The following is a 57,671-nucleotide window of genomic DNA, read 5'->3' on the forward strand; positions in this document are numbered from 1 at the left end:
TTAAAGGATTTAAAGGTCCAAAATTTGGAATTGAAGGTATAAGAAAATTACTCAATATTCCAAAAAGGCCCCTTTTAAATAATATGATAAAACCATGCACAGGATATACAGTTGATGTTGGTGCTGAACTATTTAGATTAGCAGCATTAGGAGGATGTGATATTGTAAAAGACGATGAACTAATTGCAGATGCAAGTTTTAATAGAATTGAAGAGAGAGTAAAAAGATATATGCAGATTGAAAAAGAAGTTTATGAAATTAAAGGGGAGCATACATTATATACTGTTAATATTACTGATTCAGTACCAAAAATTTTTGAAAATGCAAAAAGAGCAATAGATGCAGGTGCGAATGCTTTAATGATAAACTATCTTGCAGTTGGTTTTGCAGTTTTTCAAGCAATAGCAGAAGATCCAGAAATTCAGGTTCCAATTCTTGCTCATATGGATGTTGCTGGTGCTCTATATATGTCTCCTGATTTTGGAATAACATCTCATCTTGTTTTAGGCAAATTAATAAGACTTGCTGGAGCAGATATTGTTGTTATTCCTGCACCTTATGGAAAAGCACAAGTTTTACCTGAAAAATTTATAAACAATGCAAACAATTTGAGACTTCCATTTTATCACATAAAGCCCACATTTCCTATGGCTTCTGGTGGAATAACACCATCAATGGTTCCAAAAGTTATCGAAGATTTAGGTCTTGATATTGTTATTGGTTCAGGTGGTGGAATTCATGCTCATCCTGAAGGACCAATAGCAGGAGGAAAAGCATTTAGGCAAGCAATTGAAGCAACAATGAGGGGAATTCCTTTAAAAGAAGCAGCAAAAGAGTATAGAGAACTCGCAATTGCTCTTGAAAAATGGGAAGATCCATTTGGAAAGGGTCTTGGTATATAAAAACTCTTGACAAATATAAAAATAGTTATATATTTTTTAAAATAATTTTCAAAGAAGGAGGTGAGGCTTTTTTATTATTTTTTAAATTTGGAGGTGACTAAATGAGGAGTTTTAAACTTTTAACAACTTTTATTTTAATTACCTTATTAGTATTCAGTGTTTTATTAAGTAGTGGGTGTAAGAAAAAAGTTGAAGTTGTAACTCTTACATTCGCAAAAGCAGGCGATGTTGTAAAACTTGATCCGGCAGATGTTACAGATGGCGAATCAATAACAGTTATGAACAATATTTTTGAGGGTCTTATAAGATATAAACCAGGAACAACAGAAATTGAACCATGGCTTGCAGAGAAATGGGATGTGAGTCCTGATGGACTTACTTTTACATTTTATTTGAGAAAAGGCGTTAAATTTCATGATGGAACAGATTTTAATGCAGATGCTGTGGTATTTTCTTTAGAAAGACAACGTGATCCAAATCATCCATTCCATAAATATGGTGAATGGGAATATTGGAGTTGGTGTTTCAATGAAATTGAGAAAGTTGAAAAAGTTGATGATTACACAGTAAGAATAAAATTAAGCGAACCATTTGCACCATTTTTAACAACAATGGCAATGTTTACAGTTTATATTGTAAGTCCAGCAAATCATGAAAAATGGGGTGCTGAAGCAAGTTCACATCCAGTTGGAACTGGACCATTTAAATTTGTTGAATGGGTAAAAGATGATCATATAACTCTTGAAAAGTTTGAAAATTATTGGGGACCAAAACCAAAAATTGATAAATTAATATTTAAAGTTATTCCAGATCCATCAGTAAGACTACTTGAACTTCAAAAGGGAACGATTGATGGAATGGAGTTTCCAAATCCAGATGATCTTGAAAAGATTAAAAGCGATAAAAATTTAACACTTTTATCTCAACCAGGATTAAATATAGGATATCTTGCATTTAATTTAGGAGAAGATACACCTGGATATGATCCAAAATTAAGTGATGTAAGAGTAAGAAAAGCAATATACCATGCTATAAATAGAAAAGATATTGTTGAACATCTTTATAAAGGTACAGCAGTTGTTGCTAAAAATCCACTTCCACCAACTCTTTGGGGATATAATGATGAAATTGAAGATTATGAATATAATCCTGATAAGGCAAAAGAACTTTTAAAAGAAGCAGGATATCCAAACGGATTTGAAACTAATCTTTGGGCAATGCCAGTTGCAAGACCATATATGTTTGATCCACAAAAAATTGCAGAAGCAATTCAATCTGATCTGGCAAAAGTTGGAATTAAAGCAAAAATTGTTACTTATGATTGGGGAACATATCTGGATAAAACAGAAGGTGGAGAACATGCGATGTGTCTTCTTGGTTGGACAATGGATTATCCAGATCCAGATAATATTCTTTATGTTCTTCTTGATCCAGATGCTGCAACTGTAGGAAGTGCAGGTAATGTTGCATTTTATAGAAATCCAAAAGTACATGAACTTAATATGCTTGCAAGAAAAACTTATGATATTAAAGAAAGAGAAAAATATTATAAAGAAATTCAAAGAATAATTCATGAAGATATACCTTGGGTTCCTCTTGCACATTCACAACAGATGGTTGTCTTTAGAAGCAATGTAAAAGGTTTCCTTCTTTATCCAACAGGTGATTATCACTTTGATACAGTTTATATTGAAAAGTAAAATTAAGTTAAAGGGGGCCTTTGTGCCCCCTTATTTTTATAATGAGAAAGTACATTTTAAGAAGAGCATTTGAATTATTAATAGTTCTATTTATTGTTTCAATAATTACGTTTCTTTTAATTAGACTTGTCCCAGGTGATCCTGCTCAAATTCTTGCTGGTGAACATGTAACTGAAAAAATTTTAGAAGAGATAAGAGAGAAATATGGGTTAAATAAGCCAATTATTACACAATACTTTATATGGATAAGCCAAATTTTAAGAGGAGATTTTGGTAGATCAATTAGAACTGGTGAAAGTGTTATAAAAGAACTTTTTTATAGATTTGCTAATACATTTGAACTTTCTCTATTCGCTATTTTAATTGCAACTCTTGTTGGAGTTTTTGCTGGAATTATTTCAGCAACAAAAAGAGGATCATTTATTGATTATTTAACAATGACAGCAGCACTTTTTGGTGTTTCAATGCCAGTTTTCTGGCTTGGTATAATGCTTATGCTTATTTTTGGAATATGGTTAAACATTTTACCAGTATCAGGAAGAGTTGATATAGGAATAAATTTAACAAGAATAACAAATTTTATGATATTAGATTCTATTTTAACTTTAAATTTTCATGCACTTCTATCAATTTTAAAACATTTAATTCTTCCAAGCATTGCCCTTGCAACAATTCCAATGGCTTTTATTGCAAGAATAACAAGGTCAAGCATGCTTGATGTATTAAATAAAGATTATATTAGAACTGCTAAAGCAAAAGGAGTTAATGAAAGAGTTGTAATTTATAGACATGCCTTAAGAAATGCTTTAATTCCAGTTATTACAAGTATTGGAACTGAATTTGCCCTTCTTCTTGGAGGAGCAATTTTAACAGAAACTGTTTTTGCTTGGCCTGGTCTTGGAAGATATATTGTTGGTGCAGTCTCTTCAAGAGATTATCCAGTTGTTCAAGGTTCAATTATTTTTGTTGCTTTTATTGTTGTTATTGTTAATTTAATAGTTGATATTTTATATGCATTTATTGATCCAAGGATAAGGTATTAATGGAAAGAAAAAGTGAATATTATTTTATTTGGAAATATTTAAGAAAAAATAAAACCGCAATGATCGGTCTTTTTATAATAATTCTTCTTGTGTTAGTTGCTCTCTTTGCAAATTTTATCTCTCCTTTTGATCCATATACTCAATCTCTTAAAGATAGATTCAAACCTGGTTTTTGGAAAGGTAATACAATAAATTTCCTTGGAACAGATGATTTTGGAAGAGATCTTTTATCAAGAGTGATTTTTGGATCAAGGATTTCTTTAACTGTTGGGTTCATTGCAGTAGTTATAGGAGTTTTAATAGGATCTTTTTTTGGTGTAATTTCTGGTTATTTTGGTGGAATCATTGATAGCATAATAATGAGAGGTGTTGATGTAATGTTTTCTCTTCCAAGTATCCTTCTTGCAATTGTTATTATGGCAATTTTAGGTACTGGTTTAGATAAAGCAATGATTGCAATTGGAATTACTTATGCTCCTCAAATTGCAAGGATAGTAAGATCACAAACAATTGTTGTTAAAAATATGGAGTTTGTCGAAGCAGCAATTTCAATTGGTGAACCACATTTAATGATTATTTTTAGACATATTGTAAGAAATGTTTTATCCCCAATTATTGTTTATGGAACTCTTTCAATTGGTAGTGCAATTTTAGATGCTGCTGCTTTAGGTTTTTTAGGACTTGGTGCTCAACCTCCGACACCCGAATGGGGGGCAATTCTTTCAAGAAGTTATCAATATATTGTTGCTGGTGCTTGGTGGGTTGCAACTTTTCCTGGTTTAATGATACTTATTTCTGTTCTTGGGTTTAATCTGCTTGGAGATGGTTTAAGGGATGCTATTGATCCAACATTAAGATATTAATTGAAAATAAATAATAAAATTAAATTAGGAGGTGAAAAATGAAAATAAAATTTTTGGGACATTCATGTTTTTTGATTGAAATAGGTGGTTTAAAGGTTATGACAGATCCCTATGATAAATCAGTACCCTATGATTTTCCAGATGGAGAAGAAGTAGATGTAGTTACAATATCACATGATCATTTTGACCATTCTGCTTTTAATAGAGTAAAAATAAAAAGAGAAGTTTTAAAAGATCCAACTAATAAGGAAATTCAAGGTGTAAAATTTAAATCAAAAACTTTTTTCCACGATGAAGAAATGGGGAGAAAAAGAGGAAAAAATGCACTCTTTTTAATTGAGGGAGAGGGAATAAAAATTTTACATTGTGGAGATTTAGGCCACATTCCTAATGAGAAAGATTTAGAAGAGTTTAAAAATATTGATATACTTTTGCTTCCAGTTGGGGGATACTATACAATTGATTCAAAAAAAGGAGATGAGTTGATTAAAATTTTAAATCCAAAAATTGTTATACCAATGCATTATAAGACAAAAAATCTTGATTTTCCAATTGCAAAAGTTGATGATTTTTTAAAAAATAAAGAAAATGTACATAAATTAAATTCACTTGAATTTGAACTTGATAAATCTAATATTGAAAAATACAAAGGTATTGTTGTATTTCCATTTTAGAAAAAATGTTACAAAAGTGTCTGACACCATTTTAACATTTTTAATATAGGAGGTTTAAATGAAAAAAATTTCTATTTTAGGTGGGTGTGGAACAGTTGGTAGAGTTGCAACAAAAATTCTTTTTTCAACACAAAACTATGAAATTACCGTTTGCGATAGAGATAAAGAAGTGTTTGAATCTATTTTTGGTGAGATATCAAAATTTTTAAAATTTAAAGAATTGGATGCAAATATTGATGAATCAATAAAAGATGCAATTAGAGATACAGATGTAGTTTTAAATTGTATAGGGCCATATTATAAATATGGGCCAAAGATACTTAAAGAGGCAATAGAGTTATACAAAAATTATGTTGATGTGTGCGATGATTTTGATGCCACAATAGAGGATCTTAAATTTCATCAATTGGCAGAAGAAAAGAAGGTTTCATGTTTAATTGGAATGGGTAGTTCACCTGGACTTGCAAACATTATTGTAAAATTTGCAGAAATGTTTCTTTTTGATGAAATAAACTCAATTGATATCTACCATGCACATGGTGGAGAAGAGTATGAAGGTCCTGCAGTTGTAAAACATAGAATTCATTCAATGCTTTCTCCTATTCCAGTTTTTCTTGATGGTGAATATAGAGAGGTTAAACTTTTTGAAGAAAGTGGTAAGACACTTGAAGAAATAGTTGAATTTCCAGGTCTTGGTACATACCCTGTTTATGCTTATCCACATCCTGAAACAATAACTCTTCCAAAATATATAAAAGGAGTAAAAAGAGTAACAAATTTAGGACTTGTTCTTCCCCCTCAATATGCAGAATTAATAAAGAATATAGTTAGAGTAGGGATTGTTGAAGAAGAACCAATTGATGTAATGGGTACTTTAATTTCACCACTTGATTTTTCAGTAAATTATATTCTTTATAAAAGGAAAGAATTAATTGAAAAATATGGTCCAAAAGAACCTCAAGGATGTTTAAAAATCACAATAAAAGGAATAAAGAGTGAAGAAAATATCCAATATGATTTCTCGATTTTTTCAAAAGGAAAAGGAATGGGTGAGGGAACAGGAATTCCAGCAGCAATAGGAACTATTTTAATGAGCGAGGGTTTAGTTAAAGGAATAGGAGTTAATCCTCCTGAAGCGGTTCTTAATCCAGTGGATGTTTTTAAATTACTTTTTAAAATAATGAAAGGTGAAAAAATTCCAATTTTAATTGAAAAAATTAAGGATAAGAAAAAAGAAACTGTTGATTTAGATGTTCTTTTAAAAGAATATTTAAATTAAAATTTAATTTAGTAAAATAAATAATGTAATGAAAAAGTGTTTTGTTCTTGCCGCAGGGATTGGTAAAAGAATGCTTTCTGAAAAAAATAAAGTTTTTCATAAAATTTTTGGGTATTCAATAATTTATCACATAATTAAAAATTTAAGTTTACTTCACGATTTAGAAATTTATGTTATTACAAATAAAGAAGTTGATTTATATAAAAATGAATTGAAAGATTTTAAATTAAATTATGTCATTCAAGATATTCCTCTTGGAACTGGAGATGCCTTAAAAAGAGGTTTAGAGTTTATCAATAACGAAGATTTTATTCTTGTTCTTCCTGGAGATACACCATTAATTAAAATGGAAACAATTATTAAAATGTTTGAAAAATTTAATTCAGAAAACCTTGATATTTTACTCTTAACGACAATTTCTCAAGATCCAACTCAATATGGTAGAGTGATAAGAGAAGATGGAAAAATTGCAATGATAAAAGAAGAAAAAGACCTTCTTTCTCATGAAAAAGATATAAAAGAGATAAATAGTGGAGTCTATATTTTCAAGGGAGAAGTTCTAAAGAAATTTTTACCTCTATTAAAAAATGAAAATGCTCAAAAAGAATTTTATTTAACAGATATTATAAATTTTGCATATAAAGATGAAAAAAAAATCGATTCCCTTTCATGTCAATTTGAAGAGATTATAGGAATAAACACAAGAAAAGACTTAATGAATGCTTTTAAAATAATGAAAGATAGAAAAATAGAAGAACTAATAGAAAATGGAGTAACAATTTTTGATCCTTTAACAACATATATTTCTCCTTATGTAACTGCAGAAAAAGATACAGAATTTTATCCAGGAGTCTATATTGAAGGTGAAGTTCACTTTGGAAAAGGTTGTAAAATAGGCCCTTTTGTAAAAATTTCTGCAATTGATGAAGTTGTAATAGTTGAAGATAATGTTGTTATTGGTCCGTTTGCAAGCATAAGAGAGGGAACTAAACTTATGAAAAATTCAAAGGCTAAAACTTTTGTTGAAATTAAGAAATCAACAATTGGTGAAAATAGTGCTGTGCCACACCTTTCATATATTGGTGATGCAACAATTGGGAAAAATGTAAACATTGGTGCCGGAACAATAACATGTAATTATGATGGGAAGAAGAAACATCCAACAATAATAGAAGACGACGTTTTTATTGGGTCAGATTCAATATTGGTAGCGAAAGAGGGAGGACTCTTTATAAGAAAAGGAAGTTATACTGGAGCAGGTTCTGTTATTACAGAAGATGTTCCACCAAACTCTCTTGCATTAGGTAGGGCAAGACAAGTTAATAAAGAAAACTATTTTAAGAGAGAAAAGAGTGAAAGTTCATGAAAAAATGGAGTGAAAATAATGGATACTGAATTTAAGATTTTTTCTGGAAATGCAAACATTGAACTTGCTAAAAAAGTTTGTGATTATTTAGGAGTAAAACTTGGTGATATTGAAGTAGGAAGATTTGAAGATGGTGAAATTAAAGTTATTATAAACGAAAATGTAAGAGGGAAAAATGTGTATGTAATTCAACCTACACCTCCACCTGCTGAAAATTATCTTGAACTCTTCATTATTCTTGATGCACTTAAAAGAGCATCTTGTGAAAGTATATGTGCAATAACACCTTATTTTGGTTATGGGAGACAAGATAGAAAAACAAGGGGAAGGGAACCAATAAGTGCAAAACTAATGGCAAATTTAATTGTCTCTTCTGGTGCAACAAGATTTGTTGCTATTGATTTACATGCTGGCCAAATTCAAGGTTTTTTTGATATTCCATCTGATAATCTTTCTGCAATTCCTATTTTTGCAGAATATTTTAAAAATAAAAATTTAGAAGATGTTGTTGTGGTATCTCCAGATGTAGGTGGTGTTGCAAGAGCAAATCAACTTGCGTCACGTCTTCATGCTCCAATTGTAATTTTTGCAAAAAGAAGAGAAAAACCAGATGAAATAGCAAGAATGGATCTCGTTGGTGATGTTAAAGATAAAACAGCAATAATAATAGATGATGGAATATATACTGGTGGAACACTTATTACTGCAACAAAAATATTGCTTGAGAAGGGTGCAAAAAAAGTTTATGCTGCAGCAACCCACGGTGTTTTTTGTAATAACACACTTGAAAAATTAAATGAATCACCTCTTGAAGAAATAATAGTTACTGATACATTAAAGATAAAAAATGGTGAAAAGTATAAGAAACTTAAAATTATTTCTGTTGCTCCTCTTATTGGAGAAGCAATTAGAAGAATTCAAACACATTCATCAATAAGTGAGTTATTTAAATGAATGGGATAATTTATGTTGTATTAACTTTAACAATAATTAATTCAATTTTAATACTTTTAATTTTTATTTTTCTTGTAATATACCTAAAAGAAGTTTCAAATAAAATTTCGAGTTTAGTAGAAGAGATAAAAAATTTAATGAAAGAGATAAAGCCCTCATTAAATAAAAGTTTAAAAAATATAGAACAGACAACTAGAACAATAAAAAACATTACAAATTTAATATCAACAATTTCTCCCTTTTTAATTTTCTCTTCATCTGGTAATATTAGTAAAATAGGTAAATATATTTCACTTTTTTATGGAATAAAAAGAGGATTTGAGATAATTAAATTATTTAGAAAAAAAGGAGGTTCAAATGAGTGAAAGAAAAGATAACTTTTTTGGAGGATTTCTATTGGGAATGGTAGTTGGAGCAATACTTGGAATACTTTTTGCCCCAGAAAAAGGCTCTGTGACAAGAAAAATTCTTTATGAAAAAGGAAAAGAGATAGTTGATAAAGGAAAAGAAATTTTTGGTGGCAAACTCCTTCAAATTGAAGAAGAGGAAGAAGAAAAAGAAAGTTGAACGAAGAAAAAAATTTAGTTAAAAAAGTTCTTACAATACTTTTTACTATACTTTTATTTTCCCTTTTCATATTTATTTTATATAAACTAAAAAATAATTTTCCCTTAATTTTACTCACAATTATATTTTCATATTTATTTTCTATTATTACAACTTTTTTACAATCAAAAAAAATTAATCTTACTTTATCAAAAATTCTCTCTATCTTAATTGTTTTATCAATTATATTATTAATTTTGTTTGTTATTATTCCTCCAGTTATATCTCAAATATCAAAAATATTGGGAAATTTTGAAGATATTTCAAAATCTTTTTCAAATTATATATATGAATTTATTGAAAGGATGAAATCAATTGTTGAAAACATAAAGATTTTAAATGTTGACTTTGATAAACTTTTTTCAACTTTTCAAGAAAATCTTTCAAATATAATCATAAATGTAATTCAAAAATTTTTTATTTTTATGGAAAACACATTTAGAGTTTTATTTAATGTTGCATTTGCTTTTCTTATCTCCATATTTTTTATTTTTGAAAGAGAAAAGGTTTTAGATGGGTTTAAAAATGAGATACCTATAAAATATAGAGAAAAGGTTATTGATTTTTTTAATGAATTAAATTTTTATTTAAAAAGATACATATTTGGACAAACATTAATGTCTTTTATTATAGGTTCAACTCTTGCTATCTTTTGTTATATTATTAAAGTTCCATTTGCTGGAACAATTGGTTTTATTGCTGGTGTTGCAGAGATAATTTACTATGTTGGACCAATATTTACTTTTATAATAGGATTAATAATTTCTTTTACAGTTTCACCTTTAACTGCTTTATGGTTTGCAATCTTTTACATTGCTCAACAACAAATTACAGCAAATTTTATATATCCATTATTTTGGTCAAAAAAGATCGTTAAAATTTCTCCAATTGCACTTTTTGCAACAATGATACTTCTTTTATCTCTCTTTGGTCCATTTTCACTTTTCTTTACTGTTCCTCTTTTAATTATAATAAAAGTAACTTATGGATTTTTCAAAAAAACAAAATTATATAATGATATTAAAAATATTTAAAATTTTGTTAAAATTTATTTAAGAGTTTAAAATGACAATAAAAAATAAACTTTTAATTTTAACTTCAATTATAATTTTTATATCAATTTTAAGCATAATAATATTTATCTATTTTGTTACTAAAATTCATATAAACAACAATATTGAATTTAGAGTACAAGTTTATAAACAAAGTCTTTTATCACTATTAGAAGGAGAAAAAAGTAAATTAAATCTCATTCTTAATGATTACGCAAATTGGACTGAGTTAGGGGAATATGCAGTAGTGAAAAAAGATAAAGAATGGATAGAAGAAAATCTTTTTCCATGGGTCAAAGAAAATTTTGGTTTTGATTTAATTCTTTTAATAAAAGATGATGGTGAAATTATAGTAAACTCTTTTATTGATGATTTAGATACTTCAAATTTTATTTTGAAAGATGGGAAAACAAAATTTGGATATTATGTAACAAATAGAGGTCTAATCTTATATTCAACTTCAGGAGTTTATGATAATGATGGAATTAATTTTTATAACGCATATTTAACATTTGGATATCTCATAAATGAAAAAACTTTAAAAAATTATAAAGATATTTTAGACATGGATATTCAATTGATAACTGAAAATTACATAATTTCTACTGATCCAACACTTAAAAAATTTACATTAGAAGAAGAGAAAAAAACTTATCAATATATAGATAATTATATTTGTACATTTTTACCAATTTATAATGAAAATGGAGAAAAAATCGCAGAATTCTATATTCATAAATTTGACGACTTTCCACGCAAATTAATGGATTCAATGTACTCAGGAATTTTAATTGCAATGATAATAACATTTATTTCTGCTTTTGTAATAAATATTTTAGTTGTTTTAAATATCTTAAAACCTCTAATAAAATTTGAGGGTATTACTAAAAAAATTGCAGAAGGAAGGTATGATGTAAAACTAAATTTTAATAGAGAAGATGAAATAGGTTACTTAGCAAAAAGTTTTAAAAAGATGATTGAGAAAATTTTAAATCGAGAGAATGAATTGAAAAAAGAGAGGGAAAAATTAATTGAGAGTTCTTATAGAGACCCACTTACAGAAGTTTATAATAGGAAATATCTTATTGAATATGTTGAGAAATTGATAAATGATAAAAGAAAATTTTCAATTGTATTTCTTGATCTTGATAACTTTAAGTTAATAGATGATGTTCTTGGACACAAAACAGGAGATGAGATATTAAAGAAAATAGCAATCTGGTTTCAAAATAATTTAAGAAAAGATGATATTGTTGCAAGATATGGGGGAGATGAATTTTGTTTAATACTTCATGATGTGGATAAAAAGAGAAGTGAAGAGATAGTTGAAAGATTATATAAACTTTTTACCCTTGAATCATTTTATCCTGAAGATATTCCAATTGGATTTAGTTTTGGAATTGCAACTTATCCAGACGATGCAGATAATCTTGACAAACTTTTAACTCTTGCAGATACAAAGATGTATAAAATGAAAGAATTAAGATTTAAACAGGAAGGGTAAAGTTTTCAAAATTTATATTGTTGCAAAATAAGTTCAAATAAGATACTATATATGATAGTCTTTTAGTTAATCACATTAGGAGGTGCTGATGAGGAAAAGAGTAATAATAATGGGAGCAGCAGGCAGAGATTTCCACAATTTTAATACATTCTTTAAAGATAATGAAGAGTATGAAGTTATTGCTTTTACAGCAACACAAATTCCAAATATTGAAAATAGAAAATATCCTTCCTCTCTTGCAGGAAAACTATATCCGAATGGAATTCCAATTTATCCAGAAGAGGAACTACCAGAATTAATTAAAAAATTTAATGTCGATTATGTTGTTTTTTCCTACTCAGATGTATCTCATGAATATGTTATGCACAGAGCATCAATTGCTTTAGCAAGTGGTGCAAATTTTTTGCTATTAGGACCAAAACATACTCAAATTGAGAGTAAAAAGAAAGTTATTTCAATTTGTGCAGTGAGAACTGGAAGTGGAAAAAGTCAAACAACAAGAAGAGTTGTTAGTATAGTAAAAGAAATGGGTTTAAAACCTGTTGTTATAAGACATCCTATGCCATATGGGAACCTTGAAAGACAAAGAGTACAGAGATTTGAAACTATTGAAGATTTAGAAAAAGAAAATTGCACAATTGAAGAAAGGGAGGAATATGAACCCCATATAACAAGAGGTGTTGTTGTTTATGCTGGAGTAGATTATGAGGCTATTTTAAGAAGAGCAGAAGAAGAAGGAGATATAATTATTTGGGATGGTGGAAATAATGATTTTCCATTTTATAAATCTGATTTAAAAATTGTTGTTGCAGATCCATTAAGATTAGGTCATGAAATAACATATCATCCAGGAGAAGTGAATTTTCTTTCTGCAGATGTTATTGTAATTAATAAAGTTGATACTTCTCCATTTGAAAATGTTCAGATTTTAAGAAATAGAATTTATGAATTAAATCCTAAGGCTAAAGTAGTTGAAGCAGCATCTCCTATTTTTATTGAAAATTATGAGTTAATTAAAGGAAAAAGAGTTCTTGTTGTTGAAGATGGTCCAACACTTACTCATGGTAATATGTCTTATGGTGCAGGGTTTATTGCTGCTAAAAAATTTGGTGCTAAAGAGATTGTTGATCCAAGACCATATATAAAAGGCTCAATAAAAGAAGCATTCATTAAATACCCACAAATTACTCAAATACTTCCTGCATTAGGTTATGGAGATGAACAACTTAAGGAACTCGAAGAGGTAATAAATTCTATACCAGCAGATCTTGTTGTCGTTGCTACTCCAATTAATCTTGCAAGAGTTATAAAAATGAACAAAGAAAGTGTAAGAGTATTATATGAACTACAAGAAATTGGAAAACCAACACTCAAAGAGATTATTGAAGAAAAATTTAGGAAATAAATGATAATTTTTCTATTTTTCTTAATTTTCTTTTTACCAATAATTCTTTTTCTTTTCCTCTTTCCTTTAGGATATTTATTTTATGGTTTATTAAATATTTTAACTATCCCTCTTCAAATTATCGAAATAGCAATCAATAAAAACTTAAGGAAAAATCATGCTTTAGAGCATGCAACAATTAATGTTATTGAAGAAGAGATGAACAAAAGAGGTATTCTTTCAGGTTATGCAAGAGAGAATGGCTTCTATGTTTTTGGAAGAATCGATCCAGAAATTTTGCTTAAAGCGAGTGAAATTGGAAGAGAAAAACTTATTTTAGGTGAAACTCATTATGCAATACATGAGAGATGTGGAACAAGTATTGGTGTTGCATCATTTTTGACAATTATATTTTTTCTTTTACTTATAATATTAACATCTTCATTTAACATATTCCTTTTACTTATTGCAATTATTTTAGGTCAAATTTTAGGGCCTCCTCTTGGTAAATTAACTCAAAAATATTTCACCACTGATCCAGATGTTAGTGATATTAAAATAGTTAGTGTGGAGTATAATCCAACAAATATTTATGGTCCTTTTGGTATACTTTATCCAAGTATGCCTTCTTCCTTCTTTATAAGAACAGAAAGAATAAAAACTTTTAGAGTTTTATGAAAACTTATTTTTCTCTTTTAAGAGTAAAACATTGGATAAAAAATCTTTTTGTCTTTGCTCCTATAATTTTTTCTAAAAATTTATTCAATTTAGAGTTATTTAATAAAACTTTAATAACTTTTTTTCTTCTCTCCCTACTTACCAGTGGGCTATATATTTTAAATGATATTTTTGATCTTGATAGTGACTTGGAACATCCTGAGAAAAGAAATAGACCACTTCCAAGTGGTAAAGTTAATAAAAATTTTGCCCTAACTCTATCAATAATTTTAATAACATTGCCAATAACTCTCTCTCTTTTTATTGATCATGCTTTAACAATTATATTTTTTATTTATTTAATTTTAAATTTCTTATACTCTTTTTTAATTAAGAGATTAGTAATAATTGATGTATTTATAATTGCAATTAACTTTATTTTAAGAATTTTTTCTGGTTCTGTGGTAACAAAAATTACAGTATCAAATTGGTTAATTTTATGCACACTTTTTTTATCTCTTTTTTTAGGTTTTGCAAAGAGAAGATTTGAAATTGTTCTTTTAGGAGAGAATGCACATAAACATAGAGAAGTCCTGTCCTCTTATTCAGTCGAACTTCTTGATAAATTAATTGTTATTTTATCAACTGCAACAATTCTTTCTTATTCACTTTATTCTGTTTCAACTGAAACAAAAGAAAAGTTTGGAGAAGGTTTTATTTTTACAATTCCTATAGTTCTTTATGGAATTTTGAGATATTTTTATTTAATCTATGAAAAAAAAGAGGGAGAGCCAATAAAACTTGTAACAGAAGATTTGCCACTAATTTTAACAATTTTGATCTGGATTATTTTTTCAATTTTCATTATCTATAAATAATCTGATATAATCAATTAAAAAACAAATTTATTTTTAAAAAGAGGTGAAGAATTGATAAGAGATTTTAAAGATTTTAAACCTCAAATTGGAAAAAATTCTTGGATAAGCGAAACTGCAATAATAATTGGTAATGTTAAAATAGGTGATAATGTGGGTATTTGGTTTGGTGCTGTTTTAAGAGGAGATGTTGCACCAATTGAAATTGGAAATAATACAAATATACAAGATAATGCTGTTATTCATTCTGAAGTTGGTTATCCTACAAAAATTGGTAATGGAGTAACAATAGGTCATAATTCTATTATTCATGGATGTGAAATTGGTGATGATACATTAGTTGGAATGGGTGCAATTATTCTAAATGGTGCAAAAATAGGAAAAAATTGCATAATTGGTGCTGGTTCTGTTATTACGGAAGGAAAGGTTATAGAAGATAATTCTCTCGTTTTGGGTGTTCCTGGTAAAGTTGTTAGAAAAGTTACAAATGAAGAGATAAAAAGAATAAAAGAAAATGCTCTATCTTACATTGCTCTTAAAGGAGAGTATGAAAAGTAAAGGACTCTCAGATGAGAGTCCTTTTTTATTTTTGGATATAATATGGGACTAAAAGAGAAAATTGAAGTTGCAAAAGAAGAAAGAGAAGGGGATTTAATTCTTAAGGGAGGGAAAATTGTAAATGTTTTTGATAACTCTGTTGAAGAGGGAGATATTATAATTTATGAGGGTGAAATAGTAGGAGTAGGTAAATATTCAAAAGCAAAAGAGATATATAATATTCAAGGTTATTATGTATCTTTTGGTTTTTTTGATAGTCATATTCACATTGAAAGCACATCTTTAACACCTCAAGAATTTGCAAAAGCAGTTGTTCCAAAAGGTACAAGTGTTGTTGTTGCTGATCCACATGAAATTGCAAATGTAGCGGGAATTAGGGGTTTAAAATATATGCTTTCTTCTTCAGAAAATTTGCCAATTGATATTTATTTTATGCTTCCATCATGTGTTCCATCTTCTCCATTTGAAAATTCAGGTTCAAGATTAACAGTTGAACACCTTTATCCATTTTTATCTCATCCTAAAGTTTTAGGTCTTGGTGAAATGATGAATTATCCTGGTGTTTTAAATGGAGATAATGAAGTTTTAAGGAAATTAGAATATTTTAAAGATAAAATAATTGATGGACATTCACCTTTTCTTCTTGGTAATAATCTTAATGGTTATCTTGCCGCAGGGGTAAGTTCGGATCATGAATGTACAAATTTAGTTGAAGCAAGAGAAAAATTAAAAAAGGGGATGTGGATAATGATAAGAGAGGGTAGTGTTGCAAAAGATCTGGATGCTCTTTATCCTCTTATAAATCAAAACACTTATCCAAGAATTTTGTTATGTAGTGATGATAAACACCCAGGAGATTTGTTAAAAGAGGGACATATAAATGGAATTTTGAAAAAATTGGTAAAAAAAGGAATAGATCCTATAGTTGCTATAAGACTTGCGACACTAAATCCAGCAATTTACTTTGGTTTAAAAAAATTTGGTGCTATTGCGCCTAACTTTTTTGCAAATATTGTTGTTCTTGATGATCTTATTAATTTTGAACCAAAACTCGTTTTTTATAGAGGAAATCTTGTTGCAAAAGATGGGGTTCCTATGTTTTCATATGAGAGAACAAAATCTGAAGGAGGAGTTAAAAACACTGTTAATATTAAAACATTAACATATGAAAAAATTAGTGTAAAAGCCTTAGGTGATAAGATAAATGTAATAGGTGTAAATAAAAATTCATTGATAACTGAAAGATTTTTTGTTAAACCAAAAATTGAAAATGGTTTTGTTGTACCAGATATATCTCGAGACATTTTAAAGATAGTTGTTGTTGAAAGACACAAAGCAACTGGTAATGTTGGGGTTGGTTTTATTAAAGGTTTTAAATTAAAAGAAGGAGCAATTGCATCTACTATTGCTCATGATCATCATAATATAATCTCTGTTGGAACTAATGATAAAGATATTCTACTTTCAATATCTATTCTTGAATCTTATGGAGGAGGTATATCAATTGCAAAAAATGGAAAAATTTTACATATTCTACCTCTTCCATATGGAGGTCTCATGTGTGATAGAAGTGCAAAAGAGGTAGATGAGGAATATCAAAAACTTTTATTTATAACAAGAAAACTTGGATGTACTCTTGATGACCCATTTATGTCACTTTCTTTTATGGCTCTTCCTGTAATTCCTCATTTAAAGATAACTGATTTAGGTCTTGTTGATACAGATAATTTTAAAATTATCTCTTTATTTGAAAAGGGGTGAGTTTAATGAAATTAGTGGTAGGTGGGATGGTTTATTATAATGGAAAAGTTGAGAATTTAGATATTTTAATTGAAAAAGAAAAAATTATTGGTATAGGAAAATTTTCAACAGAAAATAAAGAAATAATTGACGCAACTGGTTTCTTAATTCTTCCTGGAGGCATTGATTCTCATGTTCATTTCAACGATCCTGGTTTTACGCATAGGGAAGATTTTGAGTCTGGAAGTAAAGCATCGGTTTCATCTGGAATAACAACAGTTATAGATATGCCATGTACTTCCATTCCTCAAGTAAAGGATAAGGAATCACTTTATAAAAAACTTGATGAGATTAAAAATAAATCCTATGTTGATTATGCACTTTATGGTGGGGTTACAGGTGATATGATAAGGGATAAAAAATTTAAAGATATAGAAAATTTATATTCAGAAGGTGTTGTAGGTTTTAAAATTTATTCTTACAGTTCAGCACCTTATTTTGAACATTTATCTTATGGAGAGATGTATGAACTTTTTAAATATTTTAAAAAAGAAGATATTCTTTTTACTTTACATGCAGAAGATTATTCAATAACAAAACATTATATGGAATTAGCACAAAAAAAAGAAGATTTGAGTGAAGGTGAAAAATGGATTCTTGCAAGACCATATCTTGCAGAAGTTATCTCTATTCTAATTTCATCAAGATTAATTAAAGATACAAATTTAAGGTTAAATATAACACATATATCAACAAGTGAAGGAGTAAAACTTGTTAAAGAGAGAAAAGATGAGGGTGTTAAGATTTTTTGTGAAACAACCCCACATCATCTCCTATTAACTCAAGATGATTTAATAAAAAATCCAAAACTTGTTAAAACATCTCCGCCTGTGAGATGTTATGAAAATAGAGAACTCATGTGGAAATTTTTAAAAGAAGGTTTTATAGATGGAGTTTGTTCAGACCACTTTTCTGGCGAATGGGAAAATGAAAAAAATAAAGAAAATATTTTTGAAGTAGCAGCAGGAATTTCAGGAATTGATACAATTTTTCCTCTTATTTTTTCAGAAGGAGTTATGAAAGGAAGAATCTCTTTAAGTAAATTTGTTGAAGTTATGAGTGAAAATCCAGCAAAAATTTTTAAACTATATCCAAGAAAAGGAAAAATTGAAATTGGTTTTGATGCAGATTTAGTTTTTATTGATTTAAATAGAGTTTGGAAAATCGAAGGTAAGAATTTCTATTCAAAAGGAAAATATACTCCTTTTGAGAATTGGAAAATCTATGGAAAAGTTGTTAAAACAATGTTAAGAGGAGAGATTGTTTTTGATGAAAATAAAGGCTTTCTTGTTGAAAAGGGATTTGGTAGATTCTTAAGAAGAATTGATTGAGGAGGGTTATATGAGAAGTTTAATAACATATTTAGGTCATTCATCATTTTCAATAAAATATTCTCAAGGAGAAATATTAATTGATCCCTTTTTTGAAATTGAAAATGATTTTATTGAAAAAACTAAAATAACATACATCTTTTTGACTCATGGACATCAAGACCATATAGGAAAAACTCTTGAACTATATAAAAAGTTTAATCTAAAAATTGCAGGTGCTTATGAATTGATGTTGTTTTTAAATAGTAAAGGAGTAAGGGAAGAAGATTTAATTTCAATTAATTTTGGAGGATTTATAGAATTTCCATTTGGGAAAGTCAAGATGGTTTATGCACTTCACTCATCATCTACACTTAATGATGGAAAAATTGTTTATACTGGAAATCCATGTGGTTATATTTTTAAATTTGAAGATAGAACAATCTATCACATGGGAGATACAGGTCTATCTTATGAATTTAAACTCATTGGAGAGTTAGAAAAGATAAATGTTTTGTTAATTCCAATAGGAGGAGTTTTTACAATGGATATCGATGACGCAATAAATGCAGTTAAGATGATTAACAGTGAATATGTAATACCAATGCACTATAATACATTTGATGAAATTAAGTGTGATCCAATATTATTTAAGAGAAGAGTTGAAAGTGAGACGCTCTCTAAATGTATAATCTTAAAGAAAGGTGAAAGTTTCTAAAAAAAGTGATCAATAAAATAATTGTTCCTTCAGAATGGGAAGAGTTAAAAGAGAAATTCTTATCTAAAGGAAAAAAATTAATAGTTTTAGGGGGTTCTGATTCTGGAAAATCAACTTTTATTCTTTATTTAGCAAATTCTATTGCATCAACTGGTAAAAAAGTTGGCATTTTGGATCTTGATATAGGTCAATCCAATATTGGTCCTCCTGGAACAATTGGATATGGAGTACTTGAGAAAGAGATCGAGAGTTTAGATTCACTCCAACCTAAAAAGATGGTTTTTATTGGTGCAGTATCACCTAAGGGAAATCTTCTTCAAATTGTTGTTGGTGCAAGAAAATTACTTGATTCAATGGAAATGGAAAATTTAGATTATATTTTAATTGATACAACTGGTTTAGTAGATGGATTAATTGCTGAAGTTTTAAAACATAACAAAATAGAATGTTTAAATCCAGATTTCATCGTTTTATTTCAAAAAGAAAATGAAAGAGAAAATTTGATAAAGCCATTTTTATATGATGGAAAAGAGATAGTTAGATTAAAAATTAATGAGATTGTAAGAGAAAGATCAAGAATAGAAAGAATTGAATATAGAAATAGAAAATTTAGTGAATATTTTAAAAATTCAAAAAGAGTAGAAATTTTCTTTAAAGAGCATAACATTTTAGGTTATAATATAAATAAATTTGATCCAATTAACAATTCAATAGTTGGTCTTCTTGATAAAGAAAGATTTTTACTTTATCTTGGTATTTTAGAAAAATTCAACAGAGAAAAAATGTCAATTATAATTGACTCACCTATAGGAGAAGAGAAAGGAATAAAATATATAAAATTCTCTAATCTAATTTACAATATAAAAACATTTGCCCCCTCTTAATTGAGGAGGCTTTTGTAAAATTTTTTTTAATAAGTTGTTATTTTTAACTTTCAGTCTTTTTAATCAAATTTTTAATTGCTTCAATTGCCTGTTCAGTTGTCATATTTCTAATGTCAACTCCATAGTGCTTTGTTTTATCAAAACCTGCTTTTTCAAAGGCGTCTCTAAACATTTTAATTTGCATTTTTGGATCACAACCTGCAATGTAAAGTTTATCAATTTTTCCATTAGTTGATAAAAGAGTTGTTAAGTAATTATCACCATCATCTGCACAAAGTTGAGGATGGATAGAAACAAAATCAACAAGTTCTTCTCTTCTTAAAGTGTTTAAAACTTCAAAAATGTTCATTTGGTGAAAAGATGGACATGTTCCTTGACAAACACATAAAATTAATCCTTTCATTTTTTCTCACCTCCATCTAATGCAATTCTAACTTTACTTCCAATAAAATTAATCGCACCTGTTGGACATGCTCCTTTAAGACACCCTTTACAAAAATCTACACAATTTTCAGGTCTTATAACTTCAACCTTTCCATTAATAACCTCATAAACATTATGAGGACAAAATTCAACACAAGAGAAACAAGAAATGCATTTTTCATAATCAATTACAGGATACCAATTTTTAGACATACTTTAACCTCCTTTATTAGTTGTTTTTACTCTCTCTTCACTCTTAAAATCTTTAATTAATTTTTTCCATTTAGGATCATTTACACCAACAACACATTTGTTTTTTTCTCTTAAAGAGACTCTCAATTTTAATAAAAATATGTTTTTTTTGATATAATCTTCAGGAATAGATAAGATTGTGTGAAAAAGATTTTCTAAAAATGGATCAAGATTTTCATTTATTGAATATTTAACTAATCTTCCCGATCTTTCTTCAATTACTAAATTTATACTTTTAAGTTCTTGTAAATATTTTGAAACATTATAATGCGTTTCTTCTAAAGCATCTGCAATTTCACATACATAAAAACCTTGCTTCTCTTTTAATAATAGCATTAATAATTTTAATCTCTTTTCAGATGACAAAACTTTGAAAATTTTTGTGTATTTATACATATTATATCTTCATCTTCTCCTTTATCTACAAAAGTATTTTTATTGAAGAACTACAACAACTTGAACTAGAGTTTATAAATTTTATAGATAAATTCTCTTTGTCAACTTCTTTTAAAATCTTTTTAAACTCTTTAACTGCTTTATCTGATACAGCAATCATTATAACCTCCTTTTATTCCAATATGCACATATTAGCATATATTTAAAAATTTGTCAATATCAATTTTATTAACTTATTTTTTAATTAAATTATTCCTAACTCTTTTCCACCCTTATATAATGCTTTTAATGCTTTTTCAATATCTTCATGCGAATGAGATGCCATTATACATGAACGGAGTCTTGCTGTTCCTGGTGGGATTGCTGGAGTTAAAATTGGAAATATTAAAATACCTTCATCCCATAATATTCTTGTTAATTTTAAAGCAAGTTCATCATCTTTCAATAAAATTGGGACAACTGCAGATTGAGTATTCATTGTATCATAGCCCATTTTTTTGAGTTCACTTGTATAGTGATTTATATTTTCCCAAAGTTTTTTTATTCTCCATTTCTCTTCTTCAATAACATCAAAAGAGACCATCGCAGCAACTGTTTGTGCGGGTGGAAGTGCAGCTGAAAAAATGTATGCTCTTGAATTATGTTTTATAAAATCAATTAACTTTTTATCTCCAGCAATATAACCACCAACTGAAGGAATTGTTTTTGAAAGAGTACCCATAGAAATATCAACTTCTCCATATATTCCAAAATATTCTTCTATACCCTTTCCATTTTCTCCTAAAACTCCAAGAGAGTGAGCCTCATCAACCATAAGTAGAGCATTATATTTTTTCTTTATTTCAACAAGTTCAGGAAGAGGTGCAATATCTCCATCCATTGAATATACTCCATCAACAACTATTAATTTAACTCTATCTTGTGGCACATCTTTAATTAATTCTTCAAGATGTTCAACATCATTATGGTCAAATCTAATGAAATTTGCTCTTGATTGAATTGCTCCATCTACAATACTTGCATGATCATATTTGTCGCAGAAAACATAATCATCTTTTGTAAGTAGAGTAGAAATAGTGGTTAAATTTGTTACATACCCACTACTAAATACTGCACTTGCTTCTCTTCCTTTAAAACGAGCAATTCTTTCTTCAAGTTGGTTATGAAGAATTGTTGTACCAGCAAGAAGTCGAACTCCATGTGCACCTGTACTAAATTCATCAATTGCTTTTTTGGCTGCCTCATTTATTTTTGGATGGTTTATAAGACCAAGATATGAATATGATCCAAACATTATATAATCTTTTCCATTTATAACAACATGAGCATCATACATTTTTTCAATAGGTGCTTGATAAAAATATAAATTTCTTCTTTTTGCATCTTCAAGTCTTTCAAGAAATTTATTTATTCTTGCATCAAGTGGGTTCATGTTTACTTCCTCCTTGTTAATTTAAACTTTTTTAATTATACTATAAAATGAAATTTGTTTTTGGAGGTTTTTATGGAATTTAATGTTTTACTTCAAGGAAATATTTTTTTTGGTAAAGGATCTCTTATAAAGATTATTGAACTTTCAAAACATCTTGGAAAAATAACTCTTATTGTTACAGGAAAAAGATCAACAAAAGAGAGTGGAGCACTTTCAAAATTAATTGAGTATCTTAAGGATATGGGAGTTAATTTTGTGGTGTTTGATAAAATAGAGCCAAATCCTTCAGTTGAAATTGTTGAAGAAGGTGGAAAACTTTTTCTGGAAAATGGGTGTGAATCAATAATAGCAATTGGCGGAGGAAGTAGCATAGATGCAGCAAAAGGAATTGGAGTTTATGCAATTTATAAAGAAATTATTCCCTTTTTAACTCAAGAGAAAATAGTTGATCAAAAAATTCCACCTCTTATAGCAATTCCTACAACTTCTGGTACAGGTTCTGAAGTAACGAAGTACTCAATAATTACTTATAAAGATAAAAAACTTGCAATTGTATCTCCATTTATTACTCCTCAATTTGCAATTTTAGATCCAGAACTTACGCTTTCAATGACTCCAAAAATTGTAAGAGATACAGGAATTGATGCATTATCTCATGCTCTTGAGGGACTTTTTTCTCTTGGGGCAACACCAATATCAGATCTTTTTGGATATGAAGCAGTAAAAATAATCTATAAATATCTACCAAGAAGTTTTGCAAAAAAAGGCGATTTTGAGGCTAAAGAAATGATGCATTATGCCTCTATGATTGCTGGACTTCAAATATCAATAAGTGGAACTGGAATAGTTCATGGAATGGGATATCCATTAACTACAAAATATGGATTTCCACATGGTTTTGCAAATGCACTACTTATGCCATATGTTTTTAAATTTGAACTACCAGCAGTGTATGAAAAAATGGCAAGAATAACTAAAATGCTTGGTTTTGATGAAAAAGATACCTTTTCAGATGCTTATAAATTTTTAAACATTTTATTAGAGTTTTACAAAATTTTAGAATTGCCTTTAACTTTAAAAGAAGTAGGAGTTAAAGAGGAGGATTTGCCAACTTTTTCACAAGAAGTTTTTAAAAATGAAAGATTAAAGAGAATTGCTCCAAGAGTTCCTGAGTATGAAGATATTCTAAATATTTACAAGAATGCATATAAAGGTGTAATATAATAAAGTGAACAGAAGATCATTTAATCCAATTGATATATTAGCAATAGGAATAATCTTTGCAATTTTCTATTTTATATTTGTTGGTAGTAAAAGTTATTCAAAAGAACTATTTGAAAAAAGAGAAATTGTGTTATCGCTTAAATATCTGCCACTTTATTCCTTTTATTCAATATTAAGAATTTTTATAGCATTTATAATTTCTTTTGTTTTTGCTATAGTATATGGCTATCTTGCATTTAAAAATAAAACTCTCGAGGTTTTTTTAATTCCCATTCTTGATGTTTTACAATCAATTCCTGTTCTTTCATTTCTTCCACCTGTTTTTTATTTCTTTGTTTCTATTTTTAAGGGTTCATCCTTAGGATTAGAACTTGCCTCAATTATTCTAATTTTTACAGGTCAAGTTTGGAATCTTGTTTTTAGTTTCTACAACTCATTAAAAACTGAACCAAAAGAATTTGAAGATGTTGTAAGAATAAATAAACTTAATTTCTGGGAACGTTTTACAAAATTAGATCTTCCACATGCTGCAATTGGTTTGATTTGGAATAGTATGATGTCTGTTGCTGGTGGTTGGTTTTTCTTGATGGCTTGTGAAAACTTTTCAATTTTAAACCAAGAGTACACTCTCCTTGGTCTTGGTTCATTCCTTGCAAAGGCATCAGAAGTTGGGGATATGAAAATGATAATGATAGGATTGTTTACCTTAATTTTAATAATAGTTCTAATAGATCAATTTATATGGAGACCACTTATAGCATGGTCATCAAAATTTAAAATGGAAGAAAAAGGAGAAGAGGAGGCAAGATCTTTTATTCTTGAACTATATCAAAGATCTCAAATTTTTGCTTTTGTTTCTTTTAATATAATTTCTCCTTTAAATAAATTTATAACTAATCTCTTCACAAGAAAGAGAGAAAGAGGGGAAAATTTTACAGTCGAGATCATTAAAAAAGTTTTATCATATATAATTTTTGGTTATCTATTTTTATTTATGATGAAAGGTGTAGAGGGATTAATTAAAACAATTATGTCAGTATCATTATCTGACTGGTTATTAATAGTAAAAGGTGGGGGATTCACTTTATTTAGAGTTATTTTAGCAGTTTTAATTGGTTATCTTTGGACAATACCAGTTGGAGTAAAAATTGGTATAAATCCTAATATTTCAAAATATGCTCAACCTGTAGCCCAAATTTTAGCATCAATTCCTGCTACTGCCCTCTTTCCAGTCATTTTACTTTTCTTTTTAAACTTAAGAGGTGGATTACAAATAAGTTCAATAATACTTATGGCTCTTGGAACTCAATGGTATCTTCTTTTTAATGTTATTGGAGGTGCTAAACAAATTCCTAAAGATTTTATAGAAGTGGGTAAAATTTTTAAATTAAGTGGAAAAAATTGGTGGAGTATAATTGTCATACCTACAATTTTTTCTTCATTAATAACTGGTGGAATTACAGCATGGGGTGGTGCATGGAACTCAAGCATTGTTTCTGAATATGTAAATTTTGGTGGAAAGGTACATATGATTACTGGACTTGGTGCTTTAATTAGTAGTGCAACAGAAAGGGGTGACATACCCCTTCTTACAGCAAGTACTTTATTTATGGCTGTTATTGTAGTATTATTTAATAGACTCTTCTGGAGAAAAATGTATAATCTCGCAGAAGATAAATATCATTTGGAGTAGAGTGTATGTATTTACTTGAAGTAAGAAATGTTAGTAAAAAATTTACATTTCCTGGAAAAAAGGAAATTTTTGTTTTAAAGGATATTAATTTTAATATTCGTGAAGGTGAGATTGTTTCAATTTTAGGACCATCAGGTTCAGGAAAATCTACTCTTTTACGAATAATTGCTGGTTTAATAAAACCAGATGAAGGAGTTGTTATTTATAGAAATAAAATAATAACAGATGTAAATCCAGGTGTATCAATTGTTTTTCAGAATTTTGCTCTTTTTCCTTGGCTTACAGTTGAAGAAAATGTTTTATTAGGACTAATAAATAAAGAAATGGATATTAAAGAAAAAAGAGAAAAGGCTCTTAAAGCAATAGATATTGTAGGTCTTGATGGATTTGAGAAGGCATATCCTAAAGAACTATCTGGTGGAATGAAACAAAGAGTTGGATTTGCAAGAGCACTTGTAGTTGAACCAGATATACTTTTAATGGATGAGCCTTTTTCATCTCTTGATGTTTTAACTGCTGAAAACTTAAGAAATGACCTTTTGGAGTTATGGATTGAAAACAAAATTCCAACGAAAGCAATTATATTAATAACTCATAGTATTGAGGAAGCAGTTTATATGTCTGATAGGGTTTTAATTATAAGTAAAGACCCAGGGAGAATAGTTGAAGATATTGAAATTAAAATTCCACACTGGAGAGATAAAAACTCTCAAAAGTTTCTATCTCTTGTTGATAGAATATATACAACATTAACAGGCGGAGAAATAGAAAAAGAAAGAGAAATTATGAGAGTTTCAAAAGAGACTCTTATAATACCTAATGCAAGAGTAGGTGCAATAACAGGTTTTGTTGAACTTGTATCTGATCTTGGAGGAAAAACAGATTTATTCAAAATAGGTAGAGAACTCTATATGGATCTTGAGGATCTATTGCCAATTGTTGAAGCATCAGAACTTCTTGGCTTTACCAAATATAAACAGGGTGATATTGAATTGACCCCTGATGGAGAAAATTTCGTTGAAGCAGATCTTCTTAAAAAGAAAGAAATTTTTAGAGAAAAAGTTCTTGAAAATGTTTTTATGATAAAGCAAATTGTTAGAGTTTTAAAATCAAAAACAAACAAAAGAATTTCTGAGGATTTCTTCCTTGATATTTTAGAAAGAAGAATGACAAGAAGTGAAGCAGAAAAACAGATGGATATTTTAATAGATTGGGGAAGATATGCAGAGTTATTTACATACGATGATGAGACAGATGAACTTATTCTTGAAGAGGAGATAGAAACTAAAACATAAAAATGTTTTTTGAAGTAAAAGATAGATTTGAAAATATAAGAATTTCTAAATTAAAACTTAATGATATTGAAATTGAGACACCCGTCTTTATGCCAGTTGGAACTCAAGCAACAGTTAAAACGCTCTCTTCATTTGATGTTTGGGATATTGGATATAGATTGATCCTTGTAAATTCATACCATCTTTATCTTCAGCCAGGTGAAGAGACAATAAAAAAGTTTAATGGAGTTAAAAATTTCATGAATTGGAAAGGTCTTCTTCTTTCAGATTCAGGTGGCTTTCAAGTTCTATCTCTTTCAGATATTAGAGAGATAAAAGAAGACGGAGTTGTTTTTAAATCTTTTATTGATGGTTCACTCCACTTTTTTTCTCCTGAATTTACAGTAAAATTTCAAGAAACACTTGGTGTTGATATAATGATGACTCTTGATATTTGTCCTCCATATGGAATTAGCGAAGAGGAGTTAAAAAAATTTACACATTTAAGTATAGATTGGGCGAAAAGAGGAAAAAGTGTTAAAGAAGAAGGAAAAGGACAACTTTTTGCTGTTATTCAGGGTGGATTAAATTTAAATTTAAGACTTAAAGCACTAGAGGAGTTAGAAAAAGAGAATTTTCCAGGTTATGGGATTGGTGGACTTTCAATAGGAGAACCATGGAGCAAAACAAAAGAGTTTTTATTGAAGTTTGTGCCACAGATGCCTCAAGATAAACCAAGATATTTTATGGGACTAGGAGATCCAATAAGTATAATGGATGCAGTTGAAGCAGGAGTTGATATGTTTGATTGTGTCTACCCCACAAGAATTGCAAGAAATAGAACTCTTTTAACTAAATATGGAAAGTTAAGAATTACAAAGAGTGAATATAAAATGGATGAAAGACCAATAGAAGAAGATTGTGACTGTTTTACATGTAGGAATTTTAGTAGAGCATATTTACATCATCTTTTTAAAGCAAAAGAAATCCTTGCCCCTCGTCTTGCAACAATTCACAATTTAAGATTTATGTATAATTTTATGGAAAAATTAAGAAACTCAATTAAAAACAGAAAATATTTTGATTTTAGAAAAGAATTTGAAACTGACTTTTTAACAAATTTTAAAAGAGATGAATAAAAAATTAAATAAAGGAGGAATAAAATAATGGCCAATGAAATTAGAAAGGTTAAAACATTTATAATTTTCTTACTAACCATAAGTTATATACTTGGTTTTTTAGTATATTTTTTAAAAAACTATTTTGTGCTTTCTCAGACCTTCTTTACAATTTTTTCAATAGTTTATATGTATTTACCATTTTTTACAGTTGTTTTAGTTGAAAAATACATTTATAAAGGGAGTTTAAAAGGACTTGGTTTTTATTTAAAATGGGACAAATATATTTTTCTATCGATTTTTATCCCCATAATTTTAACCTATCTCTCTAATTTTCTAAGTTTGATTTTTAAAGATATAACTATTAATTATGAGTATTTTAAGCCATATTTTTTAATTCTATTGACATTACAAGTTATAATTGTTGGTTCTACAATAAATGCACTTGTTGCTCTTGGAGAGGAAGTTGGATGGAGAGGTTATCTTGTGAATAATTTAATTCATAAAGGATTTTTTAAAGCATCTATATTTATTGGCTTTATTTGGGGAATCTGGCATACGCCCCTTATTTTAATGGGATTAAATTATCCTGAATCAAAATTTTTTGGAATCTTTATGATGGTGTTATTTACAATTCTTTTATCTCCAATAATGATTTATATAACAATTAAATCTAAATCAATAATAAATGCTTCAATTTTTCATGGAGTTATGAATTCAATAGGTGGACTTCATTTAATTTTACTTAAAGGTGGAACAGATTTAACAAAAGGAATAATAGGATTTCCAGGCCTTATTATTTTGCTTTTTCTAAATATAATCTTTTTGCCAAAATTTTTAGAATTTGAGAGAGAACTTAAAAGTTGCTCTTGACAATCTCATAAAATTTTATATGATATTTTAGACTTTGAATTTTATGGAGGTTTACATATGAATGAAAAAGATAAACCACGAAGTAGTAAGAACGGAAAGGTAACAAAAAAAGAACTTTTTGGAAAAATAGAGAGTTTAGATGAGTATATAAAAAGTCATACAAGCAAAGTTAAAATGTCTCCTTTTCTTTTATCAAGTGATATTGAAGAAAAGGAGATAAGAGATCTAATTAAAAAAGAGATTGATTATTTAATAGAAATTTTAAAACCAAAAGAAAATGATAGAATTCTTGATCTTATATCAAGCCACGGAGAATACTCATTAGAACTTGCAAGAAGAGGATTTATAAATGTAGAAGGGCTTGATAGATCAAGTAACTTAATTCAAAAATCAAAACTTAGAGCAAAAAAAGAGAACTTACCTGTTAAGTTTAGAGAAGGGACTCCAAGAAAACTTTTTTATCCACCTAATAGTTTTGATGTTGTTTTGCTAATTGGTAATGTCTTTGGTTTTTTTGAGACACCACTTGATGCTTTTAATGTTTTAAAAGAGATCTTTAGAGTGTTAAAAAAGGGTGGAAAAATATTTATAGATATAATAGATAGTGAATATGAAAAGAAAAACATTGTTCCATATTACTGGCAGTGGCTGGATAAAAATCATTATGTTTTAAGAGAAAATAAATTATCTTTAAATGAAGATAGTTTAATAATTAGAGAGATTGTGAGTCATATTCAAAAAGGAGTAATAAAAGATAGTTTCTTTTCATTGAGATTATATACAAAAGATGAAATTCTAAATCTACTTAAAAGAGCAGGTTTTTCTGATATTCAAATATTTGATCACTCAATTGATATAAATATTCCAATATCAAATTTCCAAATTGGAGAAAAACATATCTCTTTTGTTGCTACAGTATATAAAGAAATAAAAGAAGAAGTAAAAGTTAAAAAAGTTTTAAGAAATGTTTGTGTTATATTGGGTGATCCAAAGAAAAGTGATCCACTTAAACCAAATCACATTTTTGATGAGGATGATTTAAGAGCAATAGAAAAGTTAAAAGAAACTTTAAAAACATTTAAAAATTATAAATTCATCTATTTAGATAATCATGATCATCTTGCTGAAGAACTAATGGGGTTAAAAGGTAAAGTGGATTATGTTTTAAATTTATGTGATGAAGGTTATTTTAATGATCCTACAAAAGAGATGCATATTCCTGCAATTCTAGATGTTTTAAATATTCCATATACTGGTGCAACTCCACAATCACTTGCACATGCATATGATAAATCTCTTGTAAGAGGAATTGCAAGAGAAATGGGTATTCCTGTCCCAGATGCTTTTCTTGTAAAGCCAGGTGAAAATGTTTATGAATTACCAATAAATTTTCCTATTATAGTTAAACCTAATTTTGGGGATTCAAGTTTTGGTATAACTCAAAAAAATGTCTGTTTTGATTATGAAAGTTTAATAAAAGTTATAAGAGATCTAAGAGATCTTTTTGGTTATGAAAAACCAATACTTATTGAAGAATTTTTAACAGGTAAGGAATTAAGTTTAGGAATAATTGGTAATCCACCAAGATATCCATTTAAACTTTTACCTCTTGCTGAACTTGATTACTCATCTTTACCTGAAGATTTGCCTAAGATATGTGGTTATGAAGCAAAGTGGTTACCTAATTCTCCTTATGGGAAAATAAAATTTATTAAAGCAACAGTTTCTGAAGAAGTTGAAAGAGATTTAATTGATTGGAGTATTAGACTCTTTGAAAGATTAGAATGCAGAGATTATGCAAGATTTGATTTTAGATTAAATTCAAGTGGATTTCCAAAACTTCTAGAGGTAAATCCAAATCCAGGATGGCACTATGATGGTTTTTTAGCAGAGATTGCAAGAATTCAAAATATTGATTATAAAACACTTCTTGAATTAATATTAAAATCAACTGAAATTAGATTGGGATTAATACCAGCAGAAGAGTTTTAATGAAAGAGGTTGTATTAAAATTAGATAAATTTGATCTTAATGGTGGTACTTTTGGTTTTTACGATAATAAAAAAGTTTTAGTTTATGGAGCACTTCCAGGAGAAGTTGTAAAAGTAAAAATTTATGGAAAGAAAAAAGATTATTTTCTTGGTGAGATTTTAGAGATAATTCAAAAATCTGATGAAAGAATAAAAGAAAAAGAGGATCATTTTATATCTTGTTCACCATGGCAAATTCTTAAAGAAGAGAGAGAAAATTTTTATAAAAAGGAGTTAATTTTAGATTTAATAAAAGAGAATAATTTAGATATTAAAGATTTCGATATAAAAGATAAAAATATTTTTTATAAATATAGAAATAAACTTGAATTCAGTTTTTTAGATGAAGAATTAGAATTTGCCTTTTTTAAAAGAGGAACACATAAAAAGAAAGTTAAAATAGATGGATGTATTTTAGGCTATGATTCAATAAATTATGTTGCAAAGGAAATTTTAAATCAATTAAAAGAAAAGAATATACCACCTAAAATTTTAAAAAGTTTAATTTTAAGAGGAAATAGAGAGAAAGAAGTTATTGCTTCTCTTTTCATAAAAGAGAAGGTGAAAATTTTGGAAAATCCTTTAAATATTCAAAATCTTAAAGGATTTTCTTTATTTTATTCATCACCACTTTCTCCTGCATCTATTAAAACTGAGACTCTTTTTGAAAATGGTGAAAATTTTTTAAAAGAAAAAATCCTTAATAAAACTTTTTTCTTCACAACAACTTCTTTTTTTCAAGTAAATATTGATATGTTTGAAGAAGCACTTTTAGATATAAAGAATTTTGTTGATGTAAATGATAATATATACGATATTTATAGTGGAGTTGGAACAATAGGAATTGCTCTTGATTTGAAAAATGTAAATTTTATTGAGAGCGAAAAAGAAAATATCTTCCTTAAGAAAATGAATCTTGAAATTAATGGGATAAGAAATTTTAGATTAATTGAAAATAGAGCAGAAAATGTAATATCAACTATAGAAAGAAATTCGGTTTTAATTTTAGACCCTCCAAGAGAGGGTCTTCATAAAAAGATATTGGAAGAATCAATAAAAAAAGATTTTAAAAGAATTATATACCTTTCATGCAATCCAAAAACTCAACTTAGAGATTTATCTTTTCTAAAAGAAAGATATAATTTAAAATTTTTTAAAGGTTATAACTTTTTTCCCAGAACTCCGCATATAGAAACTTTGTCTATTCTTGATAGAAAAATTTAGTTATTCTCCTCTCTATGTTCCTTTTTTATAAGATTCCAATGATAAATATAAACTGGAATTCCAACAATTAACATAGCTATATTTCTTGTAAATGAATCTACAAGATATGGAAAATAACCAAGATGTTTTGATGTTTCTTTGTATCTTTTATATTCTTCCTCCCATTGAAGAAGGGCTTTCTTTTGTTCTTCTGTTAATTCAATTTTTTCAACGGCTTCATTTAATTTTACACTTTCAAGCCAATAAGGAATTGGTGGTAAATAAGATCCATATCTTGCCTCAAGGGCATCTCTAAAGAATGTTAATTGTAAACCAAGATTTATTAATCCAACTGATCCAATGATAATTAAAGTTAATCCAACCATAGAGAAAAGGTATAAATAAATTTTTCTTAAAGTAAACTTACTCATAAAACCTCCTTTTTAGTTTTTAATAATATAAACCAATAATATCAGAAAAAGTTTCAAAATTGTATAAAATTATAAAAAGGAGGAAGAAGATGGAAAAAGAATTAAAAGAGTACAATGGAATTAAACTTTCAAGTTTGAGTGAATTTAGAGAAAATTCAATTAAAGGTCCACAGAGTGTGGATATTAAAAATTATACACTTGAAATTTATGAAGAAGGAATTTTTAAGAAAGCGTATAGATATGAAGAAGTAATAAACAATTTTAAAGCGACAAAAAAGATAATAACGCTTTATTGTGTTGAAGGATGGGATACAACGATTTTATATGAGGGAATAAATCTTATTGATATATTAAATGATTCAAATGTTTCTTTTAAGTATCCTGTGATAATTTTTGGTGCAGTAGATGGTTATACAACTTCACTTGAAACCTCTTTTGTTTTAAATAGCAAATTAATAATTGCATACAAAATGAATGGGATAACTATACCAAAAGAAAACGGATTCCCATTTGTTTTAATTGGAGAGAATAAATGGGGGTATAAATGGATTAAGTGGTTAAATAGAATAGAATTATCTAATGATAAAGATTATAGAGGATATTGGGAATCGAGAGGTTATTCAAATTCAGCAAATCTTAATGAACCATTTTTTGAAAGATAACCCTTTGAGTGATGTTTCAAAATTTTTTCTGGTATATTTATAACCCCATTCTTTACAAGATAAAAAATAAAAATATAAACTCTTTCTCCATTGCTTTTCTTTGCTTTCTTTACTTTTAATAACCCTACAATATTCCAAATGATAAACACCCTCCATACTATACACTTTCCAATAATTCACTTTTAACAGATATATGACTTTCGTTCACACATTTTACATTACTAAAAACTTGTTCTATACAAATATTAGCTACTTAACAAATTTTTTTGTATTTTTGAGCCTTCTCTTTTGCTTTAAGCCTTTTAGAAGATTTAACTTTTTGCCATACAATGTCATTTGTATGCAAATTGGTTTAAAGCCAAGTTTCTCCAACTTTTCAAGTAATATACCTGACTGCTCATTTAAAAGTTTACCTTCATTATTGTGCTGATTTAAGTTTTACACCGAATATCCACAACCTGTTATCTTGTCGATAAACTAAAACAATCGGTTTGATATTAACTTTTATCTCTTTCCCTTGTTTACTCCAAAAATAATATGTGATGTATTATACTATAAGCTTTCTATTAACTAAAACATAAGTATATAAGTATTTTTTATTTTTCTAAACCTATCCCTTTTTCTGTTAGATATTGGAATAGTCCATGTGGTCTTGCTTCTAAAAATAGTTGAATACAAAAAAATTATTCTTAATGAAGGAAATTTTAATTTCCTAATAGTTCCTTATCTCTACCAAAAAAGTTTTCTATAACTTGCTTGATGTGGTATTTTAAGAAACAAGAGAGTAATTATGTATTATAGGAAGTTTTTTCTGCAGAATTCCTCTATAAGCTTAAATATTTGTTGTGCTTTTAAAGTTGAAAAATATGTATTTTGAATTTTTTTTATAATTTTTCAGAGTTATTATAATAACCAATATTTTGAAATTTTGTATAGATGCTATTTTCGAAGGTCAAGGATATTTTTGAAACACTTAAGTTTTAAGATTTACGCTGAGAAAGCCAATCCTTTTGGTCTGTGATGAAAGGTGGTATATATAATGAAAGTCTAATAATAAAGATCAAGTTTGGGTCTTAGATAAACTTCTAAAAACGGACCACTTGTAGGTAATTGCCTATGAAACGGAAAATTTTATTGAAAGAGGAAAAGTTCATCTCTTAAGATGTTAGGGAAGTTACTTTATACATTAATAATATGCTCTTTTAATTTCAGTTAATAAAATTTTAAACATTATATAACCTCTTCTATTTTTTAAAAAAGATCAATTTCTTTGTTTTATTTGAATATTTTTTATAAATGTTCAAGATTTGTAATTCTAAATATATAAAATCAGAATCGCTTTTAATTTTTGAAACACATATAAGACTTTCAAACTTAAAAATATCTATAATATTTTATATATTTCTTTTAAGTTCGTTTTTTTATATTTGCTATTAAGATAACAGGATAACCTAATTTACGCTTTAACTATTTCTCCTTTCAAAGAACTGATTTTTCCTTTAAAGTAATTACCTTTAATATTTTTAACAATCAATGTAATTAATAAAAAATATTTGTCAATATTCTACGTAGTAATGTACTCACCTTTGAAAAAAGTAGAGAAAGTTTATGTTTTGCTTTTTTTAGAATTTTCTTTCAACTATTAAATAATTTTCCCATTTTTTATAACAAAATATACTTCTATCCTATTTCTAGTTCTTTTTCTGAAATAGTATTTATATAATTTGATGTTATTCTGTGAGAGTATTTGATTAAATATTATTTCACCTTTATCAGCTTCTAGAAAATAAAGTAAACTTGCATTTTTTAAAAATAAAAAACTAGCCAATAAAAGTAATTAAAATTTTTTATTTTGTATTCTTTGAGTTCCTTTATCTGTTATATTGTAAGATTGTCAATCTCTGTTTTTAATAAAAATTACTCTGTTATTACAAAAATTTGTAAACTTTACATTTCATATAGTTTATATAAAACTTGCACATTTCAAATCTTCACAGATACTATTCAAACTTCTCGTAAAATAAAACTAAAAATTAACAAGATTCAAATACTACAATAAAATAAATTTTTTATTAAAAATAAAATTTCTAAATATTAACACATACTTCAATTTTTACATCAATTTACCTGATAAAATGTCTTAATAAGGATAAATCATGATTTACCTATATAATTTTTCAATCATAAATAAATTATTAAAAAATTTTTGTAAAAATCTCTTTTCGTTAATTTTGGAAATGTAATAAGAAATATAAATCCATTTTGAAAAACTTAACAAACTACTGTACTATTGACACATTTTTACCCCTAAATCTTAAATATTCCATATCCTAACGATGTTTTCGCTCCAATACCAAACTTTTCTAATGCTTCCTTTAATAACACTTCTGACTTTTGGAGTAAAGAATTGTCCTGTGAAATTAAATAGAATCGAAAAGTTGTTTTCTCAACAGTCAAAAATTCTACAGGTTTTGGATTTTGCCAATCTGCCGGAGGTTGCTTTCCAGAATAATAATCAGGATAATGGGGGTTCATTATATCAATCTTCAAATTTATATCACTTACCGGATAAGCATCTATAAAATATACCTTCCCTTGATGCTTTTGAGTGCCGAAGATTTTAATCAACTCTCCAAATTTTATATTACCAATTTCCAAATCCAACTCGTTTCCTTTTTCAAGATCACTCGAAATTTGCTCCACAGCATCTTCAAAACTTTTATTATCTTTATTCATCTTCTGTTCTGCAAACTTCAACACCGCCCAATGCTTTGTTACTCCTTTGACCGCACTTCCCGGAATATACGGAATCCCATAAATATGATGCAAAGTCATCGATGTTTCCTGGGGATGTACTCCTCCAAGCCCAATTATAAGATGCCAAGGACATATGCTTTGAAAATTCTTAACATTAAAACCATTATTTTTTAAAAGATTAATCAAATTTTCTCTTCTCTTCTGAATGTTTTCTAAAAAATTTCTTTCCCATTTGAATTTCTCAATTTCCTTATTAATCACTATCCTTTCAGGCAAGATCTCCCCAAGAACAATTGGTGAGTTAAATAGAAAATAAAAATTATTATCAGGTCCAATGCTTTGAGCTGAAAGTATACTAAAGGTATCTCGAGGAAAATACTTATTTTTTGATACATGAAACCTAATACTCATTCTTCACTCTCCTCCTCTGTTTCAATCAAACCCTCTGCAAACCTCTTCACCCAATTTAAAAATGCAAGTATCTCCTCTGTGACATATCGATAATTTTGAGAATCAAGCGAAATAACCCATTCTACTAACTCAATGTTATCTGGCATCTTTATTCTTGCTGTTGAATCACTTCTAAGATAATCCATCATTTGCGAATATAAAAGTTCATAAGCATTTCCATTTTTTGCTTTCGACTTAACAAATGCAAGGGTTTGCCCAAGTCCATTGGAAAGAATCATCTGAGGAATTTTTCTTGAGTAAGCACGGTAATTCTTGAGTAATTCTTTATTAGAAGAATTTTCATCAACCACTTCCTTTACACACCTATACGCAAACTCTGCTCTCCCCTTTTCAAGTTTTGTAATTAAACTCTCTCTATCAGGCATAACTAACCTCCTTTGTTAATTTTCAAAGGATTTTTAACCTTACAAAACCCTTTCCAATTGTTTGATTGCCCCCTATCTGAACTATCTCTGGAAGCCCATCTTTAAAAAACTTAGCAACAAGTTCTGCCTCTTCCTGTGGAGTAACAGATTTAAATATCCCTTTTTGCTCATCACTTTTTACTTTTGGCTCTGTAAACATCACGAGAGAATATAAGATTGTATCTTGAGGCAAATATTCTTCTGTCCATAGCGCCCCTGACGCAACAGTGCCAGTTTTATCGTCAATTCTCGTCCTCGTAATTACCTCAGTAGAGGTCTTTACAAATTGCTTAAAATCATCATCACTTAAAATAACAAGATCACTTTTTAACTTCTCCCTCCAATAGTTATAAGCATTATCACTAGGGAAAATTCGATTTGCGAACCATTCAGCAATTCCAGAGGTTATATCATTTTCGTTTACTTCAAAAGTGAATTCTTCAAGTATAATTTTTGACTCAATTGCAAGATTTGATTGTCTTGGTGTAGTGTTTTGAAGTGTGTAAAAGTTTCCAAAATTGCTAGAGTTTATACCAGCCATCTTGATTTCCTTACTAAATCTTTCAAGAACCATCGGACAAGTTATCCAAGCAAAAATACCCTTCAACGATTTAACAGGAAATAAAAGAATTCTCGCATCCGTAAAAGTAATAGCGCTTGCATGCTCATCACTATCTTCTGGTCCAAAAACAAGTGATAAATAGTCTTTGTTAAGTTCTGTTTCAGCATTGTCTTTAATGTATTTTATTTTGTCTTTGGGTCTAATTTTTTTAGCATTTAATTCAATTTCTTTATTCGCAATTCCAAACGCCTCTTTTATACAGCCCTTTAGTCCTGAAGCTTCAATCTTGGGAAAATCCGTATGCCTTTCCCTTTGAATGGGAAGATCCACAAGCCCCAATTCACTCCCACTTCCAGCATGAACAGGAGTTTCTGCAATTATGAACAATGACTGTACTTTTTTAAACATGCCATCCCTCCTTTTGTATTTTATAAACTTTGTAGTTTTCTAAATCTTTTATCTTCGACAAGTTATTTTTAAAAGTTTCAACATACTCACTTTCAACATTATGCACATCACTTCCTATGCTAATCGCTCCAGCATAAATATCATACTCCATGACACCATACCGAGTTTTTCTTTCCTTTACTTTATATAAAATCCTTACCTGTAAATTATTCTCCTTATGTTTAAAACATTTAAAGTCTTGTAAATCCACACCTTCCAATCTATGGTCTAAATCAGGATCCTGTAGGTTTTGCTCTATTCTTCGCTTAAGCTCTAATAAAGATTTTTCCGCTATGTTCTTAAAATTTTGGTCCTTGCCAATATACTCTTTAAATAATTTAGATACATAAAAAACTCTAAACCCTCGCTTATACTTTTCCCATAAAACTATCCCCAAGTTGTTTAGAGAATATAAGTTTTCAACCCTTTCCACTAGACTTAAAATATCTGCATAGTCTTCCTCATTAATACCCTTCAGTTCACTAACCCCATCCTTTTCCAATTTAGCAAAAAACTCTTCATATTCTTCGAATATCTCCCATTTAATATCTAATGGAATGTAAGGTATCTTTATTAAAGCATCAGTTTTTTCAAATATATAATAAACAGGACATTTATTCACCTGAGCAAGGATCGTAAGATACGGAATGGTCGCCTTGTATCCCCCAGTGATGTTAATAATCACATTATCCCAGTATTCATCCGCAATCCTATAAATCTCATTTATCAATTCACTCATACCAACATTAAACTCTTCTCTATCCTGAACCTGCAAACACTTAATAAATCTTGTGTAAATTTTTTTACTATCAAACCCTAAATCCTGAAGAATTTCTTCTATTAACTGACTCGCAAGCTTACTTAAAATTGTATCAGAATACAGAAGATAAACTTCAAAATCATCATCCCTTAACTCCTCTTTTAACTTTAAAAGGCTTTTCACTTCCGCCGATAGAGTCACTTTATTCTCATCTTTTCTTGAGTCAATCCATTCTTTAATTGCATCTCTAAGAGATTGAATCCTCCTCTTTTCTGAATCAAATTCCTCTGCCTTCTTTTCCTGTAGATCTTCAAAGTAACCTCTAGAAGTGTTATTTCTCTTTTCTTCCTCAAAATAATTCTCAAATATCGATGTCCCAACCATCGTAATTACCTTCTTCATGATACACTCCCAATAAATGTTAAACCATAACCTTCCTCTGGATATATGTCCGAAATATTCTTAAAATGAAAAACATCCTTAACCTTTTGAACATCAGAATCATCAAGTATCTGAAAATAATATACACTCCCCGCAGGAACTGCCCTTCGCATAGGTTTTGGCTTATTTTCCGCCATATCCCATCCTCCAATCAATTTATATTTCCCAATTACGCAACCAACCAACTTCAATTTAATACCCTTATGCTCTCCTTGAAGCGTATTTTCATCAATCCAACTTGGAAGATAACCCTTTTCAAAAATTGCCGGTGTAGCAAGATAAATCTTAAATAACCTGTTGTTAAAACTTAAACTTATACCCTTAATCTCTTGAAGTAAATCACTTTCCATTTTTTCTATCTTCGCAGTTTTCCCTTCTCCGCCAAGCTGAATTATACCCGATTCAGGAACGTCTTCAACCCCCTCAATCCACACAGCAATCGCCACATCACCTTTCAATTTTTCATCTTTCAACCTTATCATTGGCACATGATAAAGATGCCCCTTTACTGTGGTTTTTGTTATACGGTTTCTTGCAATTCCAATCTTCGACTCCACAATGTAAAGCTCATCTTTCTCTGTTAGTCTTAAACCTTTCTTCCCTAATAAATAATCACTCAAATAAATAGCAGTAATATAACCTTCAGCTTCTTTTATATGCTCCATACCTTTCCAAACCAAAATCCCATCCATTTGATAATCTGAAATAAATATGTCAGGCCTCTCAGAAAAAGTTAAAGACTTTAAAATATCATTTCTCTTGTTTTCTTTCTTCTTCAGTAAATCCAACGGCGAAGGAAATAATAATTCCCCTTTTAACAGAATTGAACCTTTAATTTTTAGGGAGCCTTTTGTTTCAGTCGTTCCTAATTCTTCTTTGAACCTCCCTTCTTTGAAATCTTTCAAACTTCCCTTTTCAAATATTAGCCATGTCCTTATCGCACCATACAATGTTGTAGGATTTGGTGGAAAAATTATCTCTGTCCAAGACTCCGCACCCATTGTGAAAGGTATTCCACTTCTGAAAAATAAAGTATCATTTGGTATAATCTTATACCACATACTACTCTCTCTTATTTAAAAAACTCACAATTTCAAGTAAGTTGGTAAAGTTGTCTAAATCTCCACCAGATTTCCAGAAAAGCTTTTGAATATTTGTGTAAAAGTCATCAATAAGCTCTTTTCTCTTATTTTTCTCATCCTTTCCGCTTCCTTTATAATTGTAAGCACGAGAAATCAATCTATAAAGTTCACCATTGAATACATCCTCAGATGACACCAAGCGCCCATCCTTGTCCTTTAATCTCAAAAATTCCCTTTTTAACTTCTGGATAAATCCATGAGAAATATGCCTTTCATTCTCATCATCCATTGCATTCTTCGCCCTTTTTATCACATCAATAGTTTGTAGCACATCATTGGTTGTGCTATCCTTGTATATCCACTTGTACATTACTATCCTTTCTTCTCCTGACTTCTTTATCAGAAGAATTGAAAAGGAATCTTTACTTGTATTTGATTTCACCATCTTCTCCATCTGGAAAACTTTACCTATCACCATTTTTAATGGCTCCTTATAATGTGCAATTACAACCCCCATAGATGCAGTTGCCTTTTTCCCCATCGTAAGGTAATAAACTCCATCTTTTTCCACAAAACCCGTTTGATTTTCTCCAGATACTTTTATTTGGCCATCTTCAACTCTTGTCTCTCCAGAAAAAGCAAACCTTAACTTCTCCATAACATCAAGTAAATCTCTTAAATTAACAAAAGCTAACACATCATCTCCGCCAGTATATATGAGTTTCCCAAGATGCTCCTCCTCAACAATTTTCTTCACAAACTCTATGGAGTAATTCCTTAAAGCATTTGAAATAGAAGCATGTATTGCTGGCGTTAAAAGCTTCTTTGAAGATTTAACCTTTAACTGCTCCTTAAAATCTTCCGGTAACTTTCTCCACACCTCAGAATTATAAGTGTTCTCAATCTTCGGAAGAAGCTCACCCGAAAGCCACTTCCCCATGTTGTCTCCATCAAGATAAATTAAAGCATAATAAGGATTTGGCTTTCCTACTTTTTCAGATAATTGTTTAAGACATTCTTTAATTTGCTTTATCTGCTCATCAGTTAAATCAACATCGAATTCTTCTTTTATTGACTCCTTTTCTAAATTCTCCTCAAAAAACAATTCACCTTCCACAGTTTTCTGTATTACATCCTTCAACTTTGGTATAGAAGATACAATAGAAAGTTTACTGCTCAGTGAATTTTTAAGTAAGTTTTCATATTCTTCAAACTTTTCTCTAGCTTCCTTCAACGCTTTCTTCTTAAAATCTGCTACGGTAACTTCTGCTGTTGATGGAAATGTCAAATCTTCAAAGCTTCTATCAACTTTTTCTTCAAGATAAAGTTTAAATGTTCTTTTAATGAAGCATAACCCACATAAGCCTTCACCGCTAGAAAAATACTTATGTTCTACCCTATCAGTTAAATCTATTGCTTCTGGATTGTATTTTGTAAATTTTTTCTTATTCTCTTTTTCCCAGAAAAATAAAACATTTCTCTCCCCACAGAGAGAACATTTACGTCCCGTTTCCTCAACTTGCTTAAATTTTCTTAAATTTTTTCTTGCACCCATCCATTTCTCAAGCACAGTATAAAGAAGCTGATAAAGTAGACCAATATTTGGAGAATATTCTTCTTTATTCTTTGCAAAATTCCAAAGCTCCTTCCATGCTTTTAATTCACCATCATAGAAGAAATTTTTAAAGTCATCAACCTCTATATCAGCCTCGCCTTTTCTCCACGGAACTGCAACCCAGTATACCTGTGGAAAATCCACAAGCTGTTTCACTATCGCATCTTTTATTTCTTCTGCCTTTAAACTTAACTTTTGCAAAATTACATCCAGAATATTTGATAACTCCTCAAAAATTTTCTCTTTCGCTCTCTCAGCCAATTGTTTAATTTTTTCTGTCTCAGATTCAGGAATTATCGCAACGAATCTATTTGGGATTGTTGGAATACTAACAAAATCTGAATTTGATTTCTCGACTCGAATTCCTTTCTCCCTCTCAAGAAACCAATCCATAAGAGGTTGATTGAAAAGATCTGGGTATATAATCGATGTCGGACCATACTCGTTTATTATCACCTTCATCCCAATGAAGGTTAAATACGAAAGAAGAAAACTCCCAATATAAAGATCTTGTGCTTTCCTTGCCTGTGAAATAAAAGATTGAACAGGACCAATAGTGAAAAGAAATAACGAATTATTTTGAATTAATTTATCATCATACAAGTATGCATTAACTGCAGATGAAACCTTCAAATGTTCCCATATTGAGTGATCTGGTACCCTCGTATCCGCCGGGAAAAGTGGTATATACTTGCACCATGGTCTATTACGGGATCTCTCAATAAGTTTTATAAGTAAATTTCTCCAGATATAAAGAAATTTGCGTTCATCATCGTAACTGCTTATTTCTCTTCCAATCTCTTTAAAAACCTCACTAACAACCGAGAAAACCTCAGATGAATTAATATTCGAAATATCCATCTTCCCCTCACTTAAAGGATGCCTGATTTCATTAAAATCCTGTGAAATCCCAGCTGGAAGCAAACTTCGCTCCATACATGATGCGATGATATCAGGCCCTTTTGCTTGTTCAACGTTTACTACCTCTATTTTTTCAGCGTAATCTTTTGCCCTTCTAATATGGGTTGGAATATCAACACATTTATCCACTGGATCATGAAGAAAAGCTTTTAACTTTTCACCAAAATTACTCATAAAGTTAACTCCTTTGTAGGCTTTAAATAATCTCTAAAAGATGACAATATCTCAAAAGTGATTTCTTGAACTTCTTTTGTATTACTCCAATTATTACCAACTCTTTTTTCCTTTCCAATTAAATTAACTCCACCGGGATTCAAGAAAATGACAACAGGGAAGTAAGTTTTTCCTTTCCCTTTAATTACCTTAAATATTACTGGCGAAGCCCATCTGTCCGAAAGTCGCTCCCTCCTATTTTTATAGGGAACTAATCGTGTGCTAAAGCGATTATGCATAACAGGCATTCCGAATATTGCAGTTTTAAAAATTTCTTTTTTCTTGTTGCTTCTGAAATTTTTGTATTCTTCGCCTATAACATTAAGTGCGTCTATCCATGAGCCTAAAGGTTCGAATAGAAGAATTTTCCCATTTTTTAGAGTAGTATACTGTGAACTACCTACATTAGCATTACATAACTGAATGACAATTTCTAAATTCTTTTTAAGCCAAATTTCCAAGTCGTCTACACTCATTGCATTACAATAAAACTCTATACCTCCAATATTATTTGGTTCAGCACTTTCAACTGCAAGATTTCCACCCCCTCTTCTTGCTCTTGTTCCAAATCCACCAAGATAAATAGATGTCCATAACGCTGCGCTTGCTTTCCTAAAGAAATCATAATCAAATGAAATTATTTCAAGTGAAAAACTACTTTCTGGTTTATAATACCTCCTTATTATTGGTTCTCCCCTTACCCTTAATGAAAATGTTGAGTAATATAAATATTTTAGTCCAGAATTATTATTGATTACTTCTCGAACGTCATTACCTATCTCAACTAAATCTGGCTTTACCATTACTCTCACCTTGCTTTTGCCCTCTCCCTTTTCCGTTCCCCCAAAAATTTCAGCTTCCTTTTCTCTTAAGGTTCCAATATCATCTTCTGCTTTTATTGCTCTCCACCACCACCTCATCATCCCTTTAAACTCTGAAGACCTTAACTCAGGAGTTCTACCATCAGCTCCAGCCATAAACATTGGTGTTATGATTTTGCACTCTAATCTTAATTCCATTTTAAATCCACCTTAGTATTTTAGAGTTTTTCTTCTTTTACTAATTATATCAATAAATTAAATAAAATAAAAATCAAGAATTATACTTTCTAAAATTCTCAAATATGAAGAATTTCTTAACCGACTTTATATACACATTATCAAAAAATCTTTTTAATCTTCAAAGAAATATTTAAAAAAAGAAACAACATTTTTAGATATAAAAGCAAAATCTATCCCACTATCCGAATCTATTTATAAAAAGACCTATATTTCACCAATTTTAACCTTCACTTTAAAAACTAGTTTTTATAATCTCGAACAACTTTAAAACAAATATTCTACTAATTTCACTTCTAACACTTTGAATAAATTTAAATTTACTAATGGCTTATTTATTACCACCTCACAAATTTTAACTGATCATACTTAATAAGTAAACAAATTACAAATATACAATAGTAACCCTAAAAACCGCTTTGACTTTATTATTTTTCATAGTACCCATGATGTATTTTTATTTCACTTAAAAGGTTTTTCATAAGTTATATACTTAACCCTTTGACAAATTAAAAAAAATTTATAAACTTATATAAGTTGAAATATTTAAAGAGTTAAAAGGAGGAAAAAGATGAAAAAGATACCATTAACTGTATATAAAAGAGATATTACAAGAAAAAGTGAACTTAAAAAACTAAGGATGAATAATTTAGTACCTGGAATAATATATGGAGAGGGTTTAAAAGAAAATCTTCCAATTTCTGTAAATAAAAAAGATTTAATAAAATTACTTAGATTGAAAAAAGAGGAAGATTTTCTTGTTGAAATTGAAGTAAATGAAGACAAGAGTAAATATGTTGCATTAATTAAGGAGGAGCAGTATCATCCAGTTACAGATGAAATAATTCATGTTGATTTTCATTCTGTTTCTCTTGAAAAAGAAATTACAGCAATGGTTCCAATTCATTTTATAGGAGAACCAAAGGGCGTAAAAGAAGGTGGAGTTTTATATAAAGCACTTCATGAGATAGAAGTTGAAGCAAAACCACTTGATCTTCCATCCTTTATAGAAGTTGATATAAGTGGTCTTGGAATCGGAGATTCAATTCATATTGAAGATCTTAAAGTTCCTCCAGGTGTTAAAATTCTTCATGAACCATTCGAGACTGTTGTATCAGTAACAACAGTTGAAGAAGAGGAAGTTGAAGTAGCAAAACCTGAAGAAGGTATAACTCAAGAAACACCTCAGACTACACCAGAGAAGAAAGAAACGCCTGAAAAAGGTGTTCAAGAAAAAAAATAAATTGTGTATATACTTGCAGGACTTGGAAATCCAGAATTTGAATATATAGGTACAAGACATAATATTGGTTTTGATTTTATAAATTTTTTATCCAAAAGACTAAAAATTAAAATTCAAAAATTAAAGTGGAAGGCAGAAATAGGGGAAGGTGTTATCTATTTTGAAGATAAAAAAGAAGAAATTTTACTTGTAAAGCCAATAACTTATATGAACCTTTCTGGTGAATCAATTTTAGAAATTGTTTCTAATTTAAAGATAGATTTAAATAAACTTGTTGTTATTCATGATGATATGGATTTACCGATTGGGGGAGTGCATTTTATTTTTGATAGAGGAGATGGAGGGCATAAGGGAATAAAGTCAATAGTTGAAAAGTTAAAAACAAATGAATTTTTTAGATTAAGATTTGGAATTGGTAGACCACCGCAAGAATTAGACCCAGTCAATTATGTTTTGAGTCCAATAACAATCATTGAAAGAAGAAAATTAAAAGAAGCATTTAATTTAGGGGAAGAGATAATTAAAACTTTCATTTTTTATGGTGCAGAAAAAGCGATTTCAAAATCTAACAAAAAAGGAATTTATTAATATCCTTTTTTCAGATTATAAAAAAGAGTTTAAAAATATTGGTGGAATAACAAGGGGTGCATTACCATTTTTTATTTTATTTTTAAAAGAAAATTATTATCCTAAAATTGCTTTTATTTTAGAAGATGAAGATGAACTTTATGAAATTTATGAAGAGACCCTTTCTTTCGATGAAAATAAAGAAGAAGCATTTCTAAAAGATCCTGAAATAGATGAAATAAATTTAAAAAATTTTGTAAAAACTTTAAAAATAATCAATGAAAGAGAAAAAGTTATTCTATTTTTAAAAAGTGAAACTTTAAAAAGAAATATTCTTTTTGAGAATGAAATTATAAAAGTTAAGAAAGGAGATGTGCTTAATTTTGAAAATTTCATAAAAAAATTTTTTAATCAATATAATAGAGTAAATTATGTTGAAAATCCACTTGAATTTGCAATAAGAGGTGGAATTATCGACTTTTTTCCATTAACAAGTGAAAATCCAATTAGAGTTGTTTTTGATGGAAATACAATAGAAAGTATAAGAGAGTTTGATATTATATCTCAACGCTCAATTAAAGAAATGGATGAAATAGTTATAAAAAATTTTAAGGAGGGTATAAATATTTTTGAATATTTAAAAGATTCATATATTTTTTTAACATATAAAGAAAATTTTGATATAGATAATCTAATTAAAATTTATGATGAAAAGATTAAAGATTTTAGTTTCGATTTTACATCGATTTCTACTTTTTACACTTTAAATAAAACAAAAGAACTTATTGAAGATTTAAAGAAAAACGGCTTTGAGATTTTTTATATAGGATTTGATAATGGATTTTCTCAAAATTTAGAAGGAGTAATAAAAGAAAATTTTGTAAGTGTAGATAAAAAAATTGCAGTTGTTGGTAAAAAAAGAAAGCCAAGTTTTCCACATAGAAGATTATCGCCTTCTCTTATTGAAGAGATTGAATCAATAAAGGAATTAAAAAGAGGAGATATAGTAGTACATGTTGATTTTGGAATTGGAAGATATGAAGGATTAATCACATTAGAAAGAGAAGGAAAATCTAAAGATTATATTTTAATTGAATATGATAAAAATGAAAAACTTTATGTTCCAGTTGAAAAGATTGAAAGAATAAAAAAGTATATTGGAGATATTGAGAATGTATCTCTTTCAAGATTAGGAGGAAATGAGTGGAATAAATCAAAAGAAAAAGCACGAGAAGATATAGTTAAATTTGCAAAAGAACTGCTGACACTCTATGCAAAAAGAGAGATTACTAAAAGGGTTCCATTTAGAGAATTTAAAGAGTTAGAGGAAGAATTTGCAAACTCTTTTGAGTTTGATTTAACTTGTGATCAAGAAAAAGCAATAAGGGATCTTTTAAATGATCTTTCGAGTGAAAAAATTGCAGAGAGAGTTATTTGTGGTGATGTAGGATTTGGAAAAACTGAAGTTGCTTTAAGAGGTGCCTTAAGGGTTATTTTAAATGGAAAGCAGGTTTTACTTTTAACACCAACTACAATTCTTGCTATGCAGCATCTGAGGGTTATTAAAGATAGGTTTAAAAATTTACCAATAAGAATTGAGATGTTATCAAGATTATTAAGCGAAGGGGAAGAAAAAGAAATTTTAAAAGATTTAAAAGATGGGAAAATCGATTTTTTAATTGGAACTCATAGAGCCTTATCAGATGATGTAGTTTTCTTTGATCTTGGACTTTTAATTATTGATGAAGAACACCTTTTCGGAGTTGAACATAAAGAGAAAATTAAAAAATTAAAAGAAGATGTAGATACAATTTATCTTTCTGCCACACCAATTCCAAGAACACTTGAGATGGCTTTATCTGGAATAAAAGATATCTCAATAATAAGAACTCCTCCTATTGGAAGATATCCAATTGAAACAAAAGTTATGCCTTTTGATCCATTTGAAATTAAAGTTGCAATAGAAAAAGAGATTAAAAGGGATGGACAAGTTTACTATGTTCATAACAGAATAGAAACAATAGAAAAAGAAAAAGCATTTCTCTTATCCCTCATTCCTAATCTTAGAATTTTAGTTTTACATGGAAGATTAGATCCAAAAGAAATAGAAGATGGCATGATTAAATTTTTAAATAAAGAGTTTGATCTTCTACTTTCAACAACTATAATTGAAGCAGGACTTGATAATGAAAATGTAAACACAATAATTGTTGTTGATTCACAAAATTTTGGTTTATCACAACTCTACCAACTTAAAGGGAGAGTTGGAAGAAGAGATAAAAGAGCATTTGCGTATCTTTTTTATGATCCTAAAAAAACGACTGAACTAGGTAAAAAAAGATTAAAGGTTCTTGAGAGTTATTCTTTTTTAGGTGCTGGTTTTCAAGTTGCTCTTAAAGATCTTGAGATAAGAGGTGCAGGTAATTTATTAGGAAAAGAACAATCTGGTCATATAAATGCTCTTGGATTTGATTTATATTTTGAACTTATTGAAGAAGAGATAGCAAAACTAAAGGGAAAAGAGGTTGAACCAAAAATTTATACAGATCTTGAAATAAATATTGATAATTCAATACCCCAAGACTACATAGAAGATGAGAAAACAAGATTTTATTATTACAGAAGATTTTTTGAAGCAAAGGATTTTGAAGAGATAGAAAATATAAAAGAAGAGTTAGAAGATAGATTTGGAAAAATTGATGAAAATATTAAGAATCTTATAGAAACCTCAAAATTAAATGTTTTGATGAAAAGGTATAAAATTAAAAAAATAACCAATTTCAACAATCAAATTTTTATAAAACCAACAAATAAAACTCCAATTGATTCTATAAAAATTAAAACACTTGAAAAAATTTTTTCAAATAGAATAAAATTTACACCAAGCGAGATAGTTATTCTTGACACTCAAAACCCTATCTCTGATGTTAAAAGATTTTTTGATGTTTTAAAAATTTAATTTATATTATAATTATTTTAAAAAAATCAATTTGGAGGTATTTTATGATAAAGAATATTTTAATTTTTATAACTATTTTGATTTTATTATTTCCAATTTCTACTTTTGGTTTTGAAGAAAATATTATTAGATTAAGTTTTTCAAATGAAAAATATGAACTTTATTTTGAGGATGACTTTGTTATTCCATTTGTAGATGGTTATAACAATATAGATTCTTTTTCTAACAAATGTTTCCCAAAAAAGAATATTAAAGTCTTACTACCACCTAATACTAAATTATTAAGTTATAAGATATTAAATCTTTCTTTAGAGAGAGTTAAGGGAAAATTTAAACTAAAAGAAGGCGAAAAGCCATATTTAATTGGAACTCATGAAGAATTTACAACGAATAAGGATGATTTTAGAATTGATAAACCTATTTTTTTATTATCTGAAAATAATTTTAGAGGGATAAGATTTTTAACATTTTCTGTTTATCCTTTTCTTTATGATGACGGAAATTTGATCTTTGTTAAAAGTTTTGATATAGAGATTTACTATACTCAAGACAAAAGTGATGAAAAAGTTTATGAGATTGAAGAAAGCGATTTTATAAATTATCAATCAATTTATTCTTATTATAAAAACTTAATTTCAAAGGAGAGTTATGATTATCTTATCATTACAATTGATAGTGCTTATAAACTTCTTGAAGAACACAAAAATTATCTTGAGTCAAAAGGATTAAAAGTTAAACTTGTAAAACTTTCTTCAATCACGTCTCAAAAAATAACACCTGAAATTTTAAGAAATTATATAAAAGATGAATATAACAAAAATGGATTTAAATATTTATTGATTGTTGGCTCACCAAATTCGATTCCAATGAAAATTTTGTATGCAGGAGAAGCAAATGAAGATTATGAAACAAAATTTATACCTTCTGACTTTTATTATGCAGATTTAACAGGCGATTGGGACTCGAATAGAGATGGGTTATATGGTGAGCCAGGAAAAGATAAAATTGATCTTACTCCTGAGATAAGTGTTGGAAGAATACCGTTTGATACTGAAATGGAAATAAAAATTGTATTACTAAAAACAAGAGTTTTTATGGATAAAAGTTATGAAGAGAATAAAAAAAGAATTCTTTTTCTTGGTGCATTTTGGCACTTCCAGAATGAAGAAAATAGATTTAAAGTTGATGGAGATGGTGGATATGTAAATAATTTAATTTATGAAATGTTTTTGAAAAATAAAGGATTTATAAGAAAAAATTTAAATGAACTTGAGGGACTTGCTATAACAAAAGTTAGAGATATTACAGATGATCAGATAAATGAGAGTAATTTTATAGAATATGTAAATGAATTTAATCCTGGTATTGTATCTTGGATGGGACATGGAAATTGGGATAGTACTGCTCGTAAAATTTGGGCCGTTGATTATGACTATAATGGATATCCAACTTCAGATGAAATTAGATGGGATGATTTTGTTTCAAATAGTATGGTAAGTGAATTTGATCCAAAAAATCCATCCATTTATTTCTCAACATCATGCCTAAATCTTTATCCAGAAAAAGATTCTTTGGCAAAGAATATGTTAACACTTGGAAATGGTGTTGCTTTTATAGGAAATTCAAGATCTTCTTGGTATTTCCCAAATTTAACATATGAACCTTTTGAAAAAAATCCTTCAATGTATTATATGAATGCAACTTTTTTAAATTTTCTTTCTTCTAATGATAGTGTTGGCGTGGCCTTAAATAAATCTTATATCTCATATTATAAAAATTTTTGGGATTGGGATATTGATTTAAATAAGGTTATTGCACACAACATTTATTGTTTAAATTTATTTGGTGAACCAATTTTATCTTTAACTTCTTTTTCTGAAAAAATATCAAATCCAAAAATTATTTCAACTTATCCATCCAACAATCAATCTGATGTCCCAACAAATATTGATATTATTGTTAAATTTGATAGAAATATAGATAAAAGAACAGTTACTTCAACTAACTTTATAGTACAAGAAGAAACAAAAACGCTTCAAGGAAATTTAATTTATAATGACTTAGATTTTTCAATTATATTTAAACCCTTAACTGAACTTAAAAAAGGAACTCTCTATACAGTTACAATTAAAAAGAGTATAAAAGATAATTTTGGAAATTCACTTGAAAATGACTATTCCTTTTCATTTAGAACAATTTCTCAAACTCAAGATTTTGTTGTAGTTTTTTATGACAAAGACGAAGGTAATAAAATAGATCTGAAGAGTGCTTCTATATCAAATCAAAAGGATTATTTAATATTTAAAATAAATTCATATAGAAATTGGGGGGATCCAGAAACTCAATTCAGAATTTTAATTTATCTTGAAGTTGATAATGATCCGAATACAGGTTGGACAAAAGAAAACAATGGAAATGGTGAAGATTATCTTATTTGGTTAGGAACATATGAGGGAAAATTTTATTCAGATATAAATAGTTATGATAAAACTAAAAAAACTTGGATAAAACTTGAAGATCTTGAATCTAATATTCCTAAAAATTCAAATGAAGCAACTGTTAAGGTACCTAAGAAATATTTTAAATTAAATAGATTTGGTTTTTGGGTTGGTTTAAGAGATGTTAAGAGTGAAGAATTTGACTATTATCCTAATGATGATGATCCAGAATATTATGTTTATTATGATTTAACAAGTAAACCAACAAAACTTGAAATTTTAGATTATTATCCTAAAAATTTAAGCACAGTTCCAATAAATACAGAAATTTTTGTAAAATTCTCTAATAATTTAATTGAATCTACTTTAAATCAAAACACATTTTATGTAAAAAAGGGTGACAGGTTAGTTTCAGGAAAAATTGTTTATGAAAAAGAAAGTTATATAGTTAGATTTATACCTGATACTCTTCTTGAAGAAGGTGCTTCTTACAAAGTTTTTGTAAGTAAAAATATAACAGACCTTAATGGTAATAATCTTTTGTCTGATTTTACTTTTGAATTTCAAACTGAAAAGACATTAATAAGTGATTTTGTTTTACAATACACATCACCAAGAAGTGTGTTAAGTACAATTGATTTATCAAGAATTTTCATTTCTTTTGATGGAACAAACTTATCTTTTAAAATTGAAACATATAATTTAATAACTGATCCTTTTAAAACAGGATTTTTTGTAAGAATGGATATAGATAATAATCCAGATACAGGCGTTCCAAGATATCCATATGGAGGTAATGGTGAAGATTTTTCAATTTATGTTGGTGGCTATCAAGGAAAATTAACTTCATTTATTTTAAAATGGAAAGATACAAAATGGGAAACTGTTGAAGAAAATAAAAATTTTGTTTTTAATAAAAATACAAACTTTGTTATAGTTACAGTTCAAATTTCAAAAATTGGAAATCCAAAGGATATAAATTACTGGGTAGGCTCTACAGATGATACTGTAAAATTTACTATAGTTGATAGTGCACCAACTGAGACATACTTTTTAACTTATCATCTTGTTGGTAAAAAGGGTTGGATAAAGCAATTTGAAGATAAAGATGAAGGTTATATTTATGATCTTAAAGCAACTTATATGAAACATGATGAAAAAAATGTTTATTTTAAGATAGAAACATATAGAGCATGGAAAGATATTTTAAGTGAAAAAGCCTTAGTTCAAATAAACATTGATTCTGATCAAAATTCATTAACTGGTAAGCCTTCATCTGAGGGTATGGGAGAAGATTTTCTTATCCACATTGGAACTTTTTCTGATGAAGATGGAATATTTTGTCAACTTTGGATTTGGGAAGAAGATGGTTGGTATTTTTATGAAGAATTAAAGGATTTTAAAATTGAGAATAATTCTAATATTATTGAGGTTAAATTACCTCTTGAATTGATAGGATTTCCAAAAAAGTTTAACTATTGGGTTGGAGTTGGAACTTGGTTAGATGAAAACCAATTTGACTATTATCCTAATGATGATGATCCAAATTACTATATGGAATATGATACAACTAAAGTTATTTTAGAAGATGCTTTAGAGTTAACTGTTGATATACCAGATAATCTTGTAACAGATAAAGAATCTCTTCTTGTAAAAGGAAAAACAAACAAAGACGCAAAAGTAACAATTAATGATGTAGAAGTTCTTGTTTCAAGTAGTGGATATTTTGCTAAAGTTGTTAATTTAAAACAAGGTGAAAATTTGATAGTTGTCAGAGCTTTTGACTCTGCTGGTAATTCAAAAGAGATTAAAAGGAAGGTTATTTTATCAAAAAGTGTCTCAAATAAAGTAACAATAGAGCTATTTGTTGGAAAGAAGATAGCAAAAATTAATGGAATACAAAAAGAAATTGACGCACCACCATTTATAAAAGATGGGAGGACATTAGTACCTATAAGATTTATTGCTGAAGCATTTGGTGCAGAAGTTCAGTGGGACTCTTCAACAAAAACAGTAAGAATTTATTTGTCTTCAAAGAATATAAAAATAATACTCCAGATTAATAATAAAATTTCTTATGTTAATGATCAAAAAATTATTTTAGATGTACCACCCCTTATAAAAGATGGAAGAACTTTTGTACCAATAAGATTTATTGCTGAAAGTTTTGGAGCAGAAGTGAGTTGGGATGGTAATGAAAAGAAAATAACTATAATTTATTCTTCATAAAAATAAAAGGGTGTGCACCTTCCTACGATACACCCTTCCTCAGGTCTTCCTCAACCAGAAAATCCAGAAAGATTTATGAGGGAACATCCTGAGAATCACTTACCGTTGCTTCCTCCCGGACCTGGCGGGGTTTGTGACCTCAAGATTTCCTCATTTCCTTCCTTCATCTTTTCCAGTTGAGGACCTTCTGAAAAAGGATGCACCTTCAGAAGGAATTCAGCCCCACTAAGCGGGTTGTGGGTTACAGGGCACCGCTATCTCCCCGCCTAGCACACCCTATATAAAATTATAACATTATAATTTAAAATTAAATTAATGGAGATATTAATCATAAAAAATGGAGATATTAAATATAAAGAAGATTTTGCAAATTTGATAATTTATACAGGAAAAGATCTCTTTTATACAATATTTGGAGACAAAGCGAAAGAGATTCTTAAACAACTTTATACTTTAAAAAATAATCAATTTAGTTATGAGTTAACAAACTTTGCAATATATAATAATAAAATTGCAGGAATGGTTCTATCATATTCATATGATGATTTAATGAAAACATCACTTAATACAGGTTTATTATTGATAAAAATAATGAAATTTGATTTTTTTATAAATTTAATAAAATTTATAAAGTCATTCACAAAACTAAGCATTGTAAATAAAGATGAGTATTATATAAGTAATATTGCTGTATATCCAGAATTTAGAGGATTAGGTATCGGAAAGTCACTTTTATTTTATACTGAACGATTAGCAAAAGATAAAAATTTAAAAAAACTTTCTTTAGATGTTGAAAGAGAAAACATTTCTGCTATTGAAATATATAAAAAATTTGGTTTTAAAATAGTAAAAGAATTTGAGATAAATTTTTCAAATAAAAAATTTTATTTTTATAAAATGGAAAAAAGTTTATAATTTTTAATACTCTTGACAAATTTTAAATCTATATTTATAATATATATAAAAATTTTATATATATGAGGTTTTCATGAAAAGAGGTTTTTGTTTTAAAGGATTGCCTTTTTCAAGTGGTTTTTGGTTGAAAGCGTGGATTTTAATAATTTTAGGCAAAAGATGTCTTCACGGTTATGAAATTATGAATAAATTAAATTCTATTTTCCCAGAATTTTTTATTTGTAAAGGACCCTCACATATGGGAGGAGGCTATAGAATTTTAAGAATGTTAGAAGAAGAAGGTTTAATTGAATCAAAATGGGAAACTCAAGAGAGTGGCCCCCCAAAAAGAGTCTACTGGTTAACTGAAAATGGTGAAAAATTAAGAGAAAGGGTTATTAAAGATATCGAAAAAAATATAGAAATTTTAAATAAATTGTTAGAATTTTCAAAAGAAGAGGAGGTGTAAGATATGAGAAGATGGTTTAGAAGACATTGTTTCTATTTTGGTTTTCCACCATTTGGTTTTTATGGAAGGTTTGGATTTGGTTTAGGACCATGGTGGCATCATAGAATGAGTAGAGAGGAAGAAAAAGAGTATCTTGAAGATTTAAAAGAGTATCTTGAGGAATTAAGGGAAGATATTGAGAAAGAGTTAGAAGAGATTAAGAAAAGATTAGAAGAGTTAAAGTAAAAAATAACTTTAAAAGGAGGTTTTATATATGAAAATTGCAGTTGCATCTAATGATGGAAAAATTATTTCATCTCATTTTGGTAGAACAAGAGGTTTTGTAATTTTTGAAATAGAGGGAAATGAGATTAAAAAAAGAGAATATTTACCTAACACCTTTACAGGACATCATGGAGGAATTCATAATAGGGGATTGCATCACTTTGATACTCATTCAGCAATAATTGAAGCACTAAAAGATGTGAATATTGTTATATCTCATGGTATGGGGAGAAGATTATATGATGATTTAAAAAATGCTGGAATTGATGTTTATGTTTGTAATGAAACCAATGTTGATGAAGCAATTAAACTATTTTTAGATGGTAAATTAACAAATGTAGAAGATTTGTTACATTAGAGTGAGGTTAAGTTATGGATATTGGTAATTATTATATAATTAATTCCATTTAAAGAGATCTCTTTAAATGTTTTACCAGTAATATTCTTCATTTTTGTAATTATGGGTTTAATTACTGTTTTTGTTTCAAAAGAAACAATTGCTAATTTACTTGGTTCAAAAAGTGGAATTCAAGGAATATTATTAGGTGAAATAATTGGAGCGGTTGCATTAATTCAACCATCTGCTGTTTATCCATTCTCTGGAACTCTATTAAATAAAGGAGCAAGTTATGCTGTGTTATATGCTTTTATCGGAACTGCAATTCTTATTGGTGTTTCAACATTACCAGCAGAAATAAAATTTTTAGGAAAGAAATTTACTTTGATAAGAAACTTGTTAACTTTTTTACTAATATTTATTTTTTCCCTTTTTATACATTTAATTATGTGAAGGAGATAAAAATGAAAAAAACTTATTAAAGAAGCAATAATATATATTTTGATAGGTTTAGCAATCTGGGGTATTACTTTCTTAATATCCAAATCAAAAGGAGTTGAAATTGGAAAGATTGTTTATAATACATTTGCTCAAACAATTAAAATTATAATTTCTGTTTTTATATTTATAAGCCTTATTACTGTATGGCTTAATCCCGAACAAATTGCAAAACATTTTGGAAAAGAGGCAGGTTGGAAAAGATTTTTCATAGCATCAACTATCCCTATGTTTCTAGGAGGTTCTCTTTTTACAATTTTTCCACTTATTGGGACTTTAATTGACAATGGAATTTCATATGGAGTAGCATTGGCATTTATAACAAGTTGGTCAGCAAAAATACCAATTATTCCTCTTGAGATCCACTTTTTAGGTTTAAAATTTGCAATAATTCGTACTCTTTTAGTTATACCAACAGCATTTATAATTGGATATTTAGGTGAAATAATTTTTGAAAAGATGGAAAAAAGAAAAAAATAAAGAGGATAATAACAATAACAAAAAAGAATAAATTTGTTATAATTGTAACATCTTTTTTGATAAGAAAAACACGCTTTTATAAATATAAGAGGTAAAAGTGATGGAGAAATTAAGTAAAGATCTAAGTTTATTAGATAAATTACAACCAGTTTTTTTAATTACCTCAATTATAATAGGATTAATAATAAGTAAAATATTTCCTTCCTTCTCTTCTAAACTTGTACCCATTGTCTCTATAGGAATATTTTTAGTTATTTTACTCATTATGATTTCTGTTGATATTAAAGGTATATTAAATTCTTTTAAGAAGTGGAATGTTATTTTAATTGCCATTATAATAAACTTTTTATTTACCCCATTTTTTGCTAATTTTTTAGGGATAGTTTTCTTAAAGAATGACCCTGGAATTCATGTAGGATTAATATTATATTTAATAACTCCATGTATTGGTTGGTATCTTGTTTTTACAGAACTTGCAGATGGAAATGTTGAACTTGGAATTGTTATGTTGGCATGGAATATTATTCTTCAACTTGCACTTATACCAGTTTATATGTGGATATTTACAAGAAAAGTTGTAGGATTAGATATTGCCTCAATTTTATATAGTGTTGGTATATTCTTATTTATTCCATTCATCCTTTCGAGAATTTTAAAAGGTATTATTATAAAAAAATATGAAACAATTGAGTCTTTCTCAGAAAAATTTAAAATTTCATACTTAAAAACAATAATTCTTGGTATAGTTATAATCTCAATGTTTGCTTCTCAGGGAGAGATTCTTTTTCAAAATCCTTTAATAGTAGTTAAGATGATTTTACCAGGTTTAGTTTACTTTATCACAATTTTTATTATTGCTCTTTTAGTTGGAATAATATTTAATCTTAGATATAAAGATATTGCACTTCTATCTTTTACATTATCTGCAAGAAATTCAGAAGCATCTTTAGCAATAGCAGTTTCTGCATTCACAAATCCTCTTATTCCTTTAACAGTTGTAATTGGGCCAAGCATTGAACTTCCCATTTTGATTCTTATTTTGAATATTTTAAAAATAATTAAGAGAAAAGGAGTATATAAAAATTGATTTAGAATGATAGAAATATCAATTTTATGTAATGATAAAGCAAAAGAAGATTTTTATTCTGAACATGGATTTTCAGTATTAATAAAAAGGGAAAATTATAAATTAATTTTTGATACTGGAACTACAGATATTTTTATTAAAAATCTTAATAAATTAAATGAAGACATAAATAATATTAGTGATTTTGTTATAAGTCATGGCCACTATGATCATTTAGGAGGAGTAAGAGAACTATCTAAATTTAATAAAAATTTTAATATATATGTAAGAGAAGAGATATTTATTCCAAAATATTCTAAAGAGAGCTATGTATGGAGGTATAAAGAAAAATTTAA

The 57,671-nt window shown here is 28.4% G+C and carries 54 protein-coding genes and 1 other RNA gene (2 of these 55 running past the window's edge); 40 read left to right on the top strand and 15 right to left on the bottom strand.

The window, feature by feature from the left end; translation table 11 throughout:
• The 20 genes from QMD25_03840 to QMD25_03935 form a co-directional block, all read left to right on the top strand.
• On the top strand, positions 1 to 902 hold the 3' portion of the coding sequence (locus QMD25_03840; protein ID MDI6861132.1) for a RuBisCO large subunit C-terminal-like domain-containing protein. It extends 406 nt beyond the left edge of the window; the window shows 902 of its 1,308 coding nt (coding positions 407-1,308); its start codon lies off the left edge, out of view; it ends in the stop codon at positions 900 to 902.
• Between the two features lie 101 nt (positions 903 to 1,003).
• On the top strand, positions 1,004 to 2,602 hold the full coding sequence (locus tag QMD25_03845; protein ID MDI6861133.1) for an ABC transporter substrate-binding protein: 1,599 nt from the start codon (positions 1,004 to 1,006) through the stop codon (positions 2,600 to 2,602).
• Between the two features lie 41 nt (positions 2,603 to 2,643).
• Entirely contained in the window at positions 2,644 to 3,645 is a 1,002-nt protein-coding gene (locus tag QMD25_03850) for an ABC transporter permease (protein MDI6861134.1), read from the top strand.
• Positions 3,645 to 4,508 (top strand): ABC transporter permease, encoded by an 864-nt coding sequence (locus tag QMD25_03855; protein MDI6861135.1) that lies wholly within the window; start codon positions 3,645 to 3,647, stop codon positions 4,506 to 4,508. The genes QMD25_03850 and QMD25_03855 overlap by 1 nt, the downstream gene beginning before the upstream one ends.
• 38 nt (positions 4,509 to 4,546) lie before the next feature.
• Positions 4,547 to 5,182, top strand: coding sequence for an MBL fold metallo-hydrolase (locus tag QMD25_03860; protein ID MDI6861136.1), 636 nt, complete (start codon positions 4,547 to 4,549; stop codon positions 5,180 to 5,182).
• Positions 5,183 to 5,240: 58 nt separating this feature from the next.
• Positions 5,241 to 6,461 (top strand): saccharopine dehydrogenase NADP-binding domain-containing protein, encoded by a 1,221-nt coding sequence (locus QMD25_03865; GenBank protein ID MDI6861137.1) that lies wholly within the window; start codon positions 5,241 to 5,243, stop codon positions 6,459 to 6,461.
• A gap of 28 nt (positions 6,462 to 6,489) precedes the next feature.
• Positions 6,490 to 7,827, top strand: coding sequence for a bifunctional UDP-N-acetylglucosamine diphosphorylase/glucosamine-1-phosphate N-acetyltransferase GlmU (gene glmU, locus QMD25_03870; protein MDI6861138.1), 1,338 nt, complete (start codon positions 6,490 to 6,492; stop codon positions 7,825 to 7,827).
• Between the two features lie 18 nt (positions 7,828 to 7,845).
• Entirely contained in the window at positions 7,846 to 8,781 is a 936-nt protein-coding gene (locus QMD25_03875; protein ID MDI6861139.1) for a ribose-phosphate pyrophosphokinase, read from the top strand.
• Complete coding sequence (locus QMD25_03880) at positions 8,778 to 9,146, top strand: hypothetical protein (GenBank protein ID MDI6861140.1); 369 nt, start codon at positions 8,778 to 8,780, stop codon at positions 9,144 to 9,146. Before QMD25_03875 ends, QMD25_03880 begins: the two co-directional genes overlap by 4 nt.
• Positions 9,139 to 9,348 carry a YtxH domain-containing protein gene (locus QMD25_03885; GenBank protein MDI6861141.1) on the top strand — a complete coding sequence of 70 codons (210 nt, stop codon included), beginning with the start codon at positions 9,139 to 9,141 and terminating at the stop codon, positions 9,346 to 9,348. The genes QMD25_03880 and QMD25_03885 overlap by 8 nt, the downstream gene beginning before the upstream one ends.
• The gene (locus QMD25_03890) at positions 9,345 to 10,421 is read left to right on the top strand and encodes an AI-2E family transporter (GenBank protein MDI6861142.1); all 1,077 of its coding nucleotides are present in this window, start codon (positions 9,345 to 9,347) and stop codon (positions 10,419 to 10,421) included. The genes QMD25_03885 and QMD25_03890 overlap by 4 nt, the downstream gene beginning before the upstream one ends.
• A 31-nt stretch (positions 10,422 to 10,452) precedes the next feature.
• The gene (locus tag QMD25_03895; protein ID MDI6861143.1) at positions 10,453 to 11,943 is read left to right on the top strand and encodes a diguanylate cyclase; all 1,491 of its coding nucleotides are present in this window, start codon (positions 10,453 to 10,455) and stop codon (positions 11,941 to 11,943) included.
• Between the two features lie 88 nt (positions 11,944 to 12,031).
• Positions 12,032 to 13,348, top strand: a complete 1,317-nt coding sequence (locus tag QMD25_03900; protein MDI6861144.1) for a cyclic 2,3-diphosphoglycerate synthase — start codon at positions 12,032 to 12,034, stop codon at positions 13,346 to 13,348.
• On the top strand, positions 13,349 to 14,005 hold the full coding sequence (locus tag QMD25_03905; GenBank protein MDI6861145.1) for a DUF6391 domain-containing protein: 657 nt from the start codon (positions 13,349 to 13,351) through the stop codon (positions 14,003 to 14,005). It begins immediately after the preceding gene.
• On the top strand, positions 14,002 to 14,862 hold the full coding sequence (locus QMD25_03910; GenBank protein ID MDI6861146.1) for a decaprenyl-phosphate phosphoribosyltransferase: 861 nt from the start codon (positions 14,002 to 14,004) through the stop codon (positions 14,860 to 14,862). The genes QMD25_03905 and QMD25_03910 overlap by 4 nt, the downstream gene beginning before the upstream one ends.
• A 51-nt stretch (positions 14,863 to 14,913) precedes the next feature.
• Complete coding sequence (locus tag QMD25_03915) at positions 14,914 to 15,417, top strand: gamma carbonic anhydrase family protein (protein ID MDI6861147.1); 504 nt, start codon at positions 14,914 to 14,916, stop codon at positions 15,415 to 15,417.
• Positions 15,418 to 15,459: 42 nt separating this feature from the next.
• Entirely contained in the window at positions 15,460 to 17,178 is a 1,719-nt protein-coding gene (gene ade / locus QMD25_03920; protein MDI6861148.1) for an adenine deaminase, read from the top strand.
• 5 nt (positions 17,179 to 17,183) lie between these two features.
• Positions 17,184 to 18,548 carry a dihydroorotase family protein gene (locus tag QMD25_03925; protein MDI6861149.1) on the top strand — a complete coding sequence of 455 codons (1,365 nt, stop codon included), beginning with the start codon at positions 17,184 to 17,186 and terminating at the stop codon, positions 18,546 to 18,548.
• A 10-nt stretch (positions 18,549 to 18,558) separates the two neighbouring features.
• Positions 18,559 to 19,245, top strand: a complete 687-nt coding sequence (locus QMD25_03930) for a metal-dependent hydrolase (GenBank protein MDI6861150.1) — start codon at positions 18,559 to 18,561, stop codon at positions 19,243 to 19,245.
• Positions 19,246 to 19,250: 5 nt separating this feature from the next.
• A complete protein-coding gene (locus QMD25_03935) occupies positions 19,251 to 20,129 on the top strand; it encodes a Clp1/GlmU family protein (protein MDI6861151.1) in 879 nt (292 codons plus the stop codon).
• 43 nt (positions 20,130 to 20,172) lie between these two features.
• Here QMD25_03935 and QMD25_03940 read toward each other — a convergent pair whose 3' ends face one another.
• The 5 genes from QMD25_03940 to QMD25_03960 form a co-directional block, all read right to left on the bottom strand.
• Positions 20,173 to 20,532, bottom strand: a complete 360-nt coding sequence (locus tag QMD25_03940; GenBank protein ID MDI6861152.1) for a heterodisulfide reductase subunit A-like protein — start codon at positions 20,530 to 20,532, stop codon at positions 20,173 to 20,175.
• Positions 20,529 to 20,765 (bottom strand): ferredoxin family protein, encoded by a 237-nt coding sequence (locus QMD25_03945; protein ID MDI6861153.1) that lies wholly within the window; start codon positions 20,763 to 20,765, stop codon positions 20,529 to 20,531. The genes QMD25_03940 and QMD25_03945 overlap by 4 nt, the downstream gene beginning before the upstream one ends.
• A 3-nt stretch (positions 20,766 to 20,768) precedes the next feature.
• A complete protein-coding gene (locus QMD25_03950) occupies positions 20,769 to 21,200 on the bottom strand; it encodes a metalloregulator ArsR/SmtB family transcription factor (GenBank protein MDI6861154.1) in 432 nt (143 codons plus the stop codon).
• A gap of 25 nt (positions 21,201 to 21,225) precedes the next feature.
• Positions 21,226 to 21,360 (bottom strand): hypothetical protein, encoded by a 135-nt coding sequence (locus tag QMD25_03955; protein MDI6861155.1) that lies wholly within the window; start codon positions 21,358 to 21,360, stop codon positions 21,226 to 21,228.
• Between the two features lie 84 nt (positions 21,361 to 21,444).
• On the bottom strand, positions 21,445 to 22,632 hold the full coding sequence (locus QMD25_03960) for a pyridoxal phosphate-dependent aminotransferase family protein (protein MDI6861156.1): 1,188 nt from the start codon (positions 22,630 to 22,632) through the stop codon (positions 21,445 to 21,447).
• Between the two features lie 72 nt (positions 22,633 to 22,704).
• Here QMD25_03960 and QMD25_03965 point away from each other — a divergent pair, with 72 nt between their 5' ends.
• The 7 genes from QMD25_03965 to QMD25_03995 are packed head-to-tail and all read left to right on the top strand — an operon-like array spanning position 22,705 to position 32,068.
• On the top strand, positions 22,705 to 23,856 hold the full coding sequence (locus tag QMD25_03965) for an iron-containing alcohol dehydrogenase (protein ID MDI6861157.1): 1,152 nt from the start codon (positions 22,705 to 22,707) through the stop codon (positions 23,854 to 23,856).
• A gap of 4 nt (positions 23,857 to 23,860) precedes the next feature.
• A complete protein-coding gene (locus QMD25_03970; GenBank protein ID MDI6861158.1) occupies positions 23,861 to 25,549 on the top strand; it encodes an ABC transporter permease subunit in 1,689 nt (562 codons plus the stop codon).
• Between the two features lie 5 nt (positions 25,550 to 25,554).
• Positions 25,555 to 26,844, top strand: a complete 1,290-nt coding sequence (locus QMD25_03975; GenBank protein ID MDI6861159.1) for a nitrate/sulfonate/bicarbonate ABC transporter ATP-binding protein — start codon at positions 25,555 to 25,557, stop codon at positions 26,842 to 26,844.
• A 2-nt stretch (positions 26,845 to 26,846) separates the two neighbouring features.
• Positions 26,847 to 27,962 (top strand): tRNA guanosine(34) transglycosylase Tgt, encoded by a 1,116-nt coding sequence (tgt, locus tag QMD25_03980; protein ID MDI6861160.1) that lies wholly within the window; start codon positions 26,847 to 26,849, stop codon positions 27,960 to 27,962.
• 27 nt (positions 27,963 to 27,989) lie between these two features.
• On the top strand, positions 27,990 to 28,814 hold the full coding sequence (locus QMD25_03985; protein ID MDI6861161.1) for a type II CAAX endopeptidase family protein: 825 nt from the start codon (positions 27,990 to 27,992) through the stop codon (positions 28,812 to 28,814).
• Between the two features lie 57 nt (positions 28,815 to 28,871).
• A complete protein-coding gene (locus QMD25_03990) occupies positions 28,872 to 30,806 on the top strand; it encodes a methyltransferase domain-containing protein (protein ID MDI6861162.1) in 1,935 nt (644 codons plus the stop codon).
• On the top strand, positions 30,806 to 32,068 hold the full coding sequence (locus QMD25_03995; protein MDI6861163.1) for a hypothetical protein: 1,263 nt from the start codon (positions 30,806 to 30,808) through the stop codon (positions 32,066 to 32,068). Before QMD25_03990 ends, QMD25_03995 begins: the two co-directional genes overlap by 1 nt.
• Here the strand turns inward: QMD25_03995 and QMD25_04000 are convergent.
• On the bottom strand, positions 32,065 to 32,478 hold the full coding sequence (locus tag QMD25_04000) for a hypothetical protein (protein ID MDI6861164.1): 414 nt from the start codon (positions 32,476 to 32,478) through the stop codon (positions 32,065 to 32,067). The genes QMD25_03995 and QMD25_04000 overlap by 4 nt on opposite strands.
• Positions 32,479 to 32,567: 89 nt before the next feature.
• On the opposite strand from QMD25_04000, the gene QMD25_04005 reads away from it, so the two are divergent.
• Positions 32,568 to 33,140, top strand: a complete 573-nt coding sequence (locus tag QMD25_04005; GenBank protein MDI6861165.1) for a molybdopterin-dependent oxidoreductase — start codon at positions 32,568 to 32,570, stop codon at positions 33,138 to 33,140.
• Here QMD25_04005 and QMD25_04010 read toward each other — a convergent pair.
• The 8 genes from QMD25_04010 to cmr1 form a co-directional block, all read right to left on the bottom strand.
• Positions 33,095 to 33,289 (bottom strand): hypothetical protein, encoded by a 195-nt coding sequence (locus QMD25_04010; GenBank protein MDI6861166.1) that lies wholly within the window; start codon positions 33,287 to 33,289, stop codon positions 33,095 to 33,097. The two genes, QMD25_04005 and QMD25_04010, sit on opposite strands and share 46 nt — an antisense overlap.
• Positions 33,290 to 35,447: 2,158 nt before the next feature.
• Positions 35,448 to 36,308, bottom strand: coding sequence for a type III-B CRISPR module RAMP protein Cmr6 (gene cmr6, locus QMD25_04015; protein MDI6861167.1), 861 nt, complete (start codon positions 36,306 to 36,308; stop codon positions 35,448 to 35,450).
• Complete coding sequence (gene cmr5 / locus QMD25_04020) at positions 36,305 to 36,733, bottom strand: type III-B CRISPR module-associated protein Cmr5 (protein MDI6861168.1); 429 nt, start codon at positions 36,731 to 36,733, stop codon at positions 36,305 to 36,307. The genes cmr6 and cmr5 overlap by 4 nt, the downstream gene beginning before the upstream one ends.
• A 22-nt stretch (positions 36,734 to 36,755) precedes the next feature.
• A complete protein-coding gene (cmr4, locus tag QMD25_04025; GenBank protein ID MDI6861169.1) occupies positions 36,756 to 37,721 on the bottom strand; it encodes a type III-B CRISPR module RAMP protein Cmr4 in 966 nt (321 codons plus the stop codon).
• A gap of 13 nt (positions 37,722 to 37,734) precedes the next feature.
• Positions 37,735 to 38,943 (bottom strand): putative CRISPR-associated protein, encoded by a 1,209-nt coding sequence (locus QMD25_04030; protein ID MDI6861170.1) that lies wholly within the window; start codon positions 38,941 to 38,943, stop codon positions 37,735 to 37,737.
• Positions 38,940 to 40,043 (bottom strand): type III-B CRISPR module-associated protein Cmr3, encoded by a 1,104-nt coding sequence (cmr3, locus tag QMD25_04035; protein MDI6861171.1) that lies wholly within the window; start codon positions 40,041 to 40,043, stop codon positions 38,940 to 38,942. Before cmr3 ends, QMD25_04030 begins: the two co-directional genes overlap by 4 nt.
• Position 40,044: 1 nt before the next feature.
• Positions 40,045 to 42,774 carry a type III-B CRISPR-associated protein Cas10/Cmr2 gene (gene cas10 / locus QMD25_04040; protein MDI6861172.1) on the bottom strand — a complete coding sequence of 910 codons (2,730 nt, stop codon included), beginning with the start codon at positions 42,772 to 42,774 and terminating at the stop codon, positions 40,045 to 40,047.
• A complete protein-coding gene (gene cmr1 / locus QMD25_04045; GenBank protein MDI6861173.1) occupies positions 42,771 to 43,832 on the bottom strand; it encodes a type III-B CRISPR module RAMP protein Cmr1 in 1,062 nt (353 codons plus the stop codon). Before cmr1 ends, cas10 begins: the two co-directional genes overlap by 4 nt.
• Positions 43,833 to 44,442: 610 nt before the next feature.
• Between cmr1 and QMD25_04050 the strand changes: the two genes are divergently transcribed.
• From QMD25_04050 to QMD25_04065, 4 genes are read left to right on the top strand one after another with little or no spacing between them, the layout of a single operon-like run.
• Positions 44,443 to 45,114, top strand: a complete 672-nt coding sequence (locus QMD25_04050) for a 50S ribosomal protein L25 (GenBank protein ID MDI6861174.1) — start codon at positions 44,443 to 44,445, stop codon at positions 45,112 to 45,114.
• 3 nt (positions 45,115 to 45,117) lie between these two features.
• Positions 45,118 to 45,702, top strand: coding sequence for an aminoacyl-tRNA hydrolase (pth, locus tag QMD25_04055; GenBank protein ID MDI6861175.1), 585 nt, complete (start codon positions 45,118 to 45,120; stop codon positions 45,700 to 45,702).
• Positions 45,653 to 48,640, top strand: a complete 2,988-nt coding sequence (mfd, locus tag QMD25_04060; GenBank protein MDI6861176.1) for a transcription-repair coupling factor — start codon at positions 45,653 to 45,655, stop codon at positions 48,638 to 48,640. Before pth ends, mfd begins: the two co-directional genes overlap by 50 nt.
• Before the next feature lie 44 nt (positions 48,641 to 48,684).
• Complete coding sequence (locus tag QMD25_04065; GenBank protein MDI6861177.1) at positions 48,685 to 53,307, top strand: stalk domain-containing protein; 4,623 nt, start codon at positions 48,685 to 48,687, stop codon at positions 53,305 to 53,307.
• 10 nt (positions 53,308 to 53,317) lie between these two features.
• Here the strand turns inward: QMD25_04065 and ffs are convergent.
• An RNA gene (ffs, locus tag QMD25_04070) (signal recognition particle sRNA large type) lies at positions 53,318 to 53,582 on the bottom strand.
• A 40-nt stretch (positions 53,583 to 53,622) separates the two neighbouring features.
• Here ffs and QMD25_04075 point away from each other — a divergent pair.
• The 8 genes from QMD25_04075 to QMD25_04110 all read left to right on the top strand — a co-directional run.
• Entirely contained in the window at positions 53,623 to 54,222 is a 600-nt protein-coding gene (locus QMD25_04075) for an N-acetyltransferase (GenBank protein MDI6861178.1), read from the top strand.
• A 73-nt stretch (positions 54,223 to 54,295) separates the two neighbouring features.
• Positions 54,296 to 54,670, top strand: a complete 375-nt coding sequence (locus QMD25_04080) for a PadR family transcriptional regulator (GenBank protein ID MDI6861179.1) — start codon at positions 54,296 to 54,298, stop codon at positions 54,668 to 54,670.
• 3 nt (positions 54,671 to 54,673) lie between these two features.
• Positions 54,674 to 54,895, top strand: coding sequence for a DUF5320 domain-containing protein (locus QMD25_04085; protein ID MDI6861180.1), 222 nt, complete (start codon positions 54,674 to 54,676; stop codon positions 54,893 to 54,895).
• Positions 54,896 to 54,923: 28 nt separating this feature from the next.
• A complete protein-coding gene (locus QMD25_04090; GenBank protein MDI6861181.1) occupies positions 54,924 to 55,292 on the top strand; it encodes a NifB/NifX family molybdenum-iron cluster-binding protein in 369 nt (122 codons plus the stop codon).
• Between the two features lie 57 nt (positions 55,293 to 55,349).
• A complete protein-coding gene (locus QMD25_04095) occupies positions 55,350 to 55,724 on the top strand; it encodes a permease (protein MDI6861182.1) in 375 nt (124 codons plus the stop codon).
• 48 nt (positions 55,725 to 55,772) lie between these two features.
• A complete protein-coding gene (locus QMD25_04100) occupies positions 55,773 to 56,249 on the top strand; it encodes a permease (GenBank protein MDI6861183.1) in 477 nt (158 codons plus the stop codon).
• A gap of 100 nt (positions 56,250 to 56,349) precedes the next feature.
• Complete coding sequence (locus QMD25_04105) at positions 56,350 to 57,336, top strand: arsenic resistance protein (protein ID MDI6861184.1); 987 nt, start codon at positions 56,350 to 56,352, stop codon at positions 57,334 to 57,336.
• 6 nt (positions 57,337 to 57,342) lie between these two features.
• Positions 57,343 to 57,671, top strand: partial view of an MBL fold metallo-hydrolase gene (locus QMD25_04110; GenBank protein MDI6861185.1) — the beginning only. The gene runs 430 nt beyond the window's last position; the window shows 329 of its 759 coding nt (coding positions 1-329); its start codon is at positions 57,343 to 57,345; its stop codon lies off the right edge, out of view.

It is taken from the genome of Caldisericia bacterium, assembly GCA_030018355.1.
Classification (GTDB): Bacteria; Caldisericota; Caldisericia; order B22-G15; family B22-G15; genus JAAYUH01.

Coding starts and splice junctions, on each gene's coding strand:
- QMD25_03845 (MDI6861133.1), top strand. CDS start 1,004: ATGAGGAGTTTTAAACTTTTAACAACTTTTATTTTAATTACCTTATTA.
- QMD25_03850 (MDI6861134.1), top strand. CDS start 2,644: ATGAGAAAGTACATTTTAAGAAGAGCATTTGAATTATTAATAGTTCTA.
- QMD25_03855 (MDI6861135.1), top strand. CDS start 3,645: ATGGAAAGAAAAAGTGAATATTATTTTATTTGGAAATATTTAAGAAAA.
- QMD25_03860 (MDI6861136.1), top strand. CDS start 4,547: ATGAAAATAAAATTTTTGGGACATTCATGTTTTTTGATTGAAATAGGT.
- QMD25_03865 (MDI6861137.1), top strand. CDS start 5,241: ATGAAAAAAATTTCTATTTTAGGTGGGTGTGGAACAGTTGGTAGAGTT.
- glmU (MDI6861138.1), top strand. CDS start 6,490: ATGAAAAAGTGTTTTGTTCTTGCCGCAGGGATTGGTAAAAGAATGCTT.
- QMD25_03875 (MDI6861139.1), top strand. CDS start 7,846: ATGGATACTGAATTTAAGATTTTTTCTGGAAATGCAAACATTGAACTT.
- QMD25_03880 (MDI6861140.1), top strand. CDS start 8,778: ATGAATGGGATAATTTATGTTGTATTAACTTTAACAATAATTAATTCA.
- QMD25_03885 (MDI6861141.1), top strand. CDS start 9,139: ATGAGTGAAAGAAAAGATAACTTTTTTGGAGGATTTCTATTGGGAATG.
- QMD25_03895 (MDI6861143.1), top strand. CDS start 10,453: ATGACAATAAAAAATAAACTTTTAATTTTAACTTCAATTATAATTTTT.
- QMD25_03900 (MDI6861144.1), top strand. CDS start 12,032: ATGAGGAAAAGAGTAATAATAATGGGAGCAGCAGGCAGAGATTTCCAC.
- QMD25_03905 (MDI6861145.1), top strand. CDS start 13,349: ATGATAATTTTTCTATTTTTCTTAATTTTCTTTTTACCAATAATTCTT.
- QMD25_03910 (MDI6861146.1), top strand. CDS start 14,002: ATGAAAACTTATTTTTCTCTTTTAAGAGTAAAACATTGGATAAAAAAT.
- ade (MDI6861148.1), top strand. CDS start 15,460: ATGGGACTAAAAGAGAAAATTGAAGTTGCAAAAGAAGAAAGAGAAGGG.
- QMD25_03925 (MDI6861149.1), top strand. CDS start 17,184: ATGAAATTAGTGGTAGGTGGGATGGTTTATTATAATGGAAAAGTTGAG.
- QMD25_03930 (MDI6861150.1), top strand. CDS start 18,559: ATGAGAAGTTTAATAACATATTTAGGTCATTCATCATTTTCAATAAAA.
- QMD25_03940 (MDI6861152.1), bottom strand. CDS start 20,532: ATGAAAGGATTAATTTTATGTGTTTGTCAAGGAACATGTCCATCTTTT.
- QMD25_03945 (MDI6861153.1), bottom strand. CDS start 20,765: ATGTCTAAAAATTGGTATCCTGTAATTGATTATGAAAAATGCATTTCT.
- QMD25_03950 (MDI6861154.1), bottom strand. CDS start 21,200: ATGTATAAATACACAAAAATTTTCAAAGTTTTGTCATCTGAAAAGAGA.
- QMD25_03955 (MDI6861155.1), bottom strand. CDS start 21,360: ATGATTGCTGTATCAGATAAAGCAGTTAAAGAGTTTAAAAAGATTTTA.
- QMD25_03960 (MDI6861156.1), bottom strand. CDS start 22,632: ATGAACCCACTTGATGCAAGAATAAATAAATTTCTTGAAAGACTTGAA.
- QMD25_03965 (MDI6861157.1), top strand. CDS start 22,705: ATGGAATTTAATGTTTTACTTCAAGGAAATATTTTTTTTGGTAAAGGA.
- QMD25_03975 (MDI6861159.1), top strand. CDS start 25,555: ATGTATTTACTTGAAGTAAGAAATGTTAGTAAAAAATTTACATTTCCT.
- tgt (MDI6861160.1), top strand. CDS start 26,847: ATGTTTTTTGAAGTAAAAGATAGATTTGAAAATATAAGAATTTCTAAA.
- QMD25_03985 (MDI6861161.1), top strand. CDS start 27,990: ATGGCCAATGAAATTAGAAAGGTTAAAACATTTATAATTTTCTTACTA.
- QMD25_03990 (MDI6861162.1), top strand. CDS start 28,872: ATGAATGAAAAAGATAAACCACGAAGTAGTAAGAACGGAAAGGTAACA.
- QMD25_03995 (MDI6861163.1), top strand. CDS start 30,806: ATGAAAGAGGTTGTATTAAAATTAGATAAATTTGATCTTAATGGTGGT.
- QMD25_04000 (MDI6861164.1), bottom strand. CDS start 32,478: ATGAGTAAGTTTACTTTAAGAAAAATTTATTTATACCTTTTCTCTATG.
- QMD25_04005 (MDI6861165.1), top strand. CDS start 32,568: ATGGAAAAAGAATTAAAAGAGTACAATGGAATTAAACTTTCAAGTTTG.
- cmr6 (MDI6861167.1), bottom strand. CDS start 36,308: ATGAGTATTAGGTTTCATGTATCAAAAAATAAGTATTTTCCTCGAGAT.
- cmr5 (MDI6861168.1), bottom strand. CDS start 36,733: ATGCCTGATAGAGAGAGTTTAATTACAAAACTTGAAAAGGGGAGAGCA.
- QMD25_04030 (MDI6861170.1), bottom strand. CDS start 38,943: ATGAAGAAGGTAATTACGATGGTTGGGACATCGATATTTGAGAATTAT.
- cmr3 (MDI6861171.1), bottom strand. CDS start 40,043: ATGTGGTATAAGATTATACCAAATGATACTTTATTTTTCAGAAGTGGA.
- cas10 (MDI6861172.1), bottom strand. CDS start 42,774: ATGAGTAATTTTGGTGAAAAGTTAAAAGCTTTTCTTCATGATCCAGTG.
- cmr1 (MDI6861173.1), bottom strand. CDS start 43,832: ATGGAATTAAGATTAGAGTGCAAAATCATAACACCAATGTTTATGGCT.
- QMD25_04050 (MDI6861174.1), top strand. CDS start 44,443: ATGAAAAAGATACCATTAACTGTATATAAAAGAGATATTACAAGAAAA.
- mfd (MDI6861176.1), top strand. CDS start 45,653: ATGGTGCAGAAAAAGCGATTTCAAAATCTAACAAAAAAGGAATTTATT.
- QMD25_04065 (MDI6861177.1), top strand. CDS start 48,685: ATGATAAAGAATATTTTAATTTTTATAACTATTTTGATTTTATTATTT.
- QMD25_04075 (MDI6861178.1), top strand. CDS start 53,623: ATGGAGATATTAATCATAAAAAATGGAGATATTAAATATAAAGAAGAT.
- QMD25_04080 (MDI6861179.1), top strand. CDS start 54,296: ATGAAAAGAGGTTTTTGTTTTAAAGGATTGCCTTTTTCAAGTGGTTTT.
- QMD25_04085 (MDI6861180.1), top strand. CDS start 54,674: ATGAGAAGATGGTTTAGAAGACATTGTTTCTATTTTGGTTTTCCACCA.
- QMD25_04090 (MDI6861181.1), top strand. CDS start 54,924: ATGAAAATTGCAGTTGCATCTAATGATGGAAAAATTATTTCATCTCAT.
- QMD25_04105 (MDI6861184.1), top strand. CDS start 56,350: ATGGAGAAATTAAGTAAAGATCTAAGTTTATTAGATAAATTACAACCA.